The organism is Comamonas sp. MYb396, assembly GCF_037479555.1.
In the GTDB taxonomy this organism is placed as follows: domain Bacteria; phylum Pseudomonadota; class Gammaproteobacteria; order Burkholderiales; family Burkholderiaceae_C; genus Comamonas.
The window spans coordinates 304453-359992 of sequence record NZ_JBBGYU010000005.1; the positions used below are offsets into that span (position 1 = coordinate 304453).

Below are 55540 nucleotides of genomic sequence, written 5' to 3' on the forward strand. Positions count from 1 at the left end.
GCGCACGGCCAGGTCGCCCGCCTGCAGGCCGCACTGGGCCAGCGCTTCGGCCCGCAGCAGTTCGTCGTCCCAGCGCGAATGGTCGCGTGCCAGCAGATCGATGCTGGGCGGCGCAAAGCCCAGGGCCTTGGCCACATCGCGGATCGCGGATTTGCGCCGGTAGCGGATGACCACGGCAGTGAGGCCTGCGCGGTGCAGGCCGTATTTTTTGTACAGGTACTGGATGACTTCTTCGCGCCGGGCATGCTCGAAGTCGACATCGATATCGGGCGGCTCGTTGCGCTCCTTGCTGATAAAGCGCTCGAACAGCAGCCTGCTCTTGTGCGGGTCAACCTCGGTGATCTGCAGGCAAAAACAGACGGCCGAGTTGGCGGCCGAGCCCCGGCCCTGGCAGAGGATGTCCTTGCTGCGGGCAAAGCGCACGATGTCGTAGACGGTCAAAAAGTAGTGCTCGTACTGCAGTTCGGAGATAAGGGCCAGCTCTTTTTCCAAGGTGGCCTGCACCTGCGGCGGCGTGCCTTGCGGCCAGCGGCGGGCCGCCCCTTCGTAGCTGAGCTGGCGCAGATAGGCCGCTGGTGTGAGCTGGGGCGGCACCACCTCGTCGGGGTACTGGTAGCGCAGCTCGGTCAGCGAGAACTGGCAACGCGCTGCAATGCCCAGGCTGGCCTCCAGCAGATCGGGCGGGTACATCTGCGCCAGCCGCAGCCGGCTGCGCAGGTGCTGCTCGGCATTGGGCTGCAGCGCGTAGCCGCAGTCGGTGAGCGGGCGGCGCAGGCGGATGGCGGTCAGCACATCCTGCATGGGCTTGCGCGAGCGCACATGCATGTGCACATTGCCGGCGGCCACCAGCGGCGCGCCACTGCTGCTGCCCGCCGCACGCATCTGCGCCAGCCAGGCCTCGTCGCCCAGGCTGCGGTCCAGCTGCACGGCCAGCCAGCAGCGGCCGGCAAAGTGCTGCTGCAGCCAGGCGGCCTGGGCCTGGATCTGCGCTGTGCTGGCCTGGCGGCTGGGGGCCAGCAGCAGCAGGCAGTCCTGCAGCGCGCGCGGGTGGATGGCTGCCTGCGCCAGCGCATAGCTGCCCTTGGGCGATTTGCGCCGCAGCTGGGTGATGAGGGCGCAGAGGTTGCCGTAGCCATGCAGGTTGCAGGCCAGTGCCACCAGGGTGAAGGCGGGCGCGGCCGCATCGCTGGGCTGCACTTCGAACTGCGCGCCCACGATCAGCGGCAGCCCGCAGTCACGCGCTGCGACATGGGCGCGTACGATGCCTGCGAGCGAGCATTCATCGGTCAGGGCCAGCGCGCGGTAGCCCTGGGCCTGGGCGCGCTCGACCAGCTCATGCGGGTGGCTGGCGCCGCGCAGAAAGCTGAAATTGCTCAGGCACCACAGCTCGGCGTAGGGCGGGATGGAGAGTTTGGGACGGGTGGCCATGGCTTGGGACGGGGGCTGCGCAGCTCAGGCAAAGCGGCCATGCAAAAACCAGGCGCCGCTGTTGGCCGACAAGCGGGTGTGGAAGATCCACAGCAAGCCGGCATGCGGGCTGTGGGCGACCCAGTAATCACGCAGCGCGGTGTGGGCGGTTTGGGAGAGGGGGGCGGGTTGGGGCGGGCTTTCGCGGTGATCGCGCTGATCGCCGTGGTCGCTGTCAGGGGCTGCCTCGCCCGTGTGGGTGTCGCCATCCGCATCGCTCACCGGCAAAAAGCCAGGGCTGCGGTGCCACCAGCCGCCTTCGATGCGCTGCGGGCCCAGCAGCAGCTGCAAGGGGCCGTGGTAGAGCGGCCGGCTCTGGCTGTCTTGCAGCAGTTGCAGGGGGGTGAGCAGCAAGAAGCTGGGTTGGGCAAGGGGCGGCACATGCAGCGGTGCATGCAGCCGTGAATGGGGCTGTGCAGCGGGTGGGGCGGCCTTGGCCTTGCCGGCGGGCTGCGCGGGGAGCCACTGCACCTGCCACTCGGGGCGGTGGTCGGGCCGCAGCAGCGGGCGCTGCACCTGGTCTTCGCCCAGGCGGGCGGTGATGCGTTCGAGCACCTGCTCCAGGCTTTCGCCATCGGCGGTTTTGTCGGGCAGCAGGCTGGCGCTGCGCTCTTGCAGCGCTTCGGGCGCATCGGCATGCAGGCTCAGCTCGCCCACGGGGGCTTGCAGCTCTACATGGGCCAGGTGCTCTTGCAGCAGGCGGCACAGGTGCTGCAGATCGCGCGTGGTGCTGGCGGTGTGGATGGTCAGCTCGCCGCCATCGCCCACATGGCGGGAGCGCATTGCATCATGGCTCCAGCACAGCCGAAAGCTGCGCACGCCCGCCCGCTGCGCCGCCAGCCAGCCGCACAGCTGCAGCAGCAGGTGGCGCGCGCCATGCATCAGCGCATCGGCCTGGTCGATGCGCATGGGCAGCTCCAGCCGGGCATCAAAGCGGGCGGGCAGCTGGATCCAGGGGTAGCGGTCGGGCAGCAGGCCATGGGCCTGGTCGAGGGCTTTCAAGATGCCCGTATCCATGCGCCGGGCCAGTGCGCCCCGGGGCAGCGCATGCACGGCGCCCAGGCTCTGGCAGCCCAGCTGGCTCAGCAGCTCGGCATGGCGGGCCACCGCATCGATGGCCTGCAAGGGCAGGGGCGCCAGCACCTGGGGCAGCGGCTGGCCCATGCCGTGGCGGATGCCGCAGCGCGCCAGCGCAATGGCAGCCAGGCTGGTGGGGGCCCAGCTGATGGCTTGCACGCCCAGCTGCCGGCTCTCGCGCAGCAGGCGCCGGGCCAGCTGCTGGCGCCCGCCAAACAGGCGCTCGCTGGCCGAGAGCTCCAGCACCAGCGCATCGCCAAACACACTGTCCGAGGGCACGCAGGCCAGGCGCGGCGTGAACTGCTGCGCCCACAGTGCCAGGCCTTGCATCTGGGCCGTGGGCGTGGCGGGCGCGGCTGGGGTGGCCTCAGTGCTGCAGGCTGGACTGGGGCGCGCGCTGGCGGCGGGGCGGGGGAGTTGGGGCAGCAGAGCGGCCCAGATCGCTGTCATGGTCTGGCAAGAGGATGGCTCGGGTCGAGGTGGTGGAAGGAAGGGTGGCTGGCTGCGGCACGGTGCCGGGCCACAGGCGGGTGGGCAGCACGGCTTGCAGGCTGGGCGGCACGGCGGGCAGCTCCAGCGTGCCCTCGTGCACAGGGCCCCGGCGTTTGAGCAGCTCCAGCTGCAGCGACCAGGGCTGGCTGCTGCGCACCAAGAGGCGCAACGGCGCGGCCGAGGCCTGGTGCCGGCTGCTCTCGGGCCGGAACACAAACACCAGGCCTTCAAACTGCTGGGCGCTGATCTGCAGGCGGCGAATCTGCTCGGGCTGCACCTGCGGCAGCCAGGCCAGCAGTGCGGCGGCGGCATTGGCCCGGAGCAGCTGCTCCAGCGCCCAGAGCTGGTCTTGCGGGCGGCTGCCATGGATCCAGACCAGCTGCCCAGGCGCCAGGCCGCTCTGCGCCAGCCCGCTGGCATGGGGCGGCAGCGGCGGGCCCAGTGCGATGACGGGTTTGTGCGGCGGGCACTGCTGCAGGGCCTTGCCGGTCAGGCGCCACTCCAGGGTGCCGGCCTGGGGCTGCAGCACCTCCGTCAGGCACTGGCTGGGCCAGCCCCTGCCAGGCAGCTGGGCATCGAGCGCATCCCAGCCGGTGGGGACGCCCGCCATCGGCGCGCGCACCAGGTGGTCGCCGCGCCAGAGCTGGGCGGCCACCGTGGGCGGCAGGGACAGGGCATCGAGTAGAGGCATGGCAAATAACTGTATATATGTACAGTATAAGAGCTTGTGCCTGGCTTATGTGTAACAGCGGGCGGGCACATGCGGAGCGACTGGGCCGGAAAGTGAGTGTCTGCCTTTGAAAACAACCCATTGCAGCTTTGTTTTGAAGCTGGCAGCCAGCCCGGGTAAGATCGCGGTACATGCAAATACCAGAACCCCACGACTCTGCCGACCGCCCTGCGCCGCCGTCTTCTGCCGCCTCTGCGCGGCGTGCGGCCGTGGTCGATGGTGTGGCGGTGGACGGCCTGGCGCCGGTGCCGCATCTGGAGCGCAAGGCCGGGGCATTGCTGCTGTTTACCTTGCTGCTGATCCTGGGCTCGGCCTTTTATCTGATGTATGCGCGCGGCGTATTTGAGCCCAAGCAGTCGCTGATCCTGACGGCCGATGACTCCGAGGGCGTCTCCATCGGCCTGGACATGACCTTCTCCGGTTTTGCGATCGGCAAGGTCAGCAAGATCGAGCTGGCGCCTGATGGCACGGTGCGCATCCATGTGGATGTGCCCGAGAAAGACGCGCACTGGCTGCGCAGCAGCAGCGTGTTCACCCTGGTCAAGGGCCTGGTGGGCGGCACGACGATCAAGGCCTACTCGGGCATTCTGGATGACCCGCAGCTGGAGGACGGCGCCGTGCGCGCGGTGCTCTCGGGTGATGCGACGGCCGAGCTGCCGCAGCTGATGAGCAATGCCCGCCAGCTGCTGGAGAACCTGAACATGATGACCTCGGCCGGCTCGGCCTTGGGCGGCACCCTGGAGCAACTGCGTGACCTGAGCACCAAGCTCAACGGCCCCAGCGGCGCGCTGGGCGTGGTGATGGGCGGCGACGCCGAGGCGCGCAAGATATCGCAGACGCTGGACCGCACCAACCAGCTGCTGGCGCGGCTCGATGGCCTGGCCAAGAATGCCGACAAGCAGGTCTTCGGGGCCGATGGCGTGATGCCCGAAGTGCGCGCCACGGTGCAGCAGCTCAATGCCGTGCTGGGCGATGTGCGCGGCAGCTTGAAGAAGGTGGATGCGGTGCTGGTGGAGGCCCAGGCCGTGGGTGCCAATGCCAAGGATGCGACCAACCAGCTGGGCGATTTGCGCGCCGATGTAGAGGCGAACCTGCGCAAGGTGGAAGGCATGCTGACCGAGCTGAACCGCAAATGGCCGTTTGCCAAAAAAGATGCCGAGGTGCGACTGCCATGAGCGCAGCTATTGCCATCACCACCCGCCTGGCCGCCGCACTGCTGGCCGCCGCTGTGCTGGGCGGCTGCGCCAGCAGCAAAAAGGCGCCCGACTGGGCGATCAACGAACAAGGCGCTGCCGAACGCGCGACCGATGCCTACCTGTCGGGCAACAGCCGGGTGGCGGATGCCGAATGGCGGCGTGCGCGCGATGAGGTCAGCCGCACCGCACGGCCTGATCTGCTGGCCCGATTGGAGCTGGCGCGCTGCGCCGCGCAGGTGGCCGCCTTGGATGCCGCCCCTTGCACAGGTTTTGAAGCGGTGGCCCAGGATGCCGCCGATGCCGAGCAGGTCTATGCGCGCTATCTGCAGGGCCAGTTGGCTGCCGGCGATGTGGCCTTGCTGCCCAAGGCCCAGCAGGCGGTGGCGCCCCTGGCGCCTGCGCAGGCAGCCGCTGCGCTGGCTGCGATAGAGGACCCGCTCTCGCGCCTGGTTGCTGCCGGCGTGCTGGCGGTGCGCGGGCCGTTGCCGATGGCGGTCGTCACCCAGGCGGTGGATACCGCCTCGGCCCAGGGCTGGCGCCGCGCTGTGATGGCCTGGCTGATCAACCAGCAGCGCCTGGCGCGGGAGCTGGGCGATACGGCGCTGGCCGACCAGGTGCAGCGCCGCCTGGATCTCTTGCAGGCAACGCAGAAATAAGCCTGCAGCCGCTCAAGCGCTGCATCCACTCACACCGATTGACCGGTCGCCGTATCGGGCGCGGGCTCTGGCTGCGTGCCCGGATAGGGGTGCTCGGGGTTGCCTGGGTAGGGGTGCACCGGCTCGCTCGGATAGGGATGCTGCGGGTTGCCCGGGTAGGGATGCAAAGGGCTGGGCTCATACGTGCCCGGCTCACCAGGCGCCGGCTGGGGCTGGCCGGGGATAGGGGGCTGGGTATGCGATTGGCTGGGGTCGTAGGGCTGGGGCATGGTCGTTCTCCTGCTGCGGCATAGGCAGCGCATGCAAAAGCCCAGTGTTGCAAGCGCCATCGCTGCGCTGTGTAGGCCTGGGGAGCGCGCAAAGGTACGCGCATCGCCGTTACGCCCTGTGTAAAGCGGAACAAGCGGCAGCAAAGCGTTTTTCTGACAGGCAGCGCCTTGCGCCAGGGCTAGGCTGAAAGCATTGACTCAGCCCTCGGAGGACCCCATGCCCCATCTGCCCCCTGCACACCTTGCGCTGGCCACGCCACAAGCGCAAAAGCCAGTCCCCACCACCCCCAAGAAGCCCCAGCCCGGTGGCGGCGGCCCGCCTGCCGATGGTGATCCATCGCAGTAAGGCCCCTCCATCCCACGCCACCCCGCCTCAACGCAGCACCCCAGGAGATCCGCAATGCCCCAAGGAGACAAGTCCGCTTATACCGATAAGCAAAAACGCATGGCCCGCCATATCGAGAAAAGCTACGAGCAAAAGGGCGTGTCGGAAGATGAAGCCGCAGCACGTGCCTGGGCCACGGTGAACAAGGAAACGGGCGGCGGCAAGCTCTCCGGATCTGGCCGGGGCAAGGCGACCGGGCCGGGGTCGCGGCTGGCGGCCGTGCGCTCGGCAGCGGCCAAAAAAGCCGCTGCCAGCCGCAGCCCCGAGGAGCGCTCCGCATCGGCCAAAAAGGCGGCAGCCACCCGCAAGCGCAACGCCGCTGCCAAGAAGCACTAAGAATAAGGAACGGGCCAGCCACCGGTGGGTGTGCTGGCCTGTTGCGTTGCCGGTTTAAACCGGTTCCGGATCCTTGACCGGTGGTTCATGCCCCGGCTCCTCGATCGGCAAGGTGCTGTCTGGCGGATCGATGGGCTCGGGCTTGGGCAGATCCGGCGGCGGTGGTGCCACCGGCGGTTGAGGGGGCGTAGTAGGGGTTGGCATGGCGGCCTCCTTTCTGCCTTGTTTGTACTGCGCGCTGCGGCGGCCGTATGTCGGACAAGCTTGTCAGCGGGTAAGTGCATGTAGGGCTGTCGAGGTTGATGTAGCAGCGGTTTGCCGCAGCTTCCCGTTCGTTGCTATGTCGTTTTGTTTTTTGAAGTTCAAGACCCAAGGAGTTTCAGCATGAGTCCATCCACCAGCAAATCCAAAAAGCGCGCCAGCAAGAAGCCTTCGCCAGAAAAGCGCTCGGTCGCGGAGGTGGTAGCTGCGCAGCAGCGCATCCAGCAAGCGCAAACCCGCAATGACGCCCGGGACAAGGCGGCCAAGGCATCCCCAAAAACCAAGCGCAGCAAAGACGGCAAAGGCAGCAAGAAGACGGCACCCGGCCCCGGCCACGCCGTGCCCACGCCGCCGATGTCCGGCAAAAAGCTGGCCAAACCCGGGCATGAGAAGGCGCTGGATCTGCAGCCGCTCTACCTGGCAGACAACTACCGGGGCAGCGGCAAGCTGGAGGGCAAGACGGCGGTGATCACCGGCGGCGACTCGGGCATTGGCCGGGCGGTGGCCGTGCTGTTTGCCCGCGAGGGCGCGAATGTGGCGATCCTCTACCTCAATGAGCACGACGATGCCCAGGAGACCTGCCGCCTGATCGAGGACGAGGGCCAGCAGAGCCTGGCAATCTCCGGCAATGTGCAGGACCCGCAGTTTTGCGACAAGGCCGTCAAGCAGGTGCTGAAAAAATTTGGCGCGCTCAATGTGCTGGTCAACAATGCCGCGTTCCAGCAGCATGCGGCCGATATCGAAGACCTGAATACCGAGCGGCTGGACGAGACCTTTCGCACCAATATCTTTGGCTACTTCCACATGGTCAAGGCCGCCATTCCGTACCTGCAGCGGGGCGATGCGATTGTGAACACCGGCTCGGTCACCGGCCTGCGCGGCAGCAAGCAGCTGCTGGACTACTCTGCGACCAAGGGCGCCATCCATGCGTTTACCAAAGCGCTGGCGCAGAACCTGATGGAGCGCGGCATACGGGTGAATGCAGTGGCCCCGGGCCCGGTCTGGACGCCGCTGAACCCGGCCGATAAAAACCCCGAGGACCTGCGCAAGTTTGGCGCCGATACGCAGATGGGCCGGCCCGCGCAGCCCGAGGAGCTGGCGCCCGCCTATGTGTTTTTGGCATCGCAGGCCTGCTCCAGCTATATCTCCGGCATTGTGTTGCCGGTGACGGGAAGCGTGGGCGAATCCTGAACGAAGGCTTGCGGATGCAGCGCTTTACCTCGATCTCAGCGGATGGGGTTGAAATGATAATGAGAATGCATTATCATTTTTGCTTCTGTTGCTGTTTTGGAGAAGCTCTGCCATGCAAGTCCTGTCCTCGCTCAAAGAAGCCAAGAAGCGCCACCGTGATTGCCAGGTGGTCAAGCGCCGTGGCCGCATCTATGTGATCTGCAAGTCCAACCCGCGCTTCAAGGCGCGCCAGGGCGGGGCCAAGAACAAGCACAAGGGTTGAGTGGGGTGGGCTGATCGGCCCACAACCGACTCTAGCGGGTGCTGTCAGTCCCGCTTGGCTTCCTCGGCCTGGCGGGCTTTGTCGGCCAGGATGTCGAACTCCTTGCGCAGCGCATCCAGCTCGTCTTCGTCCAGCTCTTCGAGCGAGAGCATGCGGTTGCGGGCCGGTTCGATCGCGCGGATGAGCTCGTCGAGCTTGATCTGCATGGCCTCGGTGTCGCTGTTCTGGGTGGACTGGATCAGGAACACCATCAAGAAGGTGATGATGGTGGTGCCGGTGTTGATCACCAACTGCCAGGTGTCGTTGAAACCAAAGACCGGGCCGCTGAGGGCCCAGAGCACGATGACCGCCAGGGCGCCGACAAAGCAGACGGGATGGCCGCTGAACTTGGCAACCGAGCGGGCAATTTTGTTGAAAGGGGAATGGGGGGTCTTCACAGGGACTCCTTCGTTCAGGGATGGGGTCCAGCATAGAAGCAAGAGGAGCGGCCAGGGTGCCGCTGCAGATCAAGTGGCTGTAGGAGGGTGGCGGCATTCCTGCTGCAGCCATTCGCCAAAGCGCTGGTAGCTTTCCATATCGCTGCGCCAGGTGGGGGCGCAGAGGTAGTAGCCCAGTGGGCTTTCAAAGCGCTGGCCCAGGGGCTCGACCAGTTTGTGTGAGGCCAGCGACTCCTGCAGCAGGCAACTGGGGACCAAGGCAACGCCCAGGCCGCCAATGGCCGCCTGGATGATGAGGGTGAAGAGGTTGAAGCCCGGGCCGATACGTGCGCCTTCATAGGGGCCGGCATAGGCGGTGAACCAGTCGTCCCAGGAGGTGGGCAGCTCGATATGCTGCAGCAGGCTGCACTGCTTGAGGTCGTTGAAGTGCGCAATCGGGTGCTGCTGCAGGTAGCTGGGTGAGCAGACGATGCTGGTCTCGCGCCCGATCAGGTACTGGGCATCGGCAATCGGCCAGTCGCCGTAGCCGTACTGGATGGAGGCATCGAAGCCATCGCCGGTCTCGGCGCTATCGGTGGTGCTGTAGCGCACAAAGTGGATGGCAATGTGCGGGTTGCGGACGCGAAAGCTCTCCAGCCGGGGAAACAGCCAGTTGGCGGCAAAGGTGGGCGCGACCGACAGGCTGAGCAGATGGGCGTTCTGCGCGGTGGAGATGACCTGGGTGGTGGCGCGTTCGAGCGATTCCATCGCCGGGCGCACGAGTTTGAGGTAGTTCTCGCCAATATGGGTCAGCGCCAAGCCATGGCTGCGGCGCATGAACAGCGGGTGGCCCAGGTAGGCCTCCAGGCCTGCAATGTGGCGGCTGATGGCGCTTTGCGTGACAAACAGCTCCTTGGCGGCCTTGGAAAACGACAGGTGCTGCGCCGACAGCAAAAAGGCATTCAGCTCGGAGATCGTGGGGCAGCGTCGGCGCATGGGGTATGAGCTCCACTCATGATGGTAGGAAGAATTGGCAGATGCATGACGTCATGTCATTGCCACATATTGTTGCAGCTTGGCTAGAGTTCGGGGCATTAGAGGCAACCATGGCGCTGTGAACGCCACAACCGATTATGCAATCCACCCTGATCCGCAATGCCAAGATTCTGGACACCCGAAATCTCGTATTGACTTCTACTCATACCATTTTGGTGCGCAACGGTCTGATCGAAAAGATCAGTGCCGAAGACTTTGAGGTGGCGGACGCCACCGTCATCGACGCCAAGGGGATGACCTTGATGCCCGGCCTGATCGACTGCCATGTGCATGTGATGGCCTCGGGCTTCAACCTGGGTGCGGTTGCCAATCTGCCCAATGCGCTGGCGCTGCTGCGCGCGCTGCCCATCATGAAGGGCATGATCGACCGGGGCTTTACCTCGGTGCGCGATGCCGGCGGTGCCGACTGGGCGCTGGCCGAAGGCGTGCGTACGCGCCAGGTGGCCGGCCCGCGCTTGTTCTGCGCTGGCAAGGCGCTGTCGCAAACCGGCGGCCATGGTGATTTCCGGGCGCGCAATGACACGCTCGACCCCTGCTCCTGCGCCTACAAGATCGGCAATATCGGCAAGGTGGTCGATGGCGTCGATGCCTGCCGCCTGGCGGTGCGTGAAGAGATCCTGAAGGGCGCCACCCAGATCAAGGTGATGGCCTCGGGCGGCGTCGCCTCGCCCAACGATCCGATCAACAACCTGGGCTTTTCGGTGTCGGAGCTGACCGCCATCGTCGAAGAGGCCCACAATGCGAACACCTATGTGATGGCCCATGCGTATACGCCCCAGGCCATCACCCGTGCCATCGAGTGCGGCGTGCGCACCATCGAGCACGGCAACCTGGTCGATGAGCCCACCGCCAAGCTGATGCAGGAAAAGGGCGCCTACATGGTGCCGACCCTGATCACCTACGAAGGCCTGGCCAACGACGGCGCCAAGTACGGCCTGCCCGACGAGTCGGTGCAAAAGATTGCCAAGGTGCGCACCAACGGCCTCAAGGCGCTGGAAGTGCTGGACGCCGCGGGCGTGAAGATGGGTTTTGGCAGCGACTTGCTGGGCGAGACGCACTACATGCAATCGGACGAGCTGGTGCTGCGCGCCAAGGTGCTGGGCCACGCCAAGGTGGTGCAGCAGGCCACCCTGATTGGCGCCGAGATTCTGAACCACGAAGGCCTGCTGGGCGAAGTGGTGGAGAGTGCCTATGCGGACTTGCTGCTGGTCGATGGCAACCCGCTGGAAGATGTCTCGGTGCTGACCCAGCATGACACGGCGATCAAGCTGATCATGCGCGACGGCTTCATCCACAAGAACGCCTGCTGATGGGCTTTGAGCGAGAACAACAATATGTATAACGCTTCCGAACGTCTGGAGCGGCTGCCTTTCAGCCGCTTCCATTTCACCTTGCTCATCATCGGCGGCCTGGGCCTGGCCTTTGAGGCGCTGGATGCGGGCATCATCGCCTTCATCCTGCCTTCGCTGCGCGAACAATGGGGTTTGACCGGCATTCAGACCGGCTGGATTGCCAGCAGCACCTATGTCGGCTTTCTGGTGGGCGCTCTGCTCTCGGGCATGCTGGGCGACCGCTTTGGCCGCAAGGTCGTGATGATGTGGGCGCTGGTGCTGTTTTGCGTGGCCACCTTCATCAATGCCTTTGCTACCAACTTCCATGAGTTCTACATTCTGCGCATGATTGCCGGTGTGGGCATGGGGGCCGAGGGCGCCATCGTCGCGCCTTACCTGGCCGAGTTTGTCAGCAGCCGCTACCGGGGGCGCTTTACCGGTGCGCTGGCGGGCTTTTTCTCCTTTGGCTTTGTCATGTCGGCGCTGCTGGGGTATTTCATCGTGCCGATGAGTGATGATGGCTGGCGCTGGATCATGGTTATCGCCTCGGTGCCGGTGGTGTTCCTGCTGTGGATGCGCCGTGCGCTGTTCGAGTCGCCCCGTTGGCTCGAAGAAATGGGCCGCCATGAAGAGGCCAGCCGGATCTGTACCGCCATTGAAGCGCAGGTGCAACGCAGCAGCGGCAAGCCGCTGCCCGAGCCGGTGAAGATGAGCCTGGCAGCCAAGGCCGCTGACTCGGCGGTGCAAGGCGCCTGGGCCAAACTGGCCACCTTGGTCAAGCCCCAGTACCTGCAAACCACCTTGGTGGTCTGGGTGTTCTGGATCACGGTGATGTTCTGCTACTACGCCTTCCTGGTCTGGATTCCCAGCCTGCTGGTGGCGCGTGGCTTTGCGGTGACCAAGAGCTTCTCCTTCACCATCCTGATCTACCTGGCGCAGATCCCCGGCTACTACTCGGCTGCCTACCTGAACGACAAGATCGGCCGCAAGTACACCATCCTGGCCTACATGCTAGTGTCCTGCCTGGCTGCCCTGGGCCTGGCCTTTGCCGGTGCCGACCAGGAAATCATCCTGCTGAGCATGCTGCTGTCCTTTGGCATGAATGGCGTGATTGCCGGCCAGTACACCTACACCTCGGAGATCTACCCGACCTCCATCCGTGCCACCGGCATGGGAACGGCCTCGGCGCTGGCGCGTATCGGCTCGATTGCCTCGCCCACCATCGTGGGGGCGGCCTACCCGGTGCTGGGCTTTGGCGGCGTGTTTGCGCTGATGACCGGCGTGCTGTTTGTTGGCGGCATGGGCATCTTGCTGTTTGGCAAGAACACCCATGGCGTGTCCCTGGAAGGGATTCAGCAATGAGCACCACCCATGTCCTGGGCCGCCTGGCCCACACCTTGGGCCAGAGCAGCGATGCCGAGCGCCACTGGGCCGCTATTGCCGAGGCCTGCCAGCAGCTGTTTGGCTACGGCCTGCTGACTGGCCTGGTCTACCTGCAGCAGGAAAAGCTGATGCGCCGCATCTACTCGTCCAACGAGGCCATCAGCCCGCTGGGTGGCTTCAAGGCCACCGGCAAGGGCCCCTGGTCGGGCCGGGTGCTGGACCAGGGCCTGCCCTATATCGGGCGGGACGAGGCCGACATCCGCACCGTGTTTTCCGAAGCCGAGGACCTGGTTGCCCGGGGCCTGCATGCGGTGCTGAACATCCCCGTCTGGTACGGCGGGGAGGTGCTGGGCTCCATCAATATCCTGGGCCCGCGTGGCGCCTACAACGCGGTGCCCGAGGCCCTGATCCACCTGGTGGCCGGTGTCTGCGTGCCGGCCCTGGCCTCGGCCCGCGAGACTGCACGCGAGGCGGCGCGGGGCATTGACAGCACCAGTTTGCAAAGCGTCTGAGCGTCTGGCTTACCAATGCCAGGTGCCCTGGGCCCGCAAGGACAAAGTCCCTGCGGGCTTTTTTGTGGCCTGTGCCCCATGCGTCCCAGCGGCGCGCAACTGGCCTGCAGGCCGCGCAACAGCCTCTACAATCGCCGCCCATGGCTTCTAACAGTTCAGGGTGGTGGTCGTCGCCCGCCGTGCGCATGGGCGTGTCGATCAGCGTGGCCACCGGTTTGTACGGCATCTCTTTTGGCGCGCTGGGCGTGGCGGCAGGCCTGTCGGTCTGGCAGACCTGCGCCTTGAGCCTGCTGATGTTTACCGGTGGCTCGCAGTTTGCGTTTGTTGGTGTGGTCGCGGGCGGCGGTGCCGGGGCCGCAGCGCTGGGCGCGGCCAGCCTGCTGGGCGTGCGCAATGCCGTCTACGGCATGCAGATGGCCGCCTTGCTGGGCCCGCGCGGCCTGGCGCGCCTGCTGTCGGCGCAGCTGACGATTGATGAATCGGCCGCCACCGCGCTGGGGCAAACCGACAAAGCCGAGCAAAAACGGGGCTTTTGGACCGCCGGCGTGGGCGTCTACCTGCTGTGGAACCTGTTCACTGCCGCGGGCGCCTTGCTGGGCAATGCCCTGGGCGACCCGGGGCGCTGGGGCCTGGACGGCGCAGCCGTAGCCGCCTTTATGGGCCTGCTGTGGCCGCGCTTGACGCACAAGGAGCCCATCGCGCTGGCGGTGGTGGCTGCCAGCATTGCGATGCTGGCGGTGCCCTGGGTGGCGCCGGGCGTGCCTATCTTGATTGCGGCGGTGGTGGGCGCTGCCTGGGGTTACGGCTCGCGCAGCAGCGGACCGGCCGGGCAGGGCGCCAGCGCGCAGGAGGCCGCACGATGAATGCGATGGCTGATGTGGGCAACCACTGGTGGATCTGGGTGCTGCTGGCCAGCGCCGTGACCTATGGCACCAAGCTGCTGGGCTACAGCGTGCCCGCGCACTGGCTGCGCCACCCGCGCATGGCCCGGGTGGCTGGCGCGCTGACGATTGCGCTGCTGGCGGCGCTGACCGCCATGAACACCCTCGTCAGCGGCCAGCAGCTGGTGCTCGATGCCCGCCTGGCGGCGCTGGCCGTGGCCATCATCGCGCTGGCGCTGCGTGCGCCGTTTTTGCTGGTGGTGGTGCTGGGCGCGGCGGCATCAGCTTTGGTGCGCTTTTGGGGCTAAAAACCTGAAAGAAGTTATTGGGTATAATTGCAGGGTTTTGCATGGTGCAAGACGCACGTCACAAGCTTTTCCGGCTGTGGCGCAAGTAACCAGAATGCCAGCGCAAGCCGGTGTTCTTTATAAGGAAAACACATGATCGCCGCATCTATCAAGGCCGAAGTTGTACAGGCCAACGCACGTTCCGCTAACGATACTGGTAGCCCAGAAGTCCAAGTGGCTCTGCTGACCGCTCGTATCAACGAACTGACCCCTCACTTCAAGACGCATGCCAAGGACCACCACGGTCGCCGCGGCCTGCTGCGCATGGTGAGCCGTCGTCGTAAGCTGTTGGACTACCTCAAGTCCAAGGACGCTGACCGTTACACTGCACTGATCGCTAAGCTGGGCCTGCGTAAGTAAGCCCAGGGTGAGATGGAGACGCCTGAGTTAGTCCGCTAGCTCAGGCGTTTTTTACTTCAACGCCGCGCAAACAGAGCGAAGCTGTGTCATTCCAAGGGGGCTGAACCCCGGGTTCCAGGCCTGCAACCTCCCTGGAATGGCATCGTGTTCTGAATGCCGGCTCCTGCCGAAAACCGACAGGTTTTTGGCTGTTTAACCAGGAGCAATCTATGTCCATATTCAACAAAGTCACCAAGACTTTCCAGTGGGGCCAACACACGGTCACGATGGAAACCGGTGAAATCGCCCGCCAGGCTTCCGGCGCGGTGCTGGTCAACATCGACGACACCGTGGTGCTGGCTACGGTCGTGGGCTCCAAGATCGCCAAGGCCGGTCAGGACTTTTTCCCACTGACCGTTGACTACATCGAGAAGACCTACGCTGCGGGCAAGATCCCTGGCAGCTTCTTCAAGCGCGAAGCCAAGCCCAGCGAGCTCGAAACCCTGACTAGCCGCCTGATCGACCGCCCGATCCGTCCGCTGTTCCCCGAAGGTTTCTACAACGACGTGCATGTGGTCATCCACACCATCTCGCTGAACCCAGAAGTGGATGCCGACATCGCTGCGATGATCGCTGTCTCCGCTGCCCTGTCCATCTCGGGCATTCCTTTCAATGGCCCTATCGGTGCTGCCCGCGTGGGTTACATCAACGGCGAATACGTGCTCAACCCCGGCCAGACCCAGCGCAAGGATTCGCTGATGGATCTGGTGGTGGCAGGTACCGAAGCTGCTGTGCTGATGGTCGAGTCCGAGGCCCAACAACTGCCTGAAGAAGTGATGCTGGGCGCCGTGGTCTATGGTCACGAGCAAGGCCAGGTTGCGATCAACGCCATCCACGAGCTGGTGCGCGAAGCCGGCAAGCCCGCATGGGACTGGGCCGCGCCTGCCAAGGACGAAGCACTGATCGCCAAGGTCGGCGAGCTGGGCGACGCCGCTCTGCGCGATGCATACCAACTGCGCAACAAGCAAGCCCGTACGCTGGCCTGCCGCCAGGCTTACGCCGCTGTGAAGGCCGGTCTTGCCGAGCAAGGCGTGGCCTTTGACGGCGTCAAGGTCGACGGCATGCTGTTCGACATCGAAGCGCGCATCGTGCGCTCGCAGATTCTGGCTGGTGAGCCCCGTATCGACGGCCGCGACACCCGCACCGTGCGTCCTATCGAGATCCGCTCGTCCGTGCTGCCTCGCACCCACGGCTCGGCCCTGTTCACCCGTGGCGAAACCCAGGCGCTGGTGATCTCCACCCTGGGCACCGAGCGCGATGCACAGCGCATCGACGCGCTGGCTGGCGAGTTTGAAGACCGCTTCCTGTTCCACTACAACATGCCTCCCTTTGCCACCGGCGAAGTGGGCCGCATGGGCTCGACCAAGCGCCGCGAAATCGGCCACGGCCGTCTGGCCAAGCGCGCTCTGGCCGCTTGCCTGCCTTCGAAGGAAGAGTTCCCCTACACCATCCGCGTGGTGTCGGAGATCACCGAATCGAACGGTTCCTCGTCGATGGCTTCGGTCTGCGGCGGCTGTCTGTCGATGATGGACGCCGGCGTGCCGATGAAGGCCCACGTGGCCGGTATCGCCATGGGTCTGATCAAGGAAGACAACAAGTTTGCCGTGCTGACCGACATCCTGGGTGACGAAGATCATCTGGGTGACATGGACTTCAAGGTAGCCGGTACCACCAACGGTATCACCGCGCTGCAGATGGACATCAAGATCCAGGGCATCACCAAGGAAATCATGCAAGTGGCACTGGCGCAAGCCAAGGAAGCGCGCATGCACATCCTGGGCAAGATGCAAGAAGCGATGGGCGAAGCCAAGGCCGAAGTCTCGTCGTTCGCGCCCAAGCTCTACACGATGAAGATCAACCCCGAGAAGATCCGTGACGTGATCGGCAAGGGCGGCGCCACCATCCGTGCGCTGACCGAAGAGACCGGCACCCAGATCAACATCGAGGAAGATGGCACCATCACCATCGCCGCCACCGATGGCGCCAAGGCGGACGAAGCCAAGCGCCGCATCGAAGAGATCACCGCCGAAGTCGAAATCGGCAAGATCTATGAAGGCCCGATCGTCAAGATCCTGGAATTCGGTGCACTGGTGAACCTGCTGCCCGGCAAGGACGGTCTGCTGCACATCAGCCAGATCGCCCACGAGCGCGTGGAAAAGGTGACCGACTACCTGAGCGAAGGCCAGGTGGTCAAGGTCAAGGTGCTGGAGACGGACGAAAAGGGCCGTGTCAAGCTGTCGATGAAGGCGCTGCTGGACCGTCCAGCCGGCATGCCCGAGCGTGAACCACGCGAGTTCCGTGAGCCACGCGGCGACCGTGGTGACCGCGGCGATCGCGCGCCTCGCCAGAACCGCGAACCACGCGAACCCCGCGTGGACGGTGCTGCCGACCAGCAGCAACAACAACAGCAATAATCTGCTGTGTGACGCACCCATGCGCCTGGCGCTGGGTGCGTTTTTCTGCTGAAAAGCGTGTGCTGATTGTGATTGGCTGAGGAAACAAGCGTGGACAAGATGCGTGCAGTCGAGATCACCGCCTTTGGTGATCCGCAGGTGTTGAAGCTGGGAGAGCGTTCTGTGCCGCAGGCGGGGCAGGGCGAGCTGTGCATTCGCGTGGTCGCCAGTGGTGTGAACCGCCCCGATGTGATCCAGCGCAAGGGCCATTACGCGCCGCCTCCGGGTGCTTCGGACCTGCCGGGTCTGGAAGTGGCCGGTGTGGTGGTGGCGGGAGACACGGCGGCCATGGCCGAGCAGGGTCTCAAGCTGGGTGACCGCGTATGCGCGCTGGTGGCCGGTGGTGGCTATGCCGAGTACTGCGTGGCTCCCGTGGCCCAGTGCCTGCCGGTGCCCGAGGGCTTGTCGGATGTCGAGGCCGCTTGTCTGCCCGAGACCTTCTTCACGGTCTGGAGCAATGTGTTTGACCGGGGTGCGTTGCAGCCCGGTGAGACCTTGTTGATCCAGGGCGGCAGCAGCGGCATTGGTGTGACGGCGATCCAGCTGGCCAAGGCCTTTGGTGCCAAGGTGATCGTGACCGCAGGCTCTGATGAGAAATGCCAGGCTTGCCTGGCCTTGGGTGCTGACGAGGCCATCAACTACCGCAGCCAGGATTTTGTCGCCGAAGTGGCGCGCATCACCGCTGGCAAGGGTGTGGATGTGATTTTGGACATGGTGGCGGGCGACTATGTGGCCCGCGAGGTCGAGGCGCTGGCCGAAGATGGCCGCCTGGTCATCATTGCCGTGCAAGGGGGCATCAAGGCCGAGTTCAATGCCGGCTTGGTGCTGCGCCGCCGTCTGCAGATTACCGGCTCGACCCTGCGTCCGCGTCCTGTGGCCTTCAAGGCGGCGATTGCCCAGGCTTTGCAGGCCAAGGTCTGGCCATTGCTGGCAGCGGGCAAGGTGCGCCCCATCATCCACAGCCAATTCCCGGCCGCACATGCCAGTCAGGCCCATGCGCTGATGGAATCCAACCAACATATCGGCAAGATCGTGCTGACCTGGGATCAATTGTGAAAAAACTGATTGCTGGAAACTGGAAGATGAACGGCAGCCTGGCTGCCAATGAAGCCTTGCTGGGCGAGCTGCTGCAAGGCCTGGGCCAACCGGGCTGTGATGTGGCGGTGGCGGTGCCTGCTGTCTATATGGGCCAGGTGCAGGCTTTGCTGCAAGGCTCGGCGATTGCGCTGGCTGCGCAGGATGTGTCGGCGCACGATGGCGGTGCCTACACCGGTGAGGTGTCGGCGCCGATGCTGCGTGACTTTGCGGTGCGCTACGCACTGGTCGGCCACTCCGAGCGCCGCCAGTACCACGGCGAAACCGATGCCCTGGTAGCGACCAAGGCGCAAAAGGCCCTGGCTGCCGGCATCACGCCGATTGTCTGCGTGGGCGAGACCCTGGCGGAGCGCGAAGCCGGCCAGACCGAAGCGGTGGTCAAGCGCCAGTTGGCAGCGGTGATCCATGCGGTGGGTGCTTGCGTGAGCGAAATCGTCGTGGCTTATGAGCCGGTCTGGGCCATTGGCACGGGCAAGACGGCCAGCCCCGAGCAGGCGCAGGCCGTGCATGCTGTATTACGCGCGCAACTGGCAGCGGCCAGCACGCAGGCTGCCAAGGTGCCGGTGCTGTATGGTGGCAGCATGAATGCGGGCAATGCCGAGCAGTTGCTCGCCCAGCCCGATATTGATGGTGGACTGATCGGTGGCGCTTCGCTGAAGGCCCAGGATTTTCTGAAAATTATTGCTGCAGCTGCTTGAGGGCAAGCGGCTGCTGGCGACGACCAAGTTTGATAAAAGGGTAGATGATGGTAACGATTCTGTTGACGATTCAAATGCTGGCAGCACTGGTCATGATTGGCCTGGTGCTGGTGCAGCATGGCAAGGGTGCCGATGCGGGTGCTGCCTTTGGCAGCGGCAGCAGCGCGGGCAGCCTGTTCGGTGCTTCCGGTAGCGCCAACTTCCTCTCGCGCAGCACCGGCGTGCTGGCGGCGGTGTTCTTTGCCGCAACCTTGGCGCTGGCCTACCTGGGCAATGTCCGTCCGACCTCGGCCGGTAGTGTGCTCGAAGGCCCTGCTGCGACGATCCCGCAGTCGAGCGCCCCGGTGGATGCGACCATTCCTCCTGCGTCGACCCCTGCGCCTGCTGCAGCCCCTGCGGCACCCGCCGCTGGCGCGGATGCCTCGGTGCCTGCCGCTGGCGCTGCTGCACCTGCTGCCGATGCTTCCGTGCCTGCTGCTGCACCGGCCGCAGCGGCTGAGCCAGCACAGCCTGCTGGCAAATAACTCAACTATTTGAAAAGAATCCCTGAAGTCAGGGTTTTTACAGAGTAGAATCTGAGTCTGTCTGGTGAGCAGATTGTTTCAAAAGCAATCGGTGCTTGCCAGACAAGTCAAATCAGCCGTCGTGGTGAAATTGGTAGACACGCTATCTTGAGGGGGTAGTGGCGAAAGCTGTGCGAGTTCGAGTCTCGCCGACGGCACCAACACAATAAAAGGCCTGCCTGGGTCGCGTCTTGTGCTTACCTGGGTTGGCTCCTGCGGTGAGTAGACATCAAGATGAGCCTCGAACAATACCTCCCGGTCCTTTTGTTTATCCTGGTGGGAGCAGGCGTTGGCCTTGGCCCACTGGTCATAGGCTACATCCTCGGACCCAATCGCCCGAACGCGGCGAAAAACTCCCCTTACGAATGCGGCTTTGAGGCCTTTGAAGACGCGCGCATGAAATTCGATGTGCGCTACTACCTCGTCGCCATTCTTTTCATTCTCTTCGACTTGGAAATTGCGTTCCTCTTCCCATGGGCGGTTTCGCTGCATGAAGTGGGAATGCCTGGTTTTATCGCGGTTCTCGTGTTCTTGGCCATTCTGGTGGTGGGTTTCGCCTATGAATGGAAAAAGGGCGCGCTGACCTGGGAATAACCGGAAATCAAAAAGGTACACGATGATTGAAGGTGTGTTGGAGAAAGGCTTTGTCACCACGAGCTACGACTCGGTGGTGAACTGGGCCAAGACCGGGTCGATCTGGCCCATGACGTTTGGTTTGGCATGCTGCGCCGTCGAAATGATGCACGCGGCCGCTGCGCGTTACGACATTGGCCGCTTTGGCGCCGAAGTCTTCCGTGCCAGCCCGCGCCAGGCTGACTTGATGATTGTGGCTGGCACCTTGTGCAACAAGATGGCCCCGGCCATGCGCAAGGTGTACGACCAGATGGCCGAGCCGCGTTGGGTGATCTCGATGGGATCCTGCGCCAACGGTGGTGGTTACTACCACTACAGCTACTCGGTGGTGCGCGGTTGCGACCGCATTGTGCCGGTGGATGTGTATGTGCCAGGCTGCCCGCCCACGGCAGAAGCGCTGATCTACGGCATCATCCAGCTGCAGCAAAAAATCCGCCGCACCCACACGATCGCGCGCGCCTAGGAGTTGGAATGAGTGTAGAACTGATACAGCCTAGCGTGCTGCAAGAGACCATCGCCCGCGTGCTGGGCGACAAGGCGCGCTCGGTGACCCTGGCGCTGGGTGAAGTGACCGTGGAGGTCTCGGCCTCGAACTACCTGCAAGCCATGCAGCTGCTGCGCGATGCGCCCGAATGCAAGTTCGAGATGCTGATGGACCTGTGCGGCGTGGATTACTCCGCATACAAGGACGTGGGCACCGATGGCCCACGTTTTGCCGTGGTCTCGCACCTGTTGTCGATCAGCCTGAACCAGCGCCTGCGTGTGCGCGTGTTCTGCCAGGACGACGATTTCCCGGTGCTCGACACCCTCAGCCAGCTCTGGGCTTCGGCCAACTGGCTCGAGCGCGAAGCTTTTGACCTGTTCGGCATTGTCTTTGAAGGCCATGACGACCTGCGCCGCATCCTGACCGATTACGGCTTTATCGGTCACCCCTTCCGCAAGGATTTCCCGCTGACGGGCCATGTGGAGATGCGCTACGACGCCGAGCAGGCACGCGTGATCTACGAACCCGTGACGATCGAGCAGCGCGAGATCACGCCCCGCATTATTCGTGAAGACCATTACGGAGGCCTGCACTGAGGCGCTCTGACCTCACGATGAAGAACCATGGCTGAAATCAAAAACTACACACTCAACTTCGGTCCCCAGCATCCTGCAGCACACGGCGTGCTGCGTTTGGTGCTGGAGCTCGATGGTGAAGTGGTGCAACGTGCAGACCCGCATATCGGCCTGCTGCACCGCGCCACCGAGAAACTGGCGGAGAGCAAGACCTTCATCCAGTCGCTGCCCTATATGGACCGCCTGGATTACTGCTCGATGATGAGCAACGAGCACGCCTACTGCCTGGCTATCGAAAAGCTGCTGGGCCTGGAAGTGCCGATCCGCGCGCAATACATCCGCGTGATGTATTCCGAGATCACCCGCATCATGAACCACCTGATGTGGCTGGGCTCCTCGGGCAATGACGGCGGCAGCTCGACCATTCTGATCTACGCCTTCCGCGAACGTGAAGACCTGATGGACATGTACGAAGCCGTCTCCGGCGCGCGCATGCACGCGGCGTACTTCCGTCCGGGTGGCGTGTACCGCGACCTGCCAGAGAGCATGCCGCAGTACAAGGCCAGCAAGGTGCGCAATGCCAAGGCCATCGAGCAGATGAACAGCAACCGCCAAGGTTCGCTCATCGACTTCATCGATGACTTCACGGCGCGCTTCCCCAAGTGCGTCGACGAATACGAAACCCTGCTGACCGACAACCGCATCTGGAAGCAGCGCAATGTGGGCATCGGCGTGGTTGACATCGACCGTGCGATGAACCTGGGCCTGACCGGCCCGATGCTGCGCGGCTCGGGCCTGGCCTGGGACATGCGCAAGTCGCAGCCCTACGAAGTCTATGACCGCATGGATTTCGACATTCCTGTGGGCAAGACCGGCGACTGCTATGACCGCTACCTGGTGCGCATCGCCGAGATGCGCGAGTCCAACCGCATCATCAAGCAGTGCGTGGACTGGCTGCGTGCCAACCCCGGTCCGGTCATCACGGGCAACCACAAGGTGGCGCCTCCCGATCGCGAAGCCATGAAGTCCAACATGGAAGAGCTGATCCACCACTTCAAGCTGTTCACCGAAGGCTTCAAAGTGCCCGAGGGCGAGGCTTATGCATCGGTGGAGCACCCCAAGGGCGAGTTTGGCATCTACCTGATCAGCGATGGTGCCAACAAGCCTTACCGCCTGAAGATTCGTCCACCAGGATTTGTGCATCTCTCGGCGCTCGACGAAATGAGCCGTGGCCACATGCTGGCCGATGCCGTGATGGTGCTGAGCACCTTGGACATCGTGTTTGGAGACGTTGACCGATGATTACCGAAGCAACAAAAGCACGCTTTGCCCGCGAAGTTGCCAAGTATCCGGCAGAGCAGAAGCAGTCGGCCGTGATGGCTTGCCTGTCTATCGTGCAGCAGGAGCAGGGCTGGGTGAGCCAGGAGAGCGAGGCGGTGATCGCCGAGTTCCTGGAGATGCCCGAGATCGCCGTGCATGAAGTGACCACCTTCTACAACATGTACAACCAGCACCCGGTGGGCAAGTACAAGTTGAGCGTGTGCACCAACCTGCCTTGCCAGCTGCGTCGCGGCCGCGAGGCGCTCAAGCACCTGGAAGACAAGCTGGGCATCAAGATGGGTGATACCACCGCCGATGGCGTGTTCACCATCGAGCAATCGGAATGCCTGGGCGCCTGCGCCGATGCACCGGTGCTGCTGGTCAATGACCGCCACATGTGCAGCTTCATGGACAACGAAAAGCTGGACCAGCTGATGACCGGCTTGCGCGCAGCGGAGGACACCAAGTGACGACAGCCGCTCAAATTCTGTCGCAGTTCCAGGCCACCGGCGTGGAAACCTGCTTCCACGACCGCCATATCGAACCCCAGATCTATGCAGGTCTGGATGGCACGAACTGGTCGATCAAAGACTACGAGGCGCGCGGCGGCTACCAGGCCCTGCGCAAGCTGCTGGGCAAGGACGGTGGCGAGGGTCTGACCCAGGACCAGGTCATTGCCACGATGAAAGAGTCGGGCCTGCGCGGCCGCGGCGGCGCTGGCTTCCCCACCGGTCTGAAGTGGAGCTTCATGCCCCGCAACTTCCCCGGCCAAAAGCACCTGGTGTGCAATTCGGACGAGGGCGAGCCTGGCACTTGCAAGGACCGCGACATCCTGATGTTCAACCCGCATATCGTGATCGAAGGCATGGCCATCGCCGCGTATGCCATGGGCATCTCGCTGGGCTACAACTACATCCACGGCGAAATCTTCCAGGTCTACGAACGCTTTGAAGCGGCGCTGGAAGAGGCGCGTGCGGCAGGCTACCTGGGTGACAACATCCTGGGCAGCAGCTTCAGCTTCGAGCTGCATGCGCACCATGGTTTTGGCGCCTACATCTGCGGCGAAGAAACCGCCTTGCTCGAATCGCTCGAAGGCAAGAAGGGCCAGCCCCGCTTCAAGCCGCCATTCCCGGCCAGCTTTGGTCTGTATGGCAAGCCCACGACGATCAACAACACCGAGACCTTTGCGGCCGTTCCCTGGATCATCCGCAACGGTGGCCAGGCCTACCTGGAATGCGGCAAGCCCAACAACGGCGGCACCAAGATCTTCTCGGTCAGCGGTGACGTGAACAAGCCCGGCAACTACGAAGTGCCGATGGGTACGCCGTTCTCCACCTTGCTGGAGCTCGCCGGCGGTGTGCGCACCGGCCGCAAGCTCAAGGCCGTGATCCCTGGTGGATCGTCGGCCCCTGTGCTGCCAGCGGACATCATGATGGCCTGCACGATGGACTATGACTCCATCTCCAAGGCCGGCTCGATGCTGGGCTCGGGCGCCGTCATCGTGATGGACGACTCGCGCGACATGGTCGAGAGCCTGCTGCGCCTGTCCTACTTCTACCAGCACGAGTCCTGCGGACAGTGCACCCCTTGCCGCGAAGGCACGGGCTGGCTGTGGCGCATGGTCGACCGCATCCAGCACGGCCACGGCCGCGCCGAGGATCTGGACAAGCTGGACTCGGTAGCCGGCAACATCATGGGGCGCACGATTTGCGCATTGGGCGATGCGGCAGCGATGCCGGTGCGCGCAATGATCAAGCATTTCCGCCATGAATTCGAAGCAAAGATCAACGCTGCTGAAAAGCAGACCGCTGCTTCTTCCTGATCGCGAGTGAGCATATGGTTGAAATTGAAATAGACGGTCAGAAGGTCGAGGTCGCGGAAGGCAGCATGGTCATGCACGCGGCCGATGCGGCGGGCAAGTACATCCCTCACTTCTGCTACCACAAGAAACTGTCGATCGCGGCGAACTGCCGTATGTGCCTGGTGGACGTCGAGAAGGCGCCCAAGGCCATGCCTGCCTGCGCCACGCCCGTGACGCAGGGCATGATTGTGCGCACCACCTCGGACAAGGCGGTCAAGGCCCAGCAATCGGTGATGGAGTTCCTGCTCATCAACCACCCGCTGGATTGCCCGATCTGCGACCAGGGCGGTGAATGCCAGTTGCAGGACTTGGCTGTGGGCTACGGTGCCAGCAGCTCGCGCTACGAAGAAGAAAAGCGCGTGGTCTTCCACAAGAACGTGGGCCCGCTGATCTCGATGGAAGAGATGAGCCGTTGCATCCACTGCACCCGCTGCGTGCGCTTCGGTCAAGAAGTCTCGGGCATCATGGAGCTGGGCATGGTCAACCGCGGCGAGCACGCCGAGATCACCACCGTGGTGGGCGATACGGTGGACTCGGAGCTGTCGGGCAACATGATCGACATTTGCCCCGTGGGTGCGCTCACGAGCAAGCCTTTCCGCTACAGCGCCCGTACCTGGGAGCTGTCGCGCCGCAAGTCGGTCTCGCCCCATGACTCCACCGGTGCCAACTTGATCGTTCAGGTCAAGAACAACAAGGTGATGCGCGTGGTGCCGTTCGAGAACGACGCCGTCAACGAATGCTGGATTGCCGACCGTGACCGCTTCTCCTACGAAGCGCTCAACGGTGAAGAGCGCCTGACCGCGCCGATGATCAAGCAAGGCGGCCAGTGGCTCGAAGTGAGCTGGCAAGCTGCGCTGGAATATGTGGCCAATGGCATCAAGAGCGTGCAACGCGACCATGGCGCCAGCGCCGTGGGTGCGCTGGTCAGCCCGCACAGCACGCTCGAAGAGCTGTTCCTGGCTGGTGAGCTGGTGCGCTCGCTGGGCAGCCAGAACGTGGACTACCGCCTGCGCAACGCCGATTTTGCCAAGGCAGAAGGCGTGCGCTGGCTGGGCCGCTCGATCGCCTCGCTGTCGGACCTGAACACGGCCTTGATCGTGGGCTCGAACGTGCGCAAGGAGCATCCGCTGTTTGCACAGCGTATCCGCCAGGCCGCCCGCAAGGGTGCGGTGGTGACCGCGATCCAGTCCAAGGCTTTTGATCTGGCGATTCCGCTGGCCCACCAGGTGATCACACCTGCTGCGCAGTGGGCCTATGCGCTGTCCTCCGTGGCAGCGGCCCTCGCCCAGTCCAAGGGTGTGGAAGCGCCGAACAACGCCGGTACCGTGACGCCCGAGTCCATCGAGATTGCCCGCGCGCTGCAAAACGGCGAGCAAAAGGCCATCCTGCTGGGCAATGCCGTCGCGCACCATGCACAAGCGAGCACCTTGCTGTCGATCGCCAACTGGATTGGCGCGCAGACCGGTGCCACCGTCGGCTTCCTGACCGAAGCGGCCAACACCGTGGGCGCGCAATGGGTGGGTGCTGTGCCCCAGGCCCATGGCATGCACGCTGGCGAAATGCTCGCCGGTGGCGTCAAGGCGGCCATCTTGCTCAACTGCGAACCCGCGTTCGACACGGCCGCTGGCAGCCAGGCGCTGCAAGGCTGCGAGATGGTGGTGAGCCTGAGCCCGTTCAAGGCCAACATGGACATCGCCGATGTGCTGCTGCCGATCGCGCCGTTCACCGAGACCTCGGGCTCGTTCGTGAATGCCGAAGGTCGTGTGCAGAGCTTCCACGCCGTGGTCAAGCCACTGGGCGATACCCGTCCGGGCTGGAAGGTGCTGCGCGTGCTGGGCAATCTGCTGGATGTCGCAGGCATGGCCTTTGATTCGTCGCAGGACGTGCTGGCCGTGGCCACTGGCTCGCAAGGCCAGGTGCCTGCCGAGCTGCTGTCCAACAGCACCAAGACCAACATGGCCGTGTCGGCACCTGCAGGCCAGGAGCCGGTGGTGGCCAGCATCTACCAACTCGATGGCATCGTGCGTCGCGCGCCGTCGTTGCAAATGACGGCGGATGCCCGCCAATCCTCGGAGGTGGTGGCAGCATGATCGACGCAATCTACAACGGCGGTCTGACCCTGATCGCAGCAGAGTGGTGGGCGACCCTGGTCTGGCCCGTGATCTGGAACCTGGTCAAGATCCTGTGCATCGTCTTGCCTTTGATGGGCGCGGTGGCTTACCTGACCCTGTGGGAGCGCAAGCTCCTGGGCTTCATGCAAGTGCGTTATGGCCCCAACCGGGTCGGCCCTTTTGGTCTGCTCCAGCCTCTGGCCGACGGCCTCAAGCTGATGACCAAAGAAATCATCACGCCGACAGCGGCAAGCTCGGGCCTCTACCGCCTGGGCCCGATCATGGCCATCATGCCTGCGCTGGCAGCCTGGGTGGTCATCCCCTTCGGCCCCGATGTGGCGCTGGCCAATGTGAATGTGGGCCTGCTGCTGGTGATGGCGATTACCTCGATCGAAGTCTATGGCGTGATCATCGCCGGCTGGGCATCGAACTCCAAGTACGCTTTCCTGGGCGCGCTGCGCGCATCGGCCCAGATGGTGAGCTATGAAATCGCGATGGGCTTCTGCTTCCTGGTGGTGATCATGGTCACCGGCAGCATGAACCTGACCGAGATCGTGCTGGCCCAGGGCAAGGGCATGATGGCATCGTCGGGTGCCAGCATCCTGTCGTGGAACTGGCTGCCACTGTTCCCGATGTTCATCGTCTACCTGATCTCGGCCGTGGCTGAGACCAACCGCCACCCCTTTGACGTCGTCGAAGGCGAAGCGGAAATCGTGGCCGGTCACATGGTGGAGTATTCGGGCATGGGCTTTGCCGTGTTCTTCCTGGCCGAGTACGCGAGCATGTGGCTGGTGTCCATCCTGGCCGTGATCATGTTCCTGGGCGGCTGGTTGCCACCGTTCGATTTCCTGTCCTTCATCCCGGGCTGGATCTGGCTGGCTGCCAAGACCTTCCTCGTGGTGTCGATGTTCATCTGGATTCGCGCTACTTTCCCACGTTTCCGCTATGACCAGATCATGCGTCTGGGCTGGAAGATCTTCATCCCCGTCACCCTGGTGTACCTGGTCTTTGTCGGCGGCTGGTTGCTGTCGCCATGGAACATCTGGAAATAAGCGGAGGAATACAACATGACTACTGCAGTTTCTCCCCGCTCTTTCTCGGTGAAGGATTTCTTCAAGAGCTTCATGCTCTGGGAATTGATGAAGGGCATGGCCCTGACCGGCCGCTACACCTTTGCGCGCAAGATCACGGTCCAGTTCCCCGAAGAGAAGACGCCGCTGTCGCCCCGTTTCCGTGGCCTGCACGCGCTGCGCCGCTACGAAAACGGCGAAGAGCGTTGCATTGCCTGCAAGCTGTGCGAAGCCGTCTGCCCTGCGATGGCGATCACGATCGAGTCCGATGTGCGTGATGACGGCTCGCGCCGCACCACCCGCTATGACATCGATCTGACCAAGTGCATTTTCTGTGGCTTCTGTGAAGAAAGCTGCCCCGTTGACTCCATCGTGGAAACCCAGATTCTGGAATACCACGGAGAAAAGCGCGGCGACCTGTACTTCACCAAGGAAATGCTGCTGGCCGTGGGCGACCGTTACGAACCTGAAATTGCTGCAGCCAAGGCTGCGGACGCAAAGTACCGCTAACGCGGCACTTGGAGACTGATCGAAAAGAGCCCCACATGGATGTCACAACTGGTTTTTTCTATCTGTTCTCGGTAGTGCTGCTGTATGCGGCATTCCGAGTGGTTACTGCTCCAAATCCGGTGCACGCTGTGCTGCACCTGATGTTGGCGTTTTCTCAGGCGGCCGGTATCTGGTTGCTGCTCAAGGCTGAGTTCCTGGCCATCGTGCTGGTGATGGTCTACCTGGGCGCCGTGATGGTGCTGTTCCTCTTCGTGGTGATGATGCTGGATATCCGCATCGACCAGCTGCGCAAGAGCTTCTGGAAGAACTTCCCGCTCGCTGCAGTGATCTTTGCCATCGTCGCATTCGAGATGGGGGTGGTGCTGATCGGCGGCTTCAGCGCCATCGACGCGCCCAAGGCCATCCCAGCGGTGGTGGATGCGGCTGGCAAGGTGGTGCCTTACAGCAACGTCAAGGCGCTGGGCACCATGCTCTACACCGAGTATCTGTTCCCTGTGCAAGTGGCTGCGGTCATCTTGCTGGTGGCGATGATTGCCGCGATTGCCCTGACCCTGCGCCAGCGCAAGGATTCCAAGGCCATCGATGCATCGCTGCAAGTGCGCGTGCGTGCTTCGGATCGCCTGCAATTGGTCAAAGTCGAAGCGAGCAAGCCCGCTGCCCCTGTGGTGCAGCCTGCCGCTGAGGTCGAGGAGAAGAAGGTATGACGCTCACTCTGGGTCATTTTCTGACGTTGGGCGCGATGCTGTTCGCGCTGTCCGTGGTCGGTATCTTCTTGAACCGTCGCAACCTGATTGTGCTGCTGATGGCCATCGAGTTGATGCTGCTGGCAGTGAACACGAACTTTGTCGCCTTCTCCCACTACCTGGGAGACATGCACGGCCAGATTTTCGTGTTCTTCATCCTGACCGTTGCGGCGGCGGAGTCGGCAATTGGTTTGGCAATCTTGGTGTTGCTGTTCCGTAACAAGTCCACCATCGATGCGGAAGATCTCAACTCCCTGAAGGGTTGAGGCACCAATACTTGCAAGGTTAAGAAGAATGAGTCAAACCCTTTCTGCTTCAACACTGTTGGCGGTGCCTCTGGCGCCCCTGGCAGGATCTTTGCTGGCAGGCATTTTCGGTACCGCCCTGGGCGGCAACCGCATCGGCCGCGTTGGCAGCCGCACGCTCACCATCCTGGGTGTGTTCATTGCCTTCGTCATCTCTGCGATGACGTTCCAGAGCGTGGTGTTTGAAGGCGCGACCTTCAACCAGACGCTCTACACCTGGATGACCGTCGGGTCGCTGAAGATGGAGATCGGTTTCATGATCGACTCCATCACCGCGATGATGATGTGCGTGGTGACCTTTGTGTCGCTGATGGTGCACATCTACACGATGGGCTACATGGCGGAAGACGACGGCTATGACCGTTTCTTCTCGTACATCTCGCTGTTCACCTTCTCGATGCTGATGCTGGTGATGAGCAACAACCTGCTGCAGCTGTTCTTCGGCTGGGAAGCGGTGGGCCTGGTGTCGTACCTGCTGATCGGTTTCTACTTCAAGAAGGAAACCGCGATCTTCGCCAACATGAAGGCCTTCGTGGTCAACCGTGTCGGTGACTTCGGCTTCATCCTGGGCATCGGCCTGATCGCTGCCTACACCGGCACGCTGAACTACACCGAAATCTTCGCCAAGACCAATGAGCTGAGCGGCATGACCTTGCCGGGCTCGACCTGGTCGCTGATGACGGTGATCTGCATCTGCCTGTTCATCGGTGCGATGGGCAAGTCGGCCCAGTTCCCGCTGCACGCCTGGCTGCCCGATTCGATGGAAGGTCCTACCCCCATCTCGGCACTGATCCACGCGGCCACCATGGTGACCGCCGGCATCTTCATGGTCTCGCGCATGTCGCCGCTCTATGAGCTGTCTGACGCAGCCCTGAACTTCATCCTCGTGATCGGCTCGATCACCGCGCTGTTCATGGGTATCCTGGGCATCATCCAGAACGACATCAAGCGCGTGATCGCGTACTCCACGCTGTCGCAGCTGGGTTACATGACCATCGCACTGGGCGTGTCGGCCTACTCGGTGTCGGTGTTCCACCTGATGACGCACGCGTTCTTCAAGGCACTGCTGTTCCTCGGCGCGGGCTCGGTCATCATGGGCATGCACCACAACCAGGACATCCGCTGGATGGGTGGCGTGCGCAAGTACATGCCCATCACCTGGATCACCTTCCTGCTGGGTAACCTGGCACTGATCGGTACGCCGTTCTTCTCGGGCTTCTACTCGAAGGATGCGATCATCGAAGCGGTGCACGCCTCGAACCTGCCTGCCGCCGGCTTTGCCAACTTTGCCGTGCTCGCTGGCGTGTTCATCACTGCGTTCTACTCGTTCCGCCTGTACTTCATCGTGTTCCACGGTAAAGAGCGTTACGACCAGAACCCCGATGCCCACCATGACGACCACCACGCGCACGACGACCACCACGGCCATGGCCACGATGCCAAGCCGCATGAGTCGCCATGGGTGGTGACCCTGCCGCTGGTGCTGCTGGCGATTCCTTCGGTGGTGATCGGTGCGATTGCGCTGATGCCGATGCTGTTCGGTGACTTCTTCAAGGGCGTCATCTATGTCGATGGCAGCAAGCACGGCGCGATGGCCGAGCTGGCCGAGAAGATCCACGGCTGGATCCCGATGGCACTGCATGGCTTCACCGCTGCGCCGTTCTGGCTGGCGCTGGCCGGTGTGGTGACCTCCTATGTGTTCTACATGGTCAAGCCCGAGATTCCTGCCGCCATCAAGCGCATGAGCGAGAAGGTCGGCCTGTACCAGGCACTGGAAGGCAAGTACGGTGTGGACTGGGTCTATGAAAACATCTTCGCCCGCGGCTCGCGCGTGCTGGGTGGCGTGTTCTGGAAGGTGGGCGACCAAGGCCTGATCGACGGCCTGCTCGTCAACGGTTCCTGGAAGCTGGTGGGCCGCATCTCCGCCCTGGTGCGCTGGCTGCAGACGGGTTATGTGTACCACTACGCATTGGTCATGATTCTGGGTATCTTCCTGGCCATGACGTACTTCGTGCTGCTCAACAAGTAAGGAAGAAGAAAAATGGGATTGTTGAGTCTTGCAATTTGGACGCCCATCGTCTTTGGTACGGTCCTGCTGGCCTTTGGCAAGCAGGAGCAGGCCAAGATGGTGCGCTGGATCGCACTGGTCGGTGCGCTGATAGGCCTCTTGGTCACCTTGCCGCTGTACACCGGCTTCCAGCTGGGTACGTCGGCGATGCAGTTCGTCGAGAAGGCGTCCTGGATTCCACGCTTTGGTATCAACTACTACCTGGGCGTCGATGGCATCTCCTTCTGGTTTGTGCCGCTGACCGCCTTCATCACGGTGATCGTGGTGCTGGCGTCCTGGGAGTCGATCACCGAGCGCGTGAACCAGTACATGGGCGCGTTCCTGATCCTGTCGGGTCTGATGATCGGTGTGTTCTCGGCACTGGACGGTCTGCTGTTCTACGTGTTCTTTGAAGCCACGCTGATCCCGATGTACCTGATCATCGGTATCTGGGGCGGCCCGAACCGCATCTACGCAGCGTTCAAGTTCTTCCTGTACACGCTGATGGGTTCGCTGCTGACCCTGATCGCGCTGCTGTACCTGTACACCAAGGCCGGTAGCTTCGAGATTCTGGCCTGGCACCAGCTGCCGCTGACGATGACCGAGCAGACCTTGATCTTCTTTGCCTTCTTCGCTGCGTTTGCCGTGAAGGTGCCGATGTTCCCGGTCCACACCTGGCTGCCCGACGTTCACGTCGAAGCGCCTACCGGTGGTTCTGCCGTGCTGGCCGCGATCATGCTGAAGCTCGGTGCCTATGGTTTCCTGCGTTTCTCGATGCCCATCGCGCCTGATGCGTCGCACGAATGGGCCTGGCTCATCATCGCGCTGTCGCTGATCGCCGTGATCTATGTGGGTCTGGTGGCGATTGTGCAGAAGGACATGAAGAAGCTCGTGGCTTATTCGTCCGTCGCACACATGGGCTTTGTGACCCTGGGCTTCTTCATCTTCAATGACATCGGTGTCATGGGTGGCCTGATGCAGATGATTGCCCACGGCTTTGTGTCGGGCGCGATGTTCCTGTGTATCGGTGTGCTGTACGACCGCGTGCATTCGCGTGATATCGCTGCCTACGGCGGCGTGGTCAACACCATGCCCAAGTTCGCCGCCTTTGCGCTGCTGTTTGCGATGGCCAACTGCGGCCTGCCAGGCACCGCCGGTTTCATCGGTGAGTGGATGGTGATCATGGGCGCCACCAAGTTCAACTTCTGGATTGGTGTGCTGTCGGCTACCGCGCTGATTCTGGGCGCTGCCTACACGCTGTGGATGTACAAGCGCGTGTACTTCGGCCCAGTGACCAATGACCATGTGCGCGAGCTCAAGGACATCGGTTGCCGCGAATTCCTAATCCTGGGCATCTTGGCTGCTGCCGTGCTGATCATGGGTGTCTACCCTGCGCCGTTCACCGATGTGATGGGTGCCTCGGTGGCCGACCTGCTCAAGCATGTCGCTGCGTCCAAGCTGTGATGGTCGGACAGAATTGAGAGACTTGAGATGATTGATAACATCAGCTGGCTGGCTATCTATCCTGAAATCGTGCTGTTGGTGATGGCCTGCGTCATCACCATCGTGGACCTGGGCGTCAAGAGCGCAGGGCGCACGCTCACCTACATTCTGTCGCTGCTGACCCTGGTGGTCGTGGCGGTGATCACCGGTATCTATGCCAGCAATGGCAATACCTTCTACGCCTTTGGCAACATGGTCGTCTCCGACGCCATGGGCAACTGGCTCAAGTGCGCTGCGGCCATCGCGATGGCTGTGACCCTGGTGTACGGCCGTGGTTACTCGCGTGACCGTGGCATGCTCAAGGGCGGGGAGTACTTCATCCTGTCGCTGCTCGCCTTGCTGGGCATGAACGTGATGATCTCGGGCAACAACTTCCTGATCATCTACCTGGGCCTGGAGCTGCTGACCCTGTCGAGCTACGCGCTGGTCTGCCTGCGCCGTGACAACACCGCGGCGGTGGAAGCGGGCATGAAGTACTTTGTGCTGGGCGCGATGGCCTCGGGTTTCCTGCTGTACGGCCTGTCGATGATCTACGGCGCCACCGGCTCGCTCGATATCGGTGAAGTGTTCAAGGCGGTGAACTCCGGTCTGATCCGCCACCAGGTGCTGGTCTTCGGTCTGGTGTTTGTGGTTGCTGGCCTGGCCTTCAAGCTGGGTGTGGTGCCTTTCCACATGTGGGTGCCTGACGTCTACCAAGGCGCACCCACGGCCATCACGATGATCGTGGGCGGCGCGCCCAAGCTGGCAGCTTTCGCGATCGTGATCCGCCTGCTGGTGGACGGCCTGCTGCCGCTGGCCTTTGACTGGCAACAGATGCTGGCCGTGCTGGCCATCCTCTCGCTGCTGATCGGTAACCTGGCCGCTATTGCACAGACCAATATCAAGCGCATGCTGGCCTACTCGACCATCTCGCAAATGGGCTTTGTGCTGCTGGGTCTGATGTCCGGCGTGGTCAATGGCAATGTCGAAGCGGCCACCGCTGGCAACGCCTACAGCGCCTCGATGTTCTACGTCGTGAGCTATGTGCTGACCACCCTGGCCACGTTCGGTGTGGTGCTGCTGCTGGCCCGTGAAGGCTTCGAGAGCGAAGAGATCGCCGACTTTGCCGGTCTGAACCAGCGCAGCCCGCTGTACGCTGGCGTGATGGCAATCTGCCTGTTCTCGATGGCTGGTATTCCTCCGCTGGTGGGCTTCTACTCGAAGCTGGCCGTGCTGCAGGCGCTGGTGGCTTCGGGCAGTGGCCTGTACATTGCGCTGGCGGTGTTCGCGGTGATCATGTCGCTGATCGGCGCCTTCTACTACCTGCGCGTGGTCAAGGTCATGTACTTTGACAAGCCCATCACCGCCGCCAAGGTGCATGCACCGCTGGACGTGCGTGCCGTGCTGGTCGTCAATGGCGCGCTGGTGCTGATCCTGGGCATCATGCCCGGCGGTCTGATGAAGCTGTGCTCTGACGCCGTGCTGCGCGCACTCGCCAGCTAAGCGGCTCGGCAACCGAGCCTGACAAAGCCCGCATGTCTATCACTGCATCCATCTGGTTGGTGATCGTGGCGGGCTTTGTTGCGGCCAATCTGCCGTTTCTGAACCAACGCATCCTGGCCGCGGGGCCCCTGTGCCATGACGGCAGCAGTGCCGGCAAGGCCCTGTGGATCCGCCTGGTTGAGCTCGTCGTGCTGTACTTCCTCATCGGGGCCTTTGCGATGCTGCTCGAAGGCCGTGCCGGCCAGCGCAGCAGCCAGGGCTGGGAGTTCTATGCGGTCACCGGCACCTTGTTCCTGACCTTTGCCTTCCCCGGTTTTGCCTACCAGTACCTGCTGCGCAAGGTGAGCCGAGCGGGGTGAGCCTGTGAGGGTCTTCAACCTGCGCTGCCCCTTGGGCCATATCTTTGAGGGCTGGTTCGCCTCGGACGCCGCGTTCGAGCAGCAACAAAGCCAGGGCTGGCTCAGCTGCCCGATGTGCAACTCGCACGAGATCGTCAAAGGCCTGAGCGCGCCGCATCTGGCGCGCAAATCCAATTCCCTGGCCCCAGCGGCGCCTGCTGCGCAACCTTCATCCAGCGCAGCCCCTGCACAGCCTGGTAGCGCGCCGGCTGCGTCCTCGCCGTCCCAGGCCCCTCATAGCCCGCTCAGCGATACCCAGCGCCTGCAACAGGCCTGGCTGGAGCTGTCGCGCCAGATCGTAGCCAACACCGACGATGTGGGCAGCGGCTTTGCCGACCTGGCCCGGCAGATGCATGAGGGCGAGGTCGATGCCCGCCCGATCCGGGGCACTGCCACCCCCGAGGAGCAGCGCGCCTTGGTCGATGAGGGCATCGATGTGCTGCCCTTGCTGCTGCCCGAAGCGAGCAAGCACCGCCTGCAATAGGCTTTATCTGTCGCCTTGGCAGCAGCCGGCCTGGCTGGCATGCTGCAGTGCCGATGATGCACAGCGCGTATGAATGGGCCGGGGCAGGGCCTGTGCATTGTCGCCCGTGCTTGATTTTGATGACAAAAAGACGACCACTTGTCCCTCAGGTGACTATCAAAAAGTGAGCGCATAAAGCCCACGGGTTAACGCGTACGCAGCCTCACCTACAGGCTTTCCCCAGTGTTGCGTTGCAGTATTCTTTCCTAGTATTGGCAGCATCGAAGCGGCGTGCATTTCCAACCCGGAATAGGCGCCGCGCTTTTTTCCAGCGAAGCGGTGCGGTGCCCATGAGTGATGTCATTCTTCAAACCCGAGATCTCACCAAGGAGTTTCGGGGATTCACAGCAGTCAGCAATGTCAACCTGTCGGTGCAGCGGGGCTCGATCCATGCGCTGATCGGCCCCAATGGGGCCGGCAAGACGACATGCTTCAACCTGCTGACCAAGTTTCTGACGCCCACCAAGGGCATCATCCATTTCAACGGCACGGACATCACCAGCGAAGAGCCGGCGCAGATTGCCCGCCGGGGGGTGATCCGCTCCTTCCAGATCTCGGCGGTGTTCCCGCACCTGAGCCTGATGGAGAACGTGCGCATCGCCTTGCAGCGCAAGCTGGGCACGTCCTTCCACTTCTGGAGCAGCGAGCGCACCCTGGACAAGCTCAATGGCCGCGCCGTGGCCTTGCTCGAAGAGGTGGGCCTGGCGCACCTGGCCGACGAGATCACCTTGAACCTGCCTTATGGCCAAAAGCGTGCGCTCGAGATTGCCACCACCTTGGCGATGGAGCCCGAGCTGATGCTGCTCGATGAGCCCACCCAGGGCATGGGCCACGAGGACGTCGAGCGCGTCACCCAGCTGATCAAGAAGGTGTCGGCCGGCCGCACCATCTTGATGGTCGAGCACAACATGAAGGTCATCTCGACGATTGCAGACCGCATCACGGTGCTGCAGCGCGGCGCGATCCTGGCCGAGGGCGACTACCAGACGGTGTCGCAGAACCCCCAGGTGATGGAAGCGTATATGGGAACCACCGACGGCCAGCTGCAGGGAGCGCACTGACATGAATGAGAAAAACGGAGTGCCTGCACTGGAGATCAGCGATCTGCACGCCTGGTATGGCGAGTCGCATGTGCTGCATGGCGTGAACATGCGCGTGATGCCGGGCGAGGTGGTGACCCTGCTGGGCCGCAATGGCGCGGGCCGCACATCGACGATGCGTGCGGTGATGGGCCTGACCGGAGCGCGCAAGGGCTCGATCAAGATCCATGGCGTCGAGACCATCCAGATGCCCACGCACAAGATTGCGCATCTGGGCCTGGGTTACTGCCCGGAAGAGCGCGGCATCTTTGCCAGCCTCTCCTGCGAAGAGAACCTGATGCTGCCGCCGGACCTCAAAACCGGCTCGGCCGGCATGTCGGTCGAAGAGATCTACGAGATGTTCCCCAACCTGGCAGAGCGCCGCCAAAGCCAGGGCACGCGCCTGTCGGGCGGCGAGCAGCAGATGCTGGCAGTGGCCCGCATCCTGCGCACCGGCGCCAAGCTGCTGCTGCTCGATGAGATCTCCGAAGGCCTGGCCCCCGTCATCGTGCAGGCGCTGGCCCGCATGATCGTGAGCCTGCGCGCCAAGGGCTACACCGTGGTGATGGTCGAGCAGAACTTCCGCTTTGCCGCGCCCCTGGCCGACCGCCTCTATGTGATGGAACATGGCCAGATCGTCGAGCAGTTCAGCGCCGACGAGCTCGAAGGCAAGATGCCTTTGCTCAACACCTTGCTGGGGGTCTAGCCTCCCACTTTTTTGCAACCCTGGCGCAGCGCAGACTGCCGCCATGTATTGAGAACAGATATTTTTTAGGAGACAAGATGAAAGCAAAGCTCAAAGCCATTGCCCAGGTGGCATGTTTGGTCGCCCTGTCCGCAGGCGCTGCCCAGGCACAAGAAAAGGTGAAGATCGGCTTCATCACCGACATGTCCAGCCTCTACGCTGATGTGGAAGGCAAGAACGGCGCAGTCGCGATCCAGATGGCCATCGATGACTTCGGTGGCAAGGTGCTGGGCCAGCCCATCGAGATGGTCTCGGCCGACCACCAGAACAAGGCCGACATCGCCGCCTCCAAGGCGCGCGAGTGGATCGATACCGCAGGCGTGACCATGCTGTTTGGCGGCACCAACTCCGGCACGGCGCTGGCCGCTGCCAAGGTGGCCCAAGAGAAAAAGCGCGTCTACTTCAACAGCGGCGCGGGCTCATCGGCACTGACCAATGAGCAATGCAGCCCCTATACCGTGCACTATGCCTATGACACCGTGGCGCTGGCCAAGGGCACCGGCGGCGCGGTGGTGGACCGTGGCGGCAAGTCCTGGTTCTTCCTGACGGCCGACTACGCGTTTGGCCACTCGCTGGAAGCGGACACCACGGCCGTCATCAAGGCCAAGGGCGGCCAGGTGCTGGGCTCGGTGCGCCACCCGCTCAACGCGTCTGACTTCTCGTCCTTCCTGCTGCAGGCACAAAGCTCCAAGGCCCAGATCCTGGGCCTGGCCAATGCCGGCGGCGACACCATCAATGCCATCAAGGCCGCGCGTGAGTTCGGCATCAACAAGACCATGAAGACCGCTGGCTTGCTGGTCTTCCTCTCCGACATCCACAGCATGGGTCTGAAGAACACCGAAGGCCTGCTGCACACCACCAGCTGGTACTGGGACCTGAACGACGAGACGCGCAAGTTCGCCGACAAGTTCTTCGCCAAGACCAAGCGCATGCCCACCGATCTGCATGCGGCGGACTACTCGGCCACGATGAACTACCTGAAGGCTGTCGAAGCCGTCAAGACCACCGATGCCGACAAGGTCATGGCCTACCTGAAGAGCACGCCGCTGAACGACTTCTACGGCAAGGGCGTGATCCGCCCCGATGGCCGCTATGCGCACGACATGTACCTGGTCGAAGCCAAGTCGCCTGCCGAATCCAAGAAGCCCTGGGATTACCTGAAGGTTCTGTCCACCTTGCCTGCGGACCAGGTCTGGACGACCAAGGCCGAATCCAAGTGCGCGCTCTGGAAGTAAGCACCGCTCACACCTAACCTGCGTCTTTGCTGCTGGCTGCAGCTGCCCGCCATCGCTGATGGCCCAGGTCGCAAAAGCAGCGGCATGACGCCAGGCCTGTTGTGTTCATTCACTGACTCGTGAGCTTTTCATGGAAATTTTTGGTATCTCATTACCGGCCTTGATGAGCCAGCTGCTGCTGGGTCTGGTCAATGGCTCGTTCTATGCCATTCTCAGTCTGGGATTGGCCGTGATCTTTGGCCTGCTCAACGTGATCAATTTCGCCCACGGCGCTTTGTTCATGCTGGGGGCCATGTTCACCTGGATGGCGGCATCCTACTTCCAGGTCAATTACTGGGTGATGCTGCTGCTGTCGCCGATTCTGGTGGGCATCATCGGGGTGTTGATAGAGCGCTTTTTGCTGCGCCATATCTACAAGCTCGACCACCTCTACGGCCTGCTGCTGACCTTGGGTCTGTCGCTGCTGATCGAGGGCGTGTTCCGCTCGATCTACGGTGTCTCGGGCCTGGGCTACGACACACCCGAGCTGCTCGAAGGCGCCACCAATGTCGGCGTGATGCTGCTGCCCAACTACCGCATGTGGGTGGTGGTGGCCTCGCTGATCGTCTGCTTTGCCACCTGGTATGTGATTGAGAAAACCCGCCTGGGCGCCTACCTGCGTGCCGGCACCGAGAACCCCCGTCTGGTCGAGGCTTTCGGTGTCAACGTGCCGCTGATGATCATGCTGACCTATGCGTTTGGCGTGGGCCTGGCCGCCTTTGCCGGCGTGCTGGCAGCGCCCGTCTACCAGGTCACGCCGCTGATGGGCCAGAACCTGATCATCACCGTGTTCGCGGTGGTGGTGATCGGTGGCATGGGCTCCATCATGGGCGCCATCGTCACCGGTCTGGCACTGGGCGTGATCGAAGGGCTGACCAAGGTCTTCTACCCAGAAGCCTCGGCCACCGTCGTGTTCGTGATCATGGTCATCGTGCTGCTGGTGCGCCCGGCTGGCCTGTTTGGCAAAGCGAAGTGAGGTGAGGGGATGAATTCCAAGAAGTTTGCCAAACTGGGGTATGGGTTGCTGCTGCTCGGCATGATCGCTGCGCCGTTCATGGGGGCCTACCCTGTGTTCGTGATGAAGCTGATGTGCTTTGCGCTGTTCGCCTGTGCGTTCAATCTGCTGCTGGGCTACACCGGTCTGCTGTCCTTTGGCCATGCCGCCTTCTTTGGTGGTGCGGCCTATGTCACCGGCCATGCGATCAAGGTCTGGCACCTGACGCCGGAGCTGGGCATTTTGTTCGGCGTGGTGTTCGGCGCCTTGCTGGGTGTGGTGTTTGGCTGGCTGGCCATTCGCCGCCAGGGGATTTATTTCTCGATGATCACCTTGGCGCTCGCCCAGATGCTGTTCTTTGCCTGCCTGCAAATGCCCTTTACCGGTGGTGAGGACGGCCTGCAAGCGGTGCCGCGCGGCAAGCTGTTTGGCGTGCTGAGCCTGGAGAGCGACTGGACCATGTACTACGTGGCCCTGGCCATCGTGGTGCTGGCCTTCCTGCTGATCATGCGCACGGTGCATTCGCCTTTCGGCCAGGTGCTCAAGGCCCTGAAGGAAAACGAGCCGCGTGCCATCTCGCTGGGCTACGACGTCAACCGCTTCAAGCTGCTGGCCTTTGTCATCTCGGCTGCACTGGCCGGTCTGGCCGGTTCGCTCAAGACCGTGGTGCTGGGCTTTGCGACCTTGACCGACGTGCACTGGACGGCATCGGGCCAGGTCATCCTGATGACCTTGGTGGGTGGCCTGGGCCTGCTGTCGGGCCCGATCGTGGGCTCGGCCGTGATCGTTGCGCTGGAGAACAAGATCGGCGATATCGGCACCTGGCTGTCGCGCCTGACCGGCGTCGAGTGGTTCAACACCTTGGGTGAGTCGGTGACCATTGTGACCGGCCTGATTTTTGTGATCTGCGTGCTGGCGTTCCGCCGCGGCATCATGGGCGAGTTGATCGCCTTCATGGACCGCAAGAAGAAATAGCGGAGGCTTGCAGACCCGCCCAAGTCAAAGGCCTGCATTGCGCAGGCCTTTGTTTTTGGGCAGGGGCGGAAAGATTTACTTCCAGAGCTTGCAGGTGCTTTCGGCCTTGGTGGTCCAGACTTCGTCGGGGCTGAGCGTCTTGAGTACCTTGAAGTAATCCCAGGCGCCCTTGGATTCGGCCGGGGCCTTGACCTGCATCAGGTACATCTCATGCGCATAGCGGCCATCGGGGCGGACAACGCCCTTGGCATAGAAGTCCGACAGGGGCTCGGCCTTCAGCGCGGCCATCACCTTGTCCGAATCGGTGGACTTGATGCGGTCGGCCGTCTTCAGGTAGGTCATCATTGCCGAGTAATCGGCCGCCTGCAGCGAGGTGGGCATCTTCTTGAACTTCTCGAAGAAGCGGTCCGAGAACTTGCGGCTTTCCGGGTTCAGGTCCCAGTGCCAGCTGTCGGTGAACATCAGGCCTTCGGTCTGCTTGAGCCCCAGGCTGTGGATGTCCGAGCTGAACAGCAGCATGCCGGCGAGCTTCATGGTCTTGGTCACGCCAAACTCGCGCGCGGCCTTGATAGTGTTGATGGTGTCGCCACCGGCATTGGCCATCGCCAGAATCTGGGCCTTGGAGCTTTGCGCCTGCAGCAGGAAGGATGAGAAATCCGAGGCATTGATCGGGTGCCGCACGGCGCCCACCACGCGGCCACCTGCGGCCTTGATCACCTTGGTGGTATCGGCCTCCAGCGCATGGCCAAAGGCGTAGTCTGCTGTCAGAAAGAACCAGTCCTTGTCGCCCAGCGCCACAATGGCGCCGCCGGTGCCCTTGGCCAGGGCCACGGTGTCATAGGCGTAATGCACGGTGTAGGGGCTGCACTGGTCATTGGTCAGCGCCGAGGTGCCCGAGCCGTTGACGATGATAAGGCGCTTTTTCTCCTCGGCCACCTTGGCCATCGCCAGGCCGGTGCTGGAGGTGGTGCCGCCCACCAGCATCTGCATATCGCGCTGGTCAAACCACTCGCGTGCCTTGGAGGCGGCCAGGTCGGCCTTGTTCTGGTGGTCGGCCACCATCAGCTCCACCGGCTTGCCCAGCAGCTTGCCGCCAAAGTCATCAATCGCCATCTGCAAGGCCAGCGCCCCGCCCTTGCCATCGACATCGGCATAGACGCTGGACATGTCGGTGATGAAGCCGATCCGCACCTTGTCTTGCGCCAGCGCACCTTGGGCGAGCAGGGCCAGCACACAGCCAGCGGCAGCGGCCGCAATCGCGCGTCGCCGGTGCGGCCGGGCAGAACGCAAAGAGGGCATTGCAGGAACATTCATCGGAAGGTCTCCTTGTTCAAATAGACAGGCGTGCAGTGCGGCTGCCAGGTGCGGCGCACCCGTGGGCTGCTGCGCCCCGATGGTTGCAGGCTGCCTGGCGCGCGCCTACTGGGGTAAGCACCAGCGCGGCGCAAAAAACGGGGCTGCGCGCGGCGCGAAGCGGCTATACTGCTCGCAGCTCCGGGGTGTGCGAAAGCGCTGAGATGCCAAAGGCAGTTGCAAGACTGCTGAGTAGTGAACCCGACGAACTTGATCCGGTTCATGCCGGCGGAAGAAGAGCGGGACCCTGAAAGCACAGCGGTGGAAGGCAGGCAGCGTTGCATGGCACGCGTCTGCGGCCACCTGCCACGCACACCCCAGGCGCCTCGCGCACTGGGGTTTTGTCTTTTTTGGGGACGACACCTGTCAGCGCGCAACAGGTGCCGCCATGGCCACCTAACAGCGGCCCTGGCACCACGCACAGCACGGCCGGGCCGGGGTGTAGGCGATGGGCGTGTTGCGGCCAAGCAGCCATGCCTGGCGTGTTGCAACAGAAGAGGGCCGGCACGTCTCGGAGCGTTCGATGAAATCAACCGCTTTGAGGAGACTGCCATGAACGCCCCTGAGTCCCTGTTCATCCCCGCCACCGGTGATGCCCCCGATGCCGCCCGCTTTGGCGAACTGCTGGCCCAATCGCGCCAGCCTTTTCCCGCGTCGACCAAGTCCTATCTGGCCGGTGCCATCCACCCGCAGCTGCAGGTGCCGGTGCGCGATATTGCGCTGACCAATGGAGAGCAGGTCAGCGTCTACGACACCTCGGGCCCCTACACCGACCCGGCCGTGGCCATCGATGTGCGCCAGGGCCTGCCCGCGCTGCGTGCCGAATGGATCGCGGCGCGCGGCGACAGCCAATACTATGTGGGGCGCCAGCGCGTGGCGCTCGATGATGGCGGCAAGCGCGGGGAAGAAGACCTGCGCGTGGCCCAGCTGCGGGCCGAGGCCGCTGCATTGCAGCGCCAGCCGCGCCGCGCCAAGAGCGGCGCCAACGTGACCCAGATGCACTATGCGCGCCGGGGCATCATCACTCCCGAGATGGAGTATGTGGCCCTGCGCGAGAACGGCCGCCGCGAATGGATGGCCGAGTACCAGCGCGATGCCGCGCGCGAGGCGCGCCTGGCCGGCAACAGCCTGGGCGCTGCGATTCCCAAGATCATCACGCCCGAGTTTGTGCGCGACGAGGTGGCGCGGGGCCGGGCCATCATCCCGGCCAATATCAACCACCCCGAGATCGAGCCGATGGCCATTGGCCGCAACTTCAAGGTCAAGATCAATGCCAATATCGGCAACTCGGCGGTGACCTCGAGCATCGAGGAAGAGGTGGAGAAGCTGGTCTGGGCGATCCGCTGGGGTGCGGACAATGTGATGGACCTGTCCACCGGCAAGAACATCCACACCACGCGCGACTGGATCGTGCGCAACTCGCCGGTGCCCATTGGCACGGTGCCGATCTACCAGGCGCTGGAGAAGGTGGGCGGCGTGGCCGAGGACCTGAGCTGGGAGATCTTCCGCGACACCCTGGTGGAGCAGGCAGAGCAGGGCGTGGACTATTTCACCATCCATGCTGGCGTGCGCCTGGCCTATATCCACCTGACGGCCCAGCGCCGCACCGGCATCGTCTCGCGTGGCGGCTCAATCATGGCCAAATGGTGCATGGCCCACCACCGCGAGAGCTTCCTCTACGCGCATTTTGAAGACATCTGCGACATCATGAAGCAGTACGACGTGAGCTTCTCGCTGGGCGATGGCCTGCGCCCGGGCTGCGCCTCGGACGCGAATGACGAGGCCCAGTTTGCCGAGCTGGCCACCCTGGGCGAGCTGACCCAGCTGGCCTGGAAGCACGATGTGCAGACCATGATCGAAGGCCCCGGCCATGTGCCCATGCACATGATCCAGGCGAACATGACCGAGCAGCTCAAGCACTGCCACGAGGCGCCGTTCTACACCCTGGGCCCGCTGACCATCGACATCGCACCGGGCTACGACCATATCGCCAGCGCCATCGGCGCGGCGATGATCGGCTGGTTTGGCACCGCCATGCTGTGCTATGTGACGCCCAAGGAGCACCTGGGCCTGCCCGACCGCGATGACGTCAAGCAGGGCATCATTGCCTACAAGATTGCCGCGCACGCAGCCGATGTGGCCAAGGGCCACCCGGGGGCCCGGGCGCGTGACGATGCGCTCAGCCAGGCGCGCTTTGATTTCCGCTGGGAGGACCAGTTCAACCTGGGGCTGGACCCGGACACGGCCCGCGCCTTTCATGACGAAACCCTGCCCAAGGACAGTGCCAAGGTGGCGCATTTCTGCTCGATGTGCGGGCCCAAGTTCTGCTCGATGAAGATCACGCAGGAGGTGCGCGAGTTTGCCAAGAACCAGGGTGTGGCCGAAGAGCAGGGCATTGCCGTGGGCATGCAGGCCAAGGCGGCGGAGTTCAACCGGGCGGGCGGCGATTTCTACATCCCGATCGCCAGCGACACCACGGCCAGGTAAGGACGCGGCGGGCGTTGACCCCATGCGGCCACCACCCGGTGGCCGCCTTGGCGCCTCGGTGTCAGCAGCATTTGCTGCGCTGCACTAAACTGCGGACTGCCATCTGCCAGCCCCTTTCAACGCCAGAAAGCCCTTTGCCATGAACGTCACGCAAGCCATGAAAGAGCGCCGCTCGGTGCGCGCCTTTTTGCCCAAAGTTCCCTCTGCCCACGAGGTGCACAGCCTGATCGCCGATGCGGCCCAGGCGGCATCGGGCGGCAACCTGCAGCCCTGGCGGGTGGTGGCGCTGGCAGGTCATGCGCTGCATGAACTGACCGATGCCATTGCGGATGCGCAGCCGCTGCCCGAAGGCGGCAACAACTACACCTACCCGCCCAATCTCTGGGAGCCTTACCGCACGCGCCGCTTCAAGAACGGTGAGGACCTGTACAAGACCATCGACATTCCGCGCGAGGACAAGGCCGCGCGCCTGGAGCAGCTGGCCAAGAACGGGCGCTTCTTTGGCGCACCGGTGGGCCTCCTGGTGTTTGCCGATGAGCGCATGGGTTATGCGCAGTGGGTGGACCTGGGCATTTACCTGCAGTCCCTCATGCTGCTGGCCACCGAGCGCGGCCTGGCCACCTGTGCCCAGGGCTACTGGCGCCGCTATGGCGACACGGTGGAGCGGGTGCTCAAGGCGCCAGAACCTTACCGTGTGGCCTATGGCATTGCGCTGGGCTATGAAGACCTGACGGCGCCGATCAACGGCCTGCGCGCCGACCGCGCACCCTTTGGCGACTGGGCGCAGATGCGCGGGTTTGACTGAAGCTGCTCAACGGGAGCATCAGACCGCGATATAGCGGTCCTTGCGGTGGTTCATCGCCACAATCAGGTTCAGGATGACGGCGCCTGCAATCGACCATGCGACCGATACGGCCGGCACCAGCCACAGCGCGAAGGCCACGATGAGGCAGTCCAGGCCCATCTGCACCTTGCCGGCCGACCAGCCATGGCGCTCCTGCAGGTAGAGCACCAGAATGCCAAAGCCGCCCAGGCTGACCCGGTGGCGGAACAGAATCAAAAAGCCCGTGCCCAGCAGCACACCGCCAAGGATGCCGGCCAGCGGCTGGGACACATAGGAGATGGAAAGCAGCGCCGGCAGCAGCTCGGTGAGCCAGGAGGTGGCCACCACCGCGATAAAGGTCTTGACCACAAAGGCAGTGCCCATGCGCTTGGCCGCCAGCCAGTAGAACGGCAAATTCAGACAGAAGAACAGCAGGCCCAGGTCGGTGCCGGTGGCGTAGTGCCCCAGCAGTGCAATGCCGGCAATGCCGCCGGTCAGCAGCCCCGCGCTTTTGTACAGCACCAAGGCGGTAGAGATCAGCAAGATGCCGACCGCCATCGCGATGCCATCCTCCAGCCAGGAATGGCCGGAAGAGCCGGTCTTGAGCGCCCAGCGGAATTTGTTGGAGGTCAGTTGGCTCACGCGCGCAAAGCCTGCGCTGGCAAAGAGGCGGTATCGGGTCATGGGAAGAGGGCAAGCAAGAGTCCTGCCAGCTTGGGGCGCAGCGCATGCCCCCACTCTGACCAGGCGCAAGCAAAAGGCGAGATAGCCCTCAAATATAGGGCTAACCCTTATCCCTCAAACCATGCCGAGGATTGGCGCAGCCCGGCTGCAGGCTGCTTTTCCCGGTTCAGTCGCTTACTTCCAAATGGGGCACTGGGCCTCTTGCTTGCTCGCAAACAGCGTCTCGCCCGGCAGCGCCTTGAGCAGCTTGAACGAGTCATGCTTGCCCTTGGACTCCTCAGGCGTCTTGACCTGCAGCAGGTACATGTCATGCACATAGCGGCCATTGGGCTCGATCTTGCCCTTGCCGAACATGTCGTTCAGCGGCATCGACTTGAGGGTCTGCATCACCTTGTCGGCATCCAGGCTCTGCGCCTTCTCTACGGCCTTGAAGTAGCTCATTGCCGAGGAGTAATCGGAGGCCTGCAGCGAGGTCGGCATTTTCTTGGTGCGGGCGTAGTAGCGGTCGGTCCAGGCGCGGGCCTCGGGCGAGCGGTCCCAGTACCAGCTGTCGGTGAACATCAAGCCACCGGCGAGCTTGAGGCCCAGGCTCTCGACCTCATTGGCGAACACCATCAGCGCCACGGGCTTCATCTTGGGCGTAATGCCAAACTCGCGCGCCGCCTTGAGTGCGTTCATGAAGTCACCGCCGGCATTGGCCAGGCCCAGGATCTCGGCCTTGCTGGCCTGCACCTGCACCAGGTAGGACGAAAAATCGTTCGCATGGAAAGGCGCACGCACCGATTTGACGATCTGGCCGCCCTGGGCCTGCACCACCTGGGTCACATCGGCCTCCAGGGTGTGGCCAAAGGTGTAGTCGGCGACCAAGAGTGCCCAGGTCTTGGCGCCTTGCTCTGACACCGCCCGGCCCGTGCCGCGCGCAATGGCCGTGGTGTCGCTGTTGTAGTGCACCCAGTACGGCGAGCACTGGCTGCCCGTCAGGTTGGAGGAGTAGGCGCCATTGATCAGCAGCACGCGCTTTTTCTCATTGGCCACCTGGCCCATGGCCAGCGCCGTCGCGGTGTTGGTGCCGGCAATCAGCAGCTGTACATCCTGGGTGTCGACCCATTCGCGCGATTTGGTCGAGGCGATATCGGCCTTGTTCTGGTGGTCGGCCGACAAGAGCTCGATCGGGCGGCCCAAGAGCTTGCCGCCAAAGTCTTCAATGGCCATCTGGATAGCGGTCACGCCGCCCTTGCCATCGCCGTCCGAATACTGGCTGGACATATCGGTGAGAAAACCCAGGCGCACCGGCGCTGGGGCCTGTGCCTGGGCCGTGCCGGTGATCGCGCAGCAGGCGAGGGCACAGGCGCTGAGCGCGGGCCGAAAGCGCAGGGAGGTTGGGGTGGACATACGAGACTCCTTTGTTATGGGTTGCTTTGGTGGTGCAACAGCCATGCTAAGAGCAGATGCCAGATGGCGACAGGGTAGAAGCCGCGGCGCCGCGCCGCGTTTGTCACCCACGTTACCGGGCGCGCTGTGCAGAGGAATATTTTGATAAGTTGATAAATATAAATAAATACCAAATAACACATAGGAATATTTGTCCAGAGGGCATGCTGCTGTAAGAGCGGCTCTGTCAAATCTTCTTCATCAGGATGTCACCCGCCGTTGCAACACTCCCGCCTTTCTTTTGGGATCCCTATGCGACGCTTACCCCTTGTGGCCGCCATGGCCTCTTTGCTCATCCTCACCACACAAACCACGCCAGCGGCAGATCTGTCGGTGCAGACCCCCGCTGGCCAGGCGCTGGAGGCCAAGCTGGCCGCCGCTGACCCGCAAGGCCAGGTCTATGCTGCGCATGTATTCAGCGACCCGGCAGCGACCAAGCTGCCTGATGGCTGGCGCCCAGCCTCATGGAATAAGGGCACGGTGACTATGGATGCCAGCACCGGCCATCTTCTGATCAACGGCAAGGCCAATGACACTGCGATGACGGCAGTCCTCCTGCCTGTGGAGCTGGAGACGCTGTCCAACTACCGGGTGGATGTGGAGTTCAGCTTCGAGCAGCAGAACAATGCCACGCGCTGGGGCAGTGTGATGTACCGCACCTCGCCCGCCACAAATTCTCCGGCGCACGAGCCCTACTACCAATTTGCGATTCGCCAGACGGCCACGGCCAACAATGGCACCGAATTTGCGCTCCGCAAGGCGAATGCCTGGTCGGTGCAGGGCACCAAGCCCTTTACCGAGGCGATCAGCGCCACGAAAACCTATACCGCCAGCGTCGTGGTCTATGGCAACCGGGTGCGCCAGTACCTCGATGGCGCCTTGCTGCACGACACGGTGATGACGGCCGACATGGCCAAGGGGGGCATTGGCATGTCGACTGCCGGCCTCATCATGCGTGTCAAAAGCATCAAGGTGACCGAGCAGATCACGCCACTGCCTGAGTTCGATATGCCCGTGGCCGTGCAGGACGCCGGCAGCGCAGCGGCAATGGCACCCACCCTGGTACAGGCGGCAGAAGGCCTGCAATCGCTGGCTGGCACCGGCGCCAGCAATGCGCTGTGGACGCTGGACAGCAGCCTCAATCTGCTTGACGCCAGCGGTGCCACGGTGGGTACGCTGGCGGCCTACTTTGCCCAGCCCAACCGCAACACCATTCCGCTGTTGCGCATCCAGGATGCAGCGACCCTGAATGCGCTGGTGACTTTCTCCGACCAGGTGCACAATCTCGCCGACCTGACCTTGCTGTCCAGCGATGTGGCACTGCTCAAGCAAGCCCGCGTGGCGCTGCCCAAGCTGCGCACAGCGGTGGATTTCAGCGAGCGCAAGCTGACCACGTCCAAGGCCGATCTGCTGACCATCGTGGGCGATACCAACCGGGCGGGCGCCAAGATCGCGATCCTGCCTGAGGGCCTGACAACCCGCGCGTTTGTCGCCCATCTGCAGCGCCTGCTGATCACGGTCTGGAGCAATGCCGAGGCCGCCACCCCCGAGCAAGCAGCGAAGGTGCTGGTCAGCGGTGTCAACGGCGTCGTCTCTGCCAACAGCGCCGCCTACGCCGAGGTGCTGCGCAAGCTGCCCGCCAACACCTTGCTGCGCAAGCCGCTGGTGATCGGCCACCGCGGCATGCCCAGCCGCGAGGACGAGAACACGCTGGAAAGCGCCAAGGCGGCAGTGGCTGCCGGTGCCGATGCCGTGGAAAACGACATCTACATCACCACCGATGACCACCTGGTCATCATGCACGACGACACCGTCAACCGCACCACCAATGGCATGGGCAATGTGGAGGACATGAGCCTCGCGCAGGTCAAGGCCTTGGCCACCAAGACCAAGGGCTACCAGGTGCCCACGATGCGCGAGTACTTCCAGGCCTTCAAGAACAATCCGATCACCCATGTGATCGAGCTCAAGAGCAGCAACCCGCGCATCATTGCCCAGCTCAAGAAGGAAATGGCCGAAGAGGGGGTGGCGGACCAGTCGGTTGCGATCTCTTTCATTGCCGACCAGCTCAAGCGCAGCGGCGAGCAAATGCCCGAGCTGACGGGCGGTTTCCTCAACAGCATTGCCGACAGCGCCGACGTGCCGGCCAGCGTACGCAATGTGCTGGAAGCGACCCAGGCCAACTCCTCGACCTTCAACCCCAGCTACACCGCCATTCGCCAAAGCACGATGGAGGCGGCCAAGCACCGGGGCGTGACCTTCTGGCCCTGGACAGTGAATACGGCCACTGACTTCTACAAGTACTACAGCTGGGGCACCAACGGCATCACCACCGACCACGCCTACCTGGCCAGCAACTTCCCGGTGGAGATCGCTGCCAAGCCGCAAACGGCCGCGCTGGCCTTGAAAGAGCCGCTGAGCCTGGGTGTGACCCTGACCACCCAACTGCGTGCGCAAAGCGATGCCACTGCCACCGAGCTGGTGTACCTGGGCGGTACCGCTACGGCAGTGCACGATGGCAAAGGAGGCCTCAGCTTCAGCAGCGCAGGCACGGCCATCGTCATGCCCGGCTACCGCTACCAGATGGATGGCACCTACAGCTATGTGATCATGGGCCAGCCCGTGACCCTGGTGGTGGGCGATGGCAGCGATGGCGTGGTGGGCACACCCAATGCACCCGCTGCCGGCAATGTGGCCTGCAGCAGCGCTGTACCCGGACAGACCAGCACCTGCGCCGTGGTGCCCCAACCGGGCTACCAGCTGGTGGGCCTGGCGGCAGGCAGTACCTGCCCGGCCGGCCAATGGAATGCCGACCAAACGGCCTACACCACCGGCACGATTGCAGCGCAGTGCCAGGTGCGTTTTGACTTTGTGGCCAAGCCGGCCAGCGCATCCCTGACCCCCATCGGCAAGGACGGCGAGATGCAAGCCACCGTGCAAGGCGGCGGCACGGGCCTGTGGGCCTTTGATGCTGCGCAAGCGGTTGCCGTAAGCCCGGCAGCGGCTGCGCCCAGTGGCCTGAGCTTTCCGTTTGGCGTCGTCAGCCTGCAGCTGACCGGCGGCCAGCCAGGCCAGAGCGCCACGGTGGAGATGACCTACCCGCAGGCGCTGCCCGCCAATGCCAAGTACTACAAGTTTGGCAAGACCGCCGACAACAACCAGGACCACTGGTATGCCTACCCCAACGCCACCATCAGCGGCAACAAGGTCATCCTGACCCTCACCGACGGCCAGACCGGCGATGACGACCTGCTGGCCAATGGCGTCATCCGCGATCCGGGTGGTGTAGCCGTGCTGGCCGATGACCCCGGCACGCCTGGCACCCCTGGCGCTACCGCCACCCCCGTGCCTACCTTGGGCCATGCAGCACTCGCGCTGCTGTCGGGCGGCATGGGCCTGCTGGCCTGGCGCCGCAAGCGCAAGGCGCTGGTTTGATCGTTAGGGTTTGATGGGTAGTTGACCGCCAGTGGCGCCTTGGGGTGCCCTGGCGGTTTTTTTCAAGCGCAGGCATGGCGCAAGCGGTAGGGTGCGTCAGGGCACTTCCGATGCGTCGCAAAGTCGGCTAGATTGCTAGCTGATTTTGATGATATGAATCAGATGCAACTTTATTCCTACAAGCTGGATTTCCGAATTTGGCATCCAAGCATTGACCCGCAGATAGTCACCGAGACACTGGGGCTGGAGCCCACGCATTTCTGCATGGAGGGGCAGCCGCGCAAAACCCCCAAGGGGCGTCTTCTGGGTGGCATTCATGCTGAAAGCTATTGGAGCGCTGATCCATTCAAGCGGGGCGAATATATGTCCTCAGACGATGCTGCTGAGGACGCTATTTCTGCAGTGCTTGAGTTGCTGCGTCCACATAAGCATTTTCTGCTTCTATTGCAGGGTCAAGGTGGGCGCTTGGTGTTACAGATCAGCAGCTTCAGCGCGCGCAACTACGCTATCGTGTTGCCGCCCGATTTGCTGATGGAGATGGCCGCGCTTGGCATCAGCTGGGCCCATGATGTGCATCCCTATGCGCAGAGCTGGTAGCGCAATCTTTTGATCGCCGAAGACGGAACTCAAACCACCTGCCCCAGCCCCCGTGCATCCGGCATGCGCGATGCCCAGGCAAACACCGCCATCCCCAGCAGCACCGTCACCGCCAGGCCCAGCGCCAGCAACAGGCCGCTGTGAAAGAGCTGCGGCGCCACCAGGCCCGAGATGATGGTGAAGACCATCATCTGGCTAAAGCCCTGCAAGGACGAAGCCAGGCCGCGCATCTGGGGGAAATGGCCCATGGCTTCCAAGGTCAGGATGGGCATCAGCTGCGAGATGCCAAAGGTGTAGAGCGTGATCGGCAGGACGGCCCAGGGGACGCTGGGCTGTTGCGTCAGGCTGTTGTAGAGCAGGTTGCTGGCGCAGGCGATGAGCAGGCAGGCATAGCCGATGCGTTTTTGCAGAGCAGCTGGGATGCGGCGGGCAAAGAGGCTGGAGACGGCTGAGCCCAGCATGGTGCCGGCGATCAGCGGGATGAACAGCCAGCCCAGCGCAGTTTCGTCCTTGCCCAGGATGGTCATCACAAACTCGGCTGCGGAGCTGATGTAGATGGAGTTGGCGCCGGCCATCAGCGCCAGGCCAATGAGCATGGTGCGGAATTTGCGATTGCGCAGCGCCTGCAGGTAGTTGCCGGCAATGACGCGCAGCTTCAAAGGCGTGCGGCGCTCGGGCGGCAGCGTCTCGGGCAGCTGGCGCCAGATCAGCAGTGCCAGCAGCGCGCCAAAGCCCGAGAGGAAATAGAAGCTGTAGCGCCAGCCACCATGGCTTTGCAGCCAGCCGCCCAGCACGGGCGCGAGGGCAGGGGCCAGGCCAAACACCATCATCACCAGCGCCATCATGCGCTGCGCCTCTGCCCCCTGGTGCTGGTCTTGCACCATCGCGCGCACGATGACCATGCCCGAGCCGGCGCACAGGCCCTGCACCAGGCGCATCAGCACCAGCGATTCGATCGAGCCGGCAAAGGCCGCTGCCAGCGAAGTGATGCAGTAGCCGATGGCCGAGACCATCAGCACGCGGCGGCGGCCAAAGGTGTCGCTGAGCGTGCCGTAGAACAGCATGGTGCTGGCCATTGCAAACACATAGACGCTCAGCGTCTGCTGCACCGCTATCGGCGTGGCGCCAAATTCCTGTCCGATGGCATGGAAAGAGGGCAGGTAGGTATCGATGCCCAGCGGACCAATCATGGTGCACAGGGCAAACAGCAAGGTGAGCGTAACGGGTGACTTTTGCATGGGGCGCTGGGCGCTGCCCTGGGCCGCGATCACAGCAAGCGCTGCCTGGCCCTGCGGGCGGAGGAAGAAGCGGGTGGGGGCTAAGGCGCCGAAATGAAGAACCACCGCCTCTCAGAAGAGGGGAGCGGCAAAGTGGCAAGCAAGCATTTAACCAAAAAATGCCGCTGCCTGTGCCCGCTGGCGGCGCCGCCGCAAAGAGCTGGGACATTGGCCGGCTGCAATGCAAAGAGCGCGAAACTGTGTACACATTTCGCGCTCTGGGCGGGTATCGGTGTTGTAGAGCGTTTAGCCCGCGCTGGGGCGCTCGGCGCCCTTGGGGCGAAATGCCTTGCAGACCGCTTCATCAGTCTGCAGATAGGGGCCGCCGATCAGGTCCACGCAGTAGGGCACGGCGGCAAAGATGCCGGGCACCTGCTGCTGGCCTTCGGCGTCCTTGAGGCCTTCCAGGGTCTGGGCAATGGCCTTGGGCTGGCCGGGCAGGTTGATGACCAGGCTGCTGCCCCGGATGACGGCCACCTGGCGCGACAAAATCGCGGTGGGCACAAACTGCAGGCTGATCTGGCGCATTTGCTCGCCAAAGCCGGGCATCACCTTGTCGGCCACGGCCAGGGTGGCTTCGGGCGTCACATCGCGTGGCGCGGGGCCGGTGCCGCCGGTGGTCAACACCAGCGCGCAGCCAGCGTCCACCAGCTCGATGAGGGTCTGGCTGATCAGTGCCTCTTCGTCGGCAATCAGGCGGGTCTCGTACTGCAGCGGGTTGCGCAGCGCGCGGCCCAGCCAGTCCTGCAGCGCAGGCAGGCCCTTGTCTTCATAGACGCCACGGCTGGCGCGGTCGCTGATGGAGACCAGGCCAATCTTGACGCTGTCGCAGGTGTTGCTCATGGCCGGACCCCTTGCGCTGCCATCAGGCCTGGTCATCGTCGTCATCGCCGTCTTCGGGCGCATCGGCGCTGCTGCGGCTGGCGCTGTGGGCGGCCATCACATGGTCGCGCACCAGCTGGAACAGCTCACGGTAGGCGCGGCCCTTGCGGGGCGCCTGGCCGGTCGATTCCTGCACATTGGCCTCATGGGCGCCGGGCATGTCCTTGCGGGCCTGGCGCACCAGCGAGCGCAGCTGCTGGATGTCGGTATCGGGGGCTTCATTGATCCACTGGGCGACGGCGTCGTCGCTGACGATCATGCGGTCGCGCCACTGCTCGGCCGCATGCAGCAGGGCCTTTTCCAGGCTGGAGCCTTCCTTTTGCTCGGACAGGGCGGCATTGATGGCAGCAACTTCGCTGTCTTCGAGCTTGCGCATCAGCTTGCCGATGTACTGCATCTGGCGGCGCTTGCCCTCGAAATTGGTGATGCGCTTGGCTTCGGCCAACGCGTTGGCCAGGATCTCGGGCAATTCCAGGCGCTTGAAGAGATCGCTGCGCAAGGTCAGCAGCTCTTTGCCCAGGTCTTGCAGCTCATCCATCTCCTTTTTCAGGTCGGATTTGCTCGACTCGGTCGTGCCTTTGAGCTCGGCCTTGAGTTCGATATCGAGCTCGCTGCCTTCGGCCACGAACTTGCCGCGAACGAAATAGCCTTTTTTGGGTTTGCGTGACATGGTTAAATGCTTTTGTTCAAAAGGCCATCGCCCGGCGCAGTGCCTGGGCGATGGCGGTTATCAGTATCATAGCGGGCAGTATGAATAAATCCGTATCCAGCTCTAACAGCCAAGGCGATGCCAAGGCTGAGTCCGGCTTCAGCTACAGCCGCGCATTTTTCAAAGATCTCGTCGAGCAGGCGCTCTCGCATGCCAAAAAACTGGGGGCCAGCGACGCCGGGGCCGATGCCTCCGAAGGCTCCGGTCTGTCGGTGAGTGTGCGCAAAGGCGAACTGGAGACGGTGGAGCGCAACCGGGACAAATCACTGGGGGTGACGGTCTATCTGGGCAAACGCCGTGGCAACGCCAGCACGTCTGATTTCTCTGCCCAAGCCGTGCAGCGCACCGTGCAGGCGGCCTATGACATTGCACGCTTCACCGCCGAGGACCCTATCGCAGGTCTGCCCGACGCAGCCGACATTGTGCCAGCAGCCGAGCACCGTGCGCTCGAGCTATTCCATCCTTGGGCCATTGACAGCGAGGCGGCGGCCCAATTGGCGCTGCAGTGCGAGGCAGCAGCCTTTGCCACCGACAAGCGCATCACCAACAGCGAAGGCGCCGGTGTGTCGGCCCAGCAAAGCCATTTCTACAGCGCCCATACCAATGGTTTTGCCGGCGGCTATGCCAGCTCGCGCCACAGCCTGTCGGTCGCGCCGATTGCCGGCAAGGGGGCCGACATGCAGCGCGATGCCTGGTACAGCAGCATGCGCCGTGCGGGCGATCTGGCCGATCCGGCTGTCGTGGGCCGCTACGCTGCCGAGCGCGCACTCTCGCGTCTGGGCGCGCGCAAGATTGCCACCACCGAATGCGCGGTGCTGTTCGATGCACCGCTGGCTGCTGGCCTCGTGGGCTCGCTGGTGCAGGCCATCAGCGGCGGCGCGCTCTACCGCCGCAGCTCCTTCTTGCTGCATTCGCTGGGCAAGAAGGTGTTCCCCAAGCATATCCAGCTGATCGAAGATCCGTTCATCATCGGCGGCAAGGGCAGCGCGCCTTATGACGACGAAGGCGTGCGCGTGGCCAAGCGCTCGGTGATCGAGGACGGCAAGGTGGCCGGTTATTTCCTGTCCACCTATTCGGCCCGCAAGCTGAGCATGCGCACCACCGGCAACGCCGGCGGCGCCCACAACCTGCATTTCTACTCGACCAAGACGCGCCCTTCGGACGACCTCAATGCCATGCTGCAAAAGCTGGGCACGGGCCTCTTTGTGATCGAGCTGATGGGCCAGGGCGTGAACCCGGTCACCGGCGATTACTCGCGCGGCGCCAGTGGTTTCTGGGTCGAAAACGGCCAGATCGCCTTCCCGGTCGAAGAGATCACGATTGCCGGTAACCTCAAGGACATGTTCAAGGGCATCGAGGCCGTGGGCGCCGACGAGTACAACGCCGGCTCCAAGACCCTGGGCAGTATCTTGGTCAACCGCATGAAGGTGGCAGGGTCCTGATCCCGCGCCGTTCAATAGCTTCCAGCCCGCTCAAAGCCATCCAATCCAGGGGCGGCGGGCGGGTTTTGTTTTTTTGAGTGAGCAGCTGGCCAAGGCTGGCCAGTGCCGTAAGGAGTGGGCTGTGTTTACCGGCATTATTCAGGCAGTGGCGCGCATCAGCGCGATCGACGACCAACCGGGGCTGCGGAGCTTTACCGTGGCCTTCCCCGAGGGCTTTTGCGAAGACCTGGCGATAGGAGCGAGCGTCTCGCACGACGGCGTGTGCCTGACGGTGACCGAGCTGCTGGACGCCAGCCATGCCCGCTTTGATGTGATGCAGCAAAGCCTGAACA

55 protein-coding genes, 1 tRNA gene and 1 pseudogene (2 of these 57 running past the window's edge) are annotated in these 55540 nt (G+C 63.0%); 44 read left to right on the plus strand and 13 right to left on the minus strand.

Annotation, left to right across the window (positions count from 1 at the left end; all coding sequences use genetic code 11):
• The 3 genes in view from WH265_RS13935 to imuA are tightly spaced (at most 24 nt apart) and all read right to left on the minus strand, a layout consistent with a single transcriptional unit that may run on beyond the window.
• Positions 1 to 1428, minus strand: the start of a protein-coding gene (locus WH265_RS13935) for an error-prone DNA polymerase (protein WP_339558671.1). It extends 1701 nt beyond the left edge of the window; the window shows 1428 of its 3129 coding nt (coding positions 1–1428); its start codon is at positions 1426 to 1428; its stop codon lies off the left edge, out of view.
• A gap of 24 nt (positions 1429 to 1452) precedes the next feature.
• Positions 1453 to 2994, minus strand: a complete 1542-nt coding sequence (locus tag WH265_RS13940; RefSeq protein WP_339558672.1) for a Y-family DNA polymerase — start codon at positions 2992 to 2994, stop codon at positions 1453 to 1455.
• Complete coding sequence (gene imuA / locus WH265_RS13945) at positions 2912 to 3727, minus strand: translesion DNA synthesis-associated protein ImuA (protein ID WP_339558673.1); 816 nt, start codon at positions 3725 to 3727, stop codon at positions 2912 to 2914. The genes WH265_RS13940 and imuA overlap by 83 nt, the downstream gene beginning before the upstream one ends.
• A 170-nt stretch (positions 3728 to 3897) precedes the next feature.
• Here imuA and WH265_RS13950 point away from each other — a divergent pair, with 170 nt between their 5' ends.
• Both WH265_RS13950 and WH265_RS13955 read left to right on the plus strand, forming a co-directional pair.
• Positions 3898 to 4941 (plus strand): MlaD family protein, encoded by a 1044-nt coding sequence (locus tag WH265_RS13950; protein ID WP_148293042.1) that lies wholly within the window; start codon positions 3898 to 3900, stop codon positions 4939 to 4941.
• The gene (locus WH265_RS13955) at positions 4938 to 5618 is read left to right on the plus strand and encodes a hypothetical protein (RefSeq protein WP_339558674.1); all 681 of its coding nucleotides are present in this window, start codon (positions 4938 to 4940) and stop codon (positions 5616 to 5618) included. The genes WH265_RS13950 and WH265_RS13955 overlap by 4 nt, the downstream gene beginning before the upstream one ends.
• A 29-nt stretch (positions 5619 to 5647) precedes the next feature.
• Here WH265_RS13955 and WH265_RS13960 read toward each other — a convergent pair whose 3' ends face one another.
• Positions 5648 to 5887 (minus strand): hypothetical protein, encoded by a 240-nt coding sequence (locus WH265_RS13960; RefSeq protein ID WP_339558675.1) that lies wholly within the window; start codon positions 5885 to 5887, stop codon positions 5648 to 5650.
• A gap of 217 nt (positions 5888 to 6104) precedes the next feature.
• On the opposite strand from WH265_RS13960, the gene WH265_RS13965 reads away from it, so the two are divergent.
• Both WH265_RS13965 and WH265_RS13970 read left to right on the plus strand, forming a co-directional pair.
• Positions 6105 to 6233: a hypothetical protein gene (locus WH265_RS13965; RefSeq protein ID WP_339558676.1), complete on the plus strand. Its 129-nt coding sequence runs from the start codon at positions 6105 to 6107 to the stop codon at positions 6231 to 6233.
• Between the two features lie 54 nt (positions 6234 to 6287).
• Positions 6288 to 6608, plus strand: a complete 321-nt coding sequence (locus tag WH265_RS13970; RefSeq protein WP_339520491.1) for a plasmid stabilization protein — start codon at positions 6288 to 6290, stop codon at positions 6606 to 6608.
• Between the two features lie 54 nt (positions 6609 to 6662).
• On the opposite strand, the gene WH265_RS13975 is transcribed toward WH265_RS13970, so the two are convergent.
• The gene (locus WH265_RS13975; protein WP_165841178.1) at positions 6663 to 6812 is read right to left on the minus strand and encodes a hypothetical protein; all 150 of its coding nucleotides are present in this window, start codon (positions 6810 to 6812) and stop codon (positions 6663 to 6665) included.
• A 180-nt stretch (positions 6813 to 6992) separates the two neighbouring features.
• Between WH265_RS13975 and WH265_RS13980 the strand changes: the two genes are divergently transcribed.
• Both WH265_RS13980 and ykgO read left to right on the plus strand, forming a co-directional pair.
• The gene (locus tag WH265_RS13980) at positions 6993 to 8060 is read left to right on the plus strand and encodes an SDR family oxidoreductase (RefSeq protein WP_339558677.1); all 1068 of its coding nucleotides are present in this window, start codon (positions 6993 to 6995) and stop codon (positions 8058 to 8060) included.
• 112 nt (positions 8061 to 8172) lie between these two features.
• Positions 8173 to 8322 carry a type B 50S ribosomal protein L36 gene (ykgO, locus tag WH265_RS13985; RefSeq protein ID WP_021028544.1) on the plus strand — a complete coding sequence of 50 codons (150 nt, stop codon included), beginning with the start codon at positions 8173 to 8175 and terminating at the stop codon, positions 8320 to 8322.
• A 44-nt stretch (positions 8323 to 8366) separates the two neighbouring features.
• Here ykgO and WH265_RS13990 read toward each other — a convergent pair whose 3' ends face one another.
• Positions 8367 to 8759, minus strand: coding sequence for a low affinity iron permease family protein (locus WH265_RS13990; RefSeq protein ID WP_339558678.1), 393 nt, complete (start codon positions 8757 to 8759; stop codon positions 8367 to 8369).
• Positions 8760 to 8828: 69 nt separating this feature from the next.
• Positions 8829 to 9734: a LysR substrate-binding domain-containing protein gene (locus WH265_RS13995; protein WP_339558679.1), complete on the minus strand. Its 906-nt coding sequence runs from the start codon at positions 9732 to 9734 to the stop codon at positions 8829 to 8831.
• 137 nt (positions 9735 to 9871) lie between these two features.
• Here WH265_RS13995 and WH265_RS14000 point away from each other — a divergent pair, with 137 nt between their 5' ends.
• The 32 genes and pseudogenes from WH265_RS14000 to WH265_RS14155 all read left to right on the plus strand — a co-directional run bounded on the left by WH265_RS14000 (position 9872) and on the right by WH265_RS14155 (position 40088).
• Positions 9872 to 11104: a metal-dependent hydrolase family protein gene (locus tag WH265_RS14000; RefSeq protein ID WP_339558680.1), complete on the plus strand. Its 1233-nt coding sequence runs from the start codon at positions 9872 to 9874 to the stop codon at positions 11102 to 11104.
• 24 nt (positions 11105 to 11128) lie between these two features.
• Positions 11129 to 12487: an MFS transporter gene (locus WH265_RS14005; RefSeq protein WP_339558681.1), complete on the plus strand. Its 1359-nt coding sequence runs from the start codon at positions 11129 to 11131 to the stop codon at positions 12485 to 12487.
• Positions 12484 to 13020 (plus strand): GAF domain-containing protein, encoded by a 537-nt coding sequence (locus WH265_RS14010; protein ID WP_339537586.1) that lies wholly within the window; start codon positions 12484 to 12486, stop codon positions 13018 to 13020. The genes WH265_RS14005 and WH265_RS14010 overlap by 4 nt, the downstream gene beginning before the upstream one ends.
• Before the next feature lie 140 nt (positions 13021 to 13160).
• A complete protein-coding gene (locus WH265_RS14015; RefSeq protein ID WP_339537587.1) occupies positions 13161 to 13883 on the plus strand; it encodes an AzlC family ABC transporter permease in 723 nt (240 codons plus the stop codon).
• A complete protein-coding gene (locus WH265_RS14020; protein ID WP_339558682.1) occupies positions 13880 to 14209 on the plus strand; it encodes an AzlD domain-containing protein in 330 nt (109 codons plus the stop codon). The genes WH265_RS14015 and WH265_RS14020 overlap by 4 nt, the downstream gene beginning before the upstream one ends.
• A 132-nt stretch (positions 14210 to 14341) precedes the next feature.
• The gene (rpsO, locus tag WH265_RS14025) at positions 14342 to 14608 is read left to right on the plus strand and encodes a 30S ribosomal protein S15 (protein WP_027011292.1); all 267 of its coding nucleotides are present in this window, start codon (positions 14342 to 14344) and stop codon (positions 14606 to 14608) included.
• 209 nt (positions 14609 to 14817) lie between these two features.
• Positions 14818 to 17061: a polyribonucleotide nucleotidyltransferase gene (gene pnp, locus WH265_RS14030; RefSeq protein ID WP_021028553.1), complete on the plus strand. Its 2244-nt coding sequence runs from the start codon at positions 14818 to 14820 to the stop codon at positions 17059 to 17061.
• A 99-nt stretch (positions 17062 to 17160) separates the two neighbouring features.
• A complete protein-coding gene (locus WH265_RS14035; RefSeq protein ID WP_027011293.1) occupies positions 17161 to 18156 on the plus strand; it encodes an NAD(P)H-quinone oxidoreductase in 996 nt (331 codons plus the stop codon).
• Entirely contained in the window at positions 18150 to 18893 is a 744-nt protein-coding gene (gene tpiA, locus WH265_RS14040; RefSeq protein WP_339558744.1) for a triose-phosphate isomerase, read from the plus strand. Before WH265_RS14035 ends, tpiA begins: the two co-directional genes overlap by 7 nt.
• A gap of 47 nt (positions 18894 to 18940) precedes the next feature.
• Positions 18941 to 19330: pseudogene (gene secG, locus WH265_RS14045) on the plus strand (preprotein translocase subunit SecG); the annotation flags it as partial.
• Between the two features lie 202 nt (positions 19331 to 19532).
• Positions 19533 to 19617: transfer RNA gene (locus WH265_RS14050), tRNA-Leu, on the plus strand.
• Positions 19618 to 19690: 73 nt separating this feature from the next.
• A complete protein-coding gene (locus tag WH265_RS14055) occupies positions 19691 to 20050 on the plus strand; it encodes an NADH-quinone oxidoreductase subunit A (protein ID WP_021028557.1) in 360 nt (119 codons plus the stop codon).
• 22 nt (positions 20051 to 20072) lie between these two features.
• On the plus strand, positions 20073 to 20552 hold the full coding sequence (locus WH265_RS14060; RefSeq protein WP_021028558.1) for a NuoB/complex I 20 kDa subunit family protein: 480 nt from the start codon (positions 20073 to 20075) through the stop codon (positions 20550 to 20552).
• Positions 20553 to 20560: 8 nt separating this feature from the next.
• Positions 20561 to 21169, plus strand: a complete 609-nt coding sequence (locus WH265_RS14065; RefSeq protein WP_021028559.1) for an NADH-quinone oxidoreductase subunit C — start codon at positions 20561 to 20563, stop codon at positions 21167 to 21169.
• A gap of 27 nt (positions 21170 to 21196) precedes the next feature.
• Positions 21197 to 22450 carry an NADH-quinone oxidoreductase subunit D gene (locus tag WH265_RS14070; RefSeq protein WP_312986895.1) on the plus strand — a complete coding sequence of 418 codons (1254 nt, stop codon included), beginning with the start codon at positions 21197 to 21199 and terminating at the stop codon, positions 22448 to 22450.
• Positions 22447 to 22938, plus strand: a complete 492-nt coding sequence (nuoE, locus tag WH265_RS14075) for an NADH-quinone oxidoreductase subunit NuoE (protein ID WP_021028561.1) — start codon at positions 22447 to 22449, stop codon at positions 22936 to 22938. Before WH265_RS14070 ends, nuoE begins: the two co-directional genes overlap by 4 nt.
• Positions 22935 to 24290, plus strand: coding sequence for an NADH-quinone oxidoreductase subunit NuoF (nuoF, locus tag WH265_RS14080; RefSeq protein ID WP_021028562.1), 1356 nt, complete (start codon positions 22935 to 22937; stop codon positions 24288 to 24290). Before nuoE ends, nuoF begins: the two co-directional genes overlap by 4 nt.
• A gap of 14 nt (positions 24291 to 24304) precedes the next feature.
• Positions 24305 to 26419: an NADH-quinone oxidoreductase subunit NuoG gene (nuoG, locus tag WH265_RS14085; protein WP_339520480.1), complete on the plus strand. Its 2115-nt coding sequence runs from the start codon at positions 24305 to 24307 to the stop codon at positions 26417 to 26419.
• Positions 26416 to 27492, plus strand: coding sequence for an NADH-quinone oxidoreductase subunit NuoH (gene nuoH / locus WH265_RS14090; RefSeq protein WP_339558683.1), 1077 nt, complete (start codon positions 26416 to 26418; stop codon positions 27490 to 27492). The genes nuoG and nuoH overlap by 4 nt, the downstream gene beginning before the upstream one ends.
• 15 nt (positions 27493 to 27507) lie before the next feature.
• Entirely contained in the window at positions 27508 to 28020 is a 513-nt protein-coding gene (gene nuoI / locus WH265_RS14095) for an NADH-quinone oxidoreductase subunit NuoI (RefSeq protein WP_021028565.1), read from the plus strand.
• 35 nt (positions 28021 to 28055) lie between these two features.
• Positions 28056 to 28724: an NADH-quinone oxidoreductase subunit J gene (locus tag WH265_RS14100; protein ID WP_021028566.1), complete on the plus strand. Its 669-nt coding sequence runs from the start codon at positions 28056 to 28058 to the stop codon at positions 28722 to 28724.
• Positions 28721 to 29029, plus strand: a complete 309-nt coding sequence (nuoK, locus tag WH265_RS14105) for an NADH-quinone oxidoreductase subunit NuoK (RefSeq protein ID WP_021028567.1) — start codon at positions 28721 to 28723, stop codon at positions 29027 to 29029. The genes WH265_RS14100 and nuoK overlap by 4 nt, the downstream gene beginning before the upstream one ends.
• 28 nt (positions 29030 to 29057) lie before the next feature.
• Positions 29058 to 31097, plus strand: a complete 2040-nt coding sequence (nuoL, locus tag WH265_RS14110) for an NADH-quinone oxidoreductase subunit L (RefSeq protein WP_021028568.1) — start codon at positions 29058 to 29060, stop codon at positions 31095 to 31097.
• A gap of 12 nt (positions 31098 to 31109) precedes the next feature.
• On the plus strand, positions 31110 to 32579 hold the full coding sequence (locus WH265_RS14115) for an NADH-quinone oxidoreductase subunit M (protein WP_339558684.1): 1470 nt from the start codon (positions 31110 to 31112) through the stop codon (positions 32577 to 32579).
• A 27-nt stretch (positions 32580 to 32606) separates the two neighbouring features.
• Complete coding sequence (gene nuoN / locus WH265_RS14120) at positions 32607 to 34100, plus strand: NADH-quinone oxidoreductase subunit NuoN (RefSeq protein ID WP_021028570.1); 1494 nt, start codon at positions 32607 to 32609, stop codon at positions 34098 to 34100.
• 32 nt (positions 34101 to 34132) lie between these two features.
• A complete protein-coding gene (locus WH265_RS14125) occupies positions 34133 to 34459 on the plus strand; it encodes a DUF2818 family protein (protein WP_027011294.1) in 327 nt (108 codons plus the stop codon).
• A gap of 4 nt (positions 34460 to 34463) precedes the next feature.
• The gene (locus WH265_RS14130) at positions 34464 to 34982 is read left to right on the plus strand and encodes a DUF1178 family protein (protein WP_339558685.1); all 519 of its coding nucleotides are present in this window, start codon (positions 34464 to 34466) and stop codon (positions 34980 to 34982) included.
• A gap of 329 nt (positions 34983 to 35311) precedes the next feature.
• Positions 35312 to 36082 carry an ABC transporter ATP-binding protein gene (locus tag WH265_RS14135; protein WP_021028573.1) on the plus strand — a complete coding sequence of 257 codons (771 nt, stop codon included), beginning with the start codon at positions 35312 to 35314 and terminating at the stop codon, positions 36080 to 36082.
• A 1-nt stretch (position 36083) separates the two neighbouring features.
• On the plus strand, positions 36084 to 36806 hold the full coding sequence (locus WH265_RS14140) for an ABC transporter ATP-binding protein (protein ID WP_021028574.1): 723 nt from the start codon (positions 36084 to 36086) through the stop codon (positions 36804 to 36806).
• Positions 36807 to 36883: 77 nt separating this feature from the next.
• Positions 36884 to 38080 carry an ABC transporter substrate-binding protein gene (locus WH265_RS14145; RefSeq protein WP_021028575.1) on the plus strand — a complete coding sequence of 399 codons (1197 nt, stop codon included), beginning with the start codon at positions 36884 to 36886 and terminating at the stop codon, positions 38078 to 38080.
• A gap of 130 nt (positions 38081 to 38210) precedes the next feature.
• Entirely contained in the window at positions 38211 to 39095 is an 885-nt protein-coding gene (locus tag WH265_RS14150; protein ID WP_021028576.1) for a branched-chain amino acid ABC transporter permease, read from the plus strand.
• Positions 39096 to 39104: 9 nt separating this feature from the next.
• Positions 39105 to 40088: a branched-chain amino acid ABC transporter permease gene (locus WH265_RS14155; protein ID WP_116925917.1), complete on the plus strand. Its 984-nt coding sequence runs from the start codon at positions 39105 to 39107 to the stop codon at positions 40086 to 40088.
• A 75-nt stretch (positions 40089 to 40163) separates the two neighbouring features.
• On the opposite strand, the gene WH265_RS14160 is transcribed toward WH265_RS14155, so the two are convergent.
• Positions 40164 to 41387: an ABC transporter substrate-binding protein gene (locus WH265_RS14160; RefSeq protein WP_339558746.1), complete on the minus strand. Its 1224-nt coding sequence runs from the start codon at positions 41385 to 41387 to the stop codon at positions 40164 to 40166.
• Positions 41388 to 41993: 606 nt separating this feature from the next.
• Here WH265_RS14160 and thiC point away from each other — a divergent pair.
• Positions 41994 to 43928 carry a phosphomethylpyrimidine synthase ThiC gene (thiC, locus tag WH265_RS14165; protein ID WP_339558686.1) on the plus strand — a complete coding sequence of 645 codons (1935 nt, stop codon included), beginning with the start codon at positions 41994 to 41996 and terminating at the stop codon, positions 43926 to 43928.
• A gap of 139 nt (positions 43929 to 44067) precedes the next feature.
• Positions 44068 to 44733, plus strand: a complete 666-nt coding sequence (locus tag WH265_RS14170; protein WP_339558687.1) for a nitroreductase — start codon at positions 44068 to 44070, stop codon at positions 44731 to 44733.
• 18 nt (positions 44734 to 44751) lie between these two features.
• Here WH265_RS14170 and WH265_RS14175 read toward each other — a convergent pair whose 3' ends face one another.
• Both WH265_RS14175 and WH265_RS14180 read right to left on the minus strand, forming a co-directional pair.
• Positions 44752 to 45435, minus strand: coding sequence for a YitT family protein (locus WH265_RS14175; RefSeq protein WP_339558688.1), 684 nt, complete (start codon positions 45433 to 45435; stop codon positions 44752 to 44754).
• Positions 45436 to 45609: 174 nt separating this feature from the next.
• On the minus strand, positions 45610 to 46827 hold the full coding sequence (locus tag WH265_RS14180) for an ABC transporter substrate-binding protein (protein WP_021028582.1): 1218 nt from the start codon (positions 46825 to 46827) through the stop codon (positions 45610 to 45612).
• 318 nt (positions 46828 to 47145) lie between these two features.
• Here WH265_RS14180 and WH265_RS14185 point away from each other — a divergent pair, with 318 nt between their 5' ends.
• Both WH265_RS14185 and WH265_RS14190 read left to right on the plus strand, forming a co-directional pair.
• On the plus strand, positions 47146 to 50301 hold the full coding sequence (locus WH265_RS14185; protein ID WP_339558689.1) for an IPTL-CTERM sorting domain-containing protein: 3156 nt from the start codon (positions 47146 to 47148) through the stop codon (positions 50299 to 50301).
• Between the two features lie 153 nt (positions 50302 to 50454).
• Positions 50455 to 50898, plus strand: coding sequence for a DUF4279 domain-containing protein (locus WH265_RS14190; protein ID WP_339558690.1), 444 nt, complete (start codon positions 50455 to 50457; stop codon positions 50896 to 50898).
• Between the two features lie 29 nt (positions 50899 to 50927).
• Here the strand turns inward: WH265_RS14190 and WH265_RS14195 are convergent, their stop codons facing one another.
• The 3 genes from WH265_RS14195 to yjgA form a co-directional block, all read right to left on the minus strand.
• Complete coding sequence (locus WH265_RS14195) at positions 50928 to 52136, minus strand: multidrug effflux MFS transporter (RefSeq protein ID WP_339558691.1); 1209 nt, start codon at positions 52134 to 52136, stop codon at positions 50928 to 50930.
• A gap of 285 nt (positions 52137 to 52421) precedes the next feature.
• The gene (mog, locus tag WH265_RS14200; protein ID WP_021028586.1) at positions 52422 to 53018 is read right to left on the minus strand and encodes a molybdopterin adenylyltransferase; all 597 of its coding nucleotides are present in this window, start codon (positions 53016 to 53018) and stop codon (positions 52422 to 52424) included.
• Positions 53019 to 53040: 22 nt separating this feature from the next.
• Complete coding sequence (gene yjgA, locus WH265_RS14205) at positions 53041 to 53727, minus strand: ribosome biogenesis factor YjgA (protein ID WP_021028587.1); 687 nt, start codon at positions 53725 to 53727, stop codon at positions 53041 to 53043.
• Between the two features lie 80 nt (positions 53728 to 53807).
• On the opposite strand from yjgA, the gene pmbA reads away from it, so the two are divergent.
• Both pmbA and WH265_RS14215 read left to right on the plus strand, forming a co-directional pair.
• Complete coding sequence (gene pmbA, locus WH265_RS14210; RefSeq protein ID WP_339558692.1) at positions 53808 to 55208, plus strand: metalloprotease PmbA; 1401 nt, start codon at positions 53808 to 53810, stop codon at positions 55206 to 55208.
• Between the two features lie 121 nt (positions 55209 to 55329).
• Positions 55330 to 55540 carry the 5' end (the start) of a riboflavin synthase subunit alpha gene (locus tag WH265_RS14215; RefSeq protein ID WP_339520462.1) on the plus strand. The gene runs 497 nt beyond the window's last position, so 211 of the gene's 708 nt are visible here — the first part of the coding sequence; the start codon lies at positions 55330 to 55332; its stop codon lies off the right edge, out of view.

What these genes read in the sequence shown, in the direction of transcription:
- WH265_RS13940 (WP_339558672.1), bottom strand. Translation starts at nt 2,994, where the DNA reads ATGACAGCGATCTGGGCCGCTCTGCTGCCCCAACTCCCCCGCCCCGCC.
- imuA (WP_339558673.1), bottom strand. Translation starts at nt 3,727, where the DNA reads ATGCCTCTACTCGATGCCCTGTCCCTGCCGCCCACGGTGGCCGCCCAG.
- WH265_RS13950 (WP_148293042.1), top strand. Translation starts at nt 3,898, where the DNA reads ATGCAAATACCAGAACCCCACGACTCTGCCGACCGCCCTGCGCCGCCG.
- WH265_RS13955 (WP_339558674.1), top strand. Translation starts at nt 4,938, where the DNA reads ATGAGCGCAGCTATTGCCATCACCACCCGCCTGGCCGCCGCACTGCTG.
- WH265_RS13960 (WP_339558675.1), bottom strand. Translation starts at nt 5,887, where the DNA reads ATGCCCCAGCCCTACGACCCCAGCCAATCGCATACCCAGCCCCCTATC.
- WH265_RS13965 (WP_339558676.1), top strand. Translation starts at nt 6,105, where the DNA reads ATGCCCCATCTGCCCCCTGCACACCTTGCGCTGGCCACGCCACAAGCG.
- WH265_RS13970 (WP_339520491.1), top strand. Translation starts at nt 6,288, where the DNA reads ATGCCCCAAGGAGACAAGTCCGCTTATACCGATAAGCAAAAACGCATG.
- WH265_RS13975 (WP_165841178.1), bottom strand. Translation starts at nt 6,812, where the DNA reads ATGCCAACCCCTACTACGCCCCCTCAACCGCCGGTGGCACCACCGCCG.
- WH265_RS13980 (WP_339558677.1), top strand. Translation starts at nt 6,993, where the DNA reads ATGAGTCCATCCACCAGCAAATCCAAAAAGCGCGCCAGCAAGAAGCCT.
- ykgO (WP_021028544.1), top strand. Translation starts at nt 8,173, where the DNA reads ATGCAAGTCCTGTCCTCGCTCAAAGAAGCCAAGAAGCGCCACCGTGAT.
- WH265_RS13995 (WP_339558679.1), bottom strand. Translation starts at nt 9,734, where the DNA reads ATGCGCCGACGCTGCCCCACGATCTCCGAGCTGAATGCCTTTTTGCTG.
- WH265_RS14000 (WP_339558680.1), top strand. Translation starts at nt 9,872, where the DNA reads ATGCAATCCACCCTGATCCGCAATGCCAAGATTCTGGACACCCGAAAT.
- WH265_RS14005 (WP_339558681.1), top strand. Translation starts at nt 11,129, where the DNA reads ATGTATAACGCTTCCGAACGTCTGGAGCGGCTGCCTTTCAGCCGCTTC.
- WH265_RS14010 (WP_339537586.1), top strand. Translation starts at nt 12,484, where the DNA reads ATGAGCACCACCCATGTCCTGGGCCGCCTGGCCCACACCTTGGGCCAG.
- WH265_RS14015 (WP_339537587.1), top strand. Translation starts at nt 13,161, where the DNA reads ATGGCTTCTAACAGTTCAGGGTGGTGGTCGTCGCCCGCCGTGCGCATG.
- WH265_RS14020 (WP_339558682.1), top strand. Translation starts at nt 13,880, where the DNA reads ATGAATGCGATGGCTGATGTGGGCAACCACTGGTGGATCTGGGTGCTG.
- rpsO (WP_027011292.1), top strand. Translation starts at nt 14,342, where the DNA reads ATGATCGCCGCATCTATCAAGGCCGAAGTTGTACAGGCCAACGCACGT.
- pnp (WP_021028553.1), top strand. Translation starts at nt 14,818, where the DNA reads ATGTCCATATTCAACAAAGTCACCAAGACTTTCCAGTGGGGCCAACAC.
- WH265_RS14035 (WP_027011293.1), top strand. Translation starts at nt 17,161, where the DNA reads ATGCGTGCAGTCGAGATCACCGCCTTTGGTGATCCGCAGGTGTTGAAG.
- WH265_RS14055 (WP_021028557.1), top strand. Translation starts at nt 19,691, where the DNA reads ATGAGCCTCGAACAATACCTCCCGGTCCTTTTGTTTATCCTGGTGGGA.
- WH265_RS14060 (WP_021028558.1), top strand. Translation starts at nt 20,073, where the DNA reads ATGATTGAAGGTGTGTTGGAGAAAGGCTTTGTCACCACGAGCTACGAC.
- WH265_RS14065 (WP_021028559.1), top strand. Translation starts at nt 20,561, where the DNA reads ATGAGTGTAGAACTGATACAGCCTAGCGTGCTGCAAGAGACCATCGCC.
- WH265_RS14070 (WP_312986895.1), top strand. Translation starts at nt 21,197, where the DNA reads ATGGCTGAAATCAAAAACTACACACTCAACTTCGGTCCCCAGCATCCT.
- nuoE (WP_021028561.1), top strand. Translation starts at nt 22,447, where the DNA reads ATGATTACCGAAGCAACAAAAGCACGCTTTGCCCGCGAAGTTGCCAAG.
- nuoG (WP_339520480.1), top strand. Translation starts at nt 24,305, where the DNA reads ATGGTTGAAATTGAAATAGACGGTCAGAAGGTCGAGGTCGCGGAAGGC.
- nuoH (WP_339558683.1), top strand. Translation starts at nt 26,416, where the DNA reads ATGATCGACGCAATCTACAACGGCGGTCTGACCCTGATCGCAGCAGAG.
- nuoI (WP_021028565.1), top strand. Translation starts at nt 27,508, where the DNA reads ATGACTACTGCAGTTTCTCCCCGCTCTTTCTCGGTGAAGGATTTCTTC.
- WH265_RS14100 (WP_021028566.1), top strand. Translation starts at nt 28,056, where the DNA reads ATGGATGTCACAACTGGTTTTTTCTATCTGTTCTCGGTAGTGCTGCTG.
- nuoK (WP_021028567.1), top strand. Translation starts at nt 28,721, where the DNA reads ATGACGCTCACTCTGGGTCATTTTCTGACGTTGGGCGCGATGCTGTTC.
- nuoL (WP_021028568.1), top strand. Translation starts at nt 29,058, where the DNA reads ATGAGTCAAACCCTTTCTGCTTCAACACTGTTGGCGGTGCCTCTGGCG.
- WH265_RS14115 (WP_339558684.1), top strand. Translation starts at nt 31,110, where the DNA reads ATGGGATTGTTGAGTCTTGCAATTTGGACGCCCATCGTCTTTGGTACG.
- nuoN (WP_021028570.1), top strand. Translation starts at nt 32,607, where the DNA reads ATGATTGATAACATCAGCTGGCTGGCTATCTATCCTGAAATCGTGCTG.
- WH265_RS14125 (WP_027011294.1), top strand. Translation starts at nt 34,133, where the DNA reads ATGTCTATCACTGCATCCATCTGGTTGGTGATCGTGGCGGGCTTTGTT.
- WH265_RS14135 (WP_021028573.1), top strand. Translation starts at nt 35,312, where the DNA reads ATGAGTGATGTCATTCTTCAAACCCGAGATCTCACCAAGGAGTTTCGG.
- WH265_RS14140 (WP_021028574.1), top strand. Translation starts at nt 36,084, where the DNA reads ATGAATGAGAAAAACGGAGTGCCTGCACTGGAGATCAGCGATCTGCAC.
- WH265_RS14145 (WP_021028575.1), top strand. Translation starts at nt 36,884, where the DNA reads ATGAAAGCAAAGCTCAAAGCCATTGCCCAGGTGGCATGTTTGGTCGCC.
- WH265_RS14150 (WP_021028576.1), top strand. Translation starts at nt 38,211, where the DNA reads ATGGAAATTTTTGGTATCTCATTACCGGCCTTGATGAGCCAGCTGCTG.
- WH265_RS14155 (WP_116925917.1), top strand. Translation starts at nt 39,105, where the DNA reads ATGAATTCCAAGAAGTTTGCCAAACTGGGGTATGGGTTGCTGCTGCTC.
- WH265_RS14160 (WP_339558746.1), bottom strand. Translation starts at nt 41,387, where the DNA reads ATGCCCTCTTTGCGTTCTGCCCGGCCGCACCGGCGACGCGCGATTGCG.
- thiC (WP_339558686.1), top strand. Translation starts at nt 41,994, where the DNA reads ATGAACGCCCCTGAGTCCCTGTTCATCCCCGCCACCGGTGATGCCCCC.
- WH265_RS14170 (WP_339558687.1), top strand. Translation starts at nt 44,068, where the DNA reads ATGAACGTCACGCAAGCCATGAAAGAGCGCCGCTCGGTGCGCGCCTTT.
- WH265_RS14175 (WP_339558688.1), bottom strand. Translation starts at nt 45,435, where the DNA reads ATGACCCGATACCGCCTCTTTGCCAGCGCAGGCTTTGCGCGCGTGAGC.
- WH265_RS14180 (WP_021028582.1), bottom strand. Translation starts at nt 46,827, where the DNA reads ATGTCCACCCCAACCTCCCTGCGCTTTCGGCCCGCGCTCAGCGCCTGT.
- WH265_RS14185 (WP_339558689.1), top strand. Translation starts at nt 47,146, where the DNA reads ATGGCCTCTTTGCTCATCCTCACCACACAAACCACGCCAGCGGCAGAT.
- WH265_RS14190 (WP_339558690.1), top strand. Translation starts at nt 50,455, where the DNA reads ATGAATCAGATGCAACTTTATTCCTACAAGCTGGATTTCCGAATTTGG.
- WH265_RS14195 (WP_339558691.1), bottom strand. Translation starts at nt 52,136, where the DNA reads ATGCAAAAGTCACCCGTTACGCTCACCTTGCTGTTTGCCCTGTGCACC.
- mog (WP_021028586.1), bottom strand. Translation starts at nt 53,018, where the DNA reads ATGAGCAACACCTGCGACAGCGTCAAGATTGGCCTGGTCTCCATCAGC.
- yjgA (WP_021028587.1), bottom strand. Translation starts at nt 53,727, where the DNA reads ATGTCACGCAAACCCAAAAAAGGCTATTTCGTTCGCGGCAAGTTCGTG.
- pmbA (WP_339558692.1), top strand. Translation starts at nt 53,808, where the DNA reads ATGAATAAATCCGTATCCAGCTCTAACAGCCAAGGCGATGCCAAGGCT.